Source organism: Streptomyces sp. ISL-1 (assembly GCF_018614585.1).
Classification (GTDB): Bacteria; Actinomycetota; Actinomycetes; order Streptomycetales; family Streptomycetaceae; genus Streptomyces; species Streptomyces maoxianensis.
The window spans coordinates 74,161-130,470 of sequence record NZ_JAGGOI010000019.1 but is presented as its reverse complement, the minus strand read 5'-3'; the positions used below and the strand labels follow the sequence as shown (position 1 = coordinate 130,470).

The window sequence follows — 56,310 nt, the reverse complement described above, 5'->3', positions numbered from 1 at the left end:
ACCTGCTCCAAGCCCGCATCCCCCACCCGGAATTCGCCCGGATGCGGCAGACCGCCCCGGTCTGGTGGTGCGCACAGCCCGCCGGCATCTCCGGCTTCCAGGACGAGGGCTACTGGGCCGTCACCCGGCACGCCGACGTCAAGCACGTCTCCACCCACCCCGAAGTGTTCTCCTCCAACACCAACACCGCCGTGATCCGCTTCAACGAGTCCATCAGCCGTGACCAGATCGAGGTCCAGAAGCTGATCATGCTCAACATGGACCCGCCCGAGCACACCCGCGTCCGCCAGATCGTGCAGCGCGGCTTCACTCCGCGCGCCGTCCGGTCCCTGGAGAACGCCCTCCGCTCGCGCGCCCGCAGCATCGTCGAGACCGCGCTCGCCGGCGCGAAGGACGACGGCAGCTTCGACTTCGTCACCAACATCGCCGTCGAACTCCCCCTCCAGGCCATCGCCGAACTCATCGGCGTACCGCAGGAGGACCGCGCCAAGATCTTCGACTGGTCCAACAAGATGGCGGCGTACGACGATCCCGAGTACGCGATCACCGAAGAGATCGGCGCCGAGGCGGCGATGGAGATCGTCTCGTACTCGATGAACCTGGCCGCCGCCCGCAAGGAGTGTCCGGCGAAGGACATCGTCAGCCAGTTGGTCGCTGCCGGGGACGAAGGCAACCTGTCCAACGACGAGTTCGGCTTCTTCGTGATCCTGCTCGCGGTCGCGGGCAATGAGACGACGCGTAACGCCATCAGCCACGGCATGCACGCGTTTCTCACGCACCCCGAGCAGTGGGAGCTCTACAAACGGGACCGGCCGGAGACCGCGGCGGAGGAGATCGTGCGCTGGGCGACGCCGGTCGTCTCCTTCCAGCGCACCGCGACCCAGGACGTGGAACTCGGCGGTCAGCAGATCAAGAAGGGCGACCGGGTCGGCCTCTTCTACTCATCCGCCAACAACGATCCCGAAGTCTTCGAAGCGCCCGAGCAGTTCAACATCACCCGCGACCCGAACCCCCACCTCGGCTTCGGCGGCGGAGGCCCGCACTTCTGCCTCGGCAAGTCCCTCGCGGTGATGGAGATCAACCTGATCTTCAACGCGATAGCCGACGTCCTGCCCGACCTGCGCCTCTCGGGCGACCCGCGCCGGCTGCGCTCGGCCTGGCTGAACGGCATCAAGGAACTCCAGGTCACGCACGGCTGACCTGCGATGCCGTGGGAGGCGGGGGCCAACCCACCCACGCCCGGCTCCTGCCTCCCGCCGGGACGTCGGCCAGAGGGGCTTCTACTTGGGCGCCACCCGGCAGGCGGACACCGCGGTCCCGTCGGTCACGCCGCCCGCGGTCAGGCCGGACACGCACTCGTCGTGGCCGCCGCTCAGTCCGACGTAACACGCCATCCGGACGGAGTCCGGGGCGTACCTGCTCTCCGGGATCGTCGCGCGGCCCGGGAGCCTGAGTGTTGCCGGATCCGCGTGGGAACGGCGCCGAGCGCACGCGGGCCCGCGCGCAACCACTGGCCCCGGCTCGGCTGGGTTTCCCTCCCCCCTTCGACGCTGGATCAGCCCCCGCCCCCCGCACCCGCTACGCCTTCCGCGCGGACGTCCAGCCCTGGCGGCGGAGGCTTTCGAAGCCGTCCAGGAGGAGGTCCAGGGCGAATTCGAACTCGAACTGGTCGTCGCAGCCGCCACCGACCGTGGAGCCCCCGTCGTGTGCGGCCGTCGCGGCCAGTTCCGCGATGTGCGGGTAGCGCGCCGCCAGCCCGGGGTCCGGCGGGCCGGAGGGGCCCGAGGTGTCGAACAGTTCCTGGCTGAAGCCGAGCAGGCGGCTGCCCATCGCGTGCATGACGTGGTGCGTGAGGTCGGCGGAGAGGCCGCCGTCCCGGAAGCTCCCGGCCATCGAGTCCAGGTACGCCAGCACGGCCGGGGTGGGGCCGGTCCGCGACTCGATGACCCGGGCCGCCCAGGGGTGGCGCAGCAGGACCCGCCGCGCCGAGAGGATCCGCCCGCGGACCACGCGCTGCCAGTCGGGGCCCGCGGCCGGCGGGTCGATCTCGCCGACGACGGCGTCGGCCATGCCGTCGAGCAGTTCCTCCTTGTTGGCCACGTGCTTGTAGAGGGCCATCGGTACGACGTCCAGCTCCTGCGCGAGCCTGCGCATGCTGAGCGCGTCGATGCCGGTGGCGTCGGCGAGCGCGACGGCGGCGCGCAGGACGCGGTCCCTGTTCAGGGGGATCCGTTGCGTGTGCCTGGCTTCCTGCCGGGTCATTCCGGTTCGGCCCCTTCCGCCCTCGACAGCACCCTCTCCTTGACGAGTGTACGCCGTACACCTATGGTGCTGCCAGGTGTACGGCGTACACCACCACCGAGCGAGGGGTACGAGAAGATGAGTCCGGACCGGAGAACCGCGGTGGCCGCCGGGTCGCTGTTCCTGCTGACCGAGGCCGCCGCGATAGCCGGGGCGGTTCTGTACCACCCCCTGCTGAGCGCGGCGGACGGCCGGCTCGCGCAGGGCGCCGACACGCGGGCGCTGCTCGGGGTGCTCTGCGAGGTGGTGCTGGTGGTGGCGGTGGCCGGTAGCGGGGCGGCGCTGTTCCCCGTCCTGCGGCGCCACGGCGAGGGGCTCGCGCTCGGGTACGCCTTCGGGCGGCTGCTGGAGGCGGCCGTCATCGCCCTCGGGATCGTCGCCGTCCTGGCGCTCGTCACCCTGCGGCGGGACGCGGGGGCGGCGGCCGGCGCCGACGTCGCGCTGGCGGCCGTGCACGACTGGACGTTCCTGCTCGGGCCCAACATCGCCCTCGGCCTGAACACCGTCCTGCTTGCGTACCTGGCGTACCGCGCCCGGCTCGTGCCGCGCTTCATCGCCGTGCTCGGGCTGGTCGGCGGGCCGCTGATCTGCGCCTCGGCCGTCGCCGTGATGTTCGGGGCCTACGCGCAGCTCTCCGTGGCGGGGTCGGCCGCCGCGCTCCCGGTGTTCGCCTGGGAGCTGGGGCTGGCAGGGTGGCTGATCGTCAGGGGGTTCGGGCCCGGCTCAGGCGCCGCGTCCCGGGCAGACGGAGAAGTGGCTGATCCGGCAGGTGTCCGTCCGTGAGGCCGACCCGAGCTTGATGGCGGTGCCGTCCGGGGCGACGCGCCGGCGCTGCCCGGCCGGGACCGTGTGGGTGGGGTGTGGCGGCGACGGCGTTGCGGAGCTTCATGCGGGGATGAACTCGCCCTGGGCGGCGGCGGACACGAAGGCCGCGAAGGATGCGGGGGCGAGGGTGAGGGCGGGGCCGGAAGGATTCTTCGAGTCGCGTACGGCGACGGTGTGGGGGGTCTCGGCGATCTCGACGCATTCGCCGCCGGTGCTGCCGCTGTAGCTGGACTTACGCCAGGCGGCGCCGTTGAGGGGGGCGCACTCCACGCAGGAGCCTCCCTGGTCACCGCTGTAGCTCGACTTACGCCATTGTGTGCTGCTCCCCATAGCGTTCCTCCATGACATCCCGGATCAGCTCCGCCGAGTCCTTGATGGACATGGCTGCGGCTTGGAGGTGATCGTAACGGAGCGAACAGTCCCTGACTGTCTCAGGGTTGGCGGTCGGGTGCCCCATTCCATAGCCCTCTGTGTAGACGATGGCCGGGTCGCCCGGGAAGTGGAAGAGGTCGAACGAACCCTGTAGCCCAGCGTGGGCTCCGGCCCGGTACGGGAGCACCTGGATGTTGACCCTCGGATCCTTCTCCGAGGTCAACAGATGGACCAGTTGGCCTCGCATGGTCTCCCGGCCGCCGATCTCCTGGTGTAGCACCGCCTCGCCGAGAATCGCCCACAGCACCGGTGGCTCGTCCTTTCCCAGGATGCGCTGCCGCGCCAACCTGACAGCTGTTCGATCCTCCAGGTTGCTCCGGTCCATGGAGCCGAGTACCGCCCTCGCGTACGCCTCCGTCTGCAGCAGCCCGTGCACCAAGTGCGTATGGAACGTGCAGATCTCCGTGGCCCGTGCCTCCAGCTCAGCGATCTGCTGAAACCACGCGGGGAGTTGACTGCGCAGCACCAGGCCCAGTAGCCGCGAGAGCATCCCGTCGGTCTCCAGCGCAACATCCACCCGCTCGCTGAACTCCACCGTCGGCAGCTTCCGCGCCGTCTCGATCTGGCCGACCAGCGACCCCGTGTAGTTGATGATCCCGCCGAGCTGCTTCTGCGTAAGCCCCGCCGCCTCGCGGTACCGCCGCAGCTCGTACCCGTAGTAGTCCAGCGGCGACGCGCTCGGGTCGAGGACGTTGATGTGGGTCACGGCGGGCATCCCCTCGTTCAACTCCGCCAACGGCAGGGCACGTTGTATCCGGCCCGTAGCCGAGAGTAGTCAACGCACTCCACGCTCGTACCGTGAACGAAGAACTTTCCCAGTACGGCATGCGCTTCACCGTCGGCGAGCACTCCGCGCGGCACGTCCGGCGGATCGTCCGCAGCTACCTCGGGGTGTGGGGCATGCCAGAACTCAGCGACGCCGCCGAGCTGGCCGTGACCGAGTTGCTCGCCAATGTCGTACGCCATGTGCCCGGCCGGCACTGCGGGTTGCTGATCCTGCGGTATCCGGGAGGCCTGCGGGTCGAGGTCTCCGACCGCGCGCCCGGGCTGCCACTGGCCCGCGACGCGGGCGGGGACGAGGAGTCGGGCAGAGGGCTTGCTCTGCTGGATGCCGTGGTGGACAAGTGGGGCGTGGAGACAAGACCCGGGCCGGGCAAAACGGTGTGGTTCGAGCTGGCCCGGTAGTTGATCGTCCGCGCAGAGGGTGATTGCAGCCGAGTCGTAATGAGGTGGCGGTCGTCGGCGACCTGGTGTTTGGATGCCCGCGTGACTTCTGTGGATCTTGATCGCCCTGACCGGGTACTTCTGGACCGACTTGAGAGGTACTACGACGCGGTGCCACGCCATGGTGCCCGTGTCGAGGACTTCGGGCCGCTGACTCTGTTCGTGCGGGAAGGTCAGGGGTGGCCGTTCTACGCACGTCCGGCTCGGGGATGGTCCGGTGCGGTGACTGCCGCCGATGTGGCCCGAGTTCGCGCCCGGCAGCGTGAACTCGGGATTCCGGAGAGTTTCGAGTGGGTCGCCGAGACCACGACTGCGCTCCGGGCCGCGATCGAGGGCTCGGGGCTTGTGGTTCACGAGCACCCCTTGATGGTGCTTGACCCGGGCGCGCCGGTGCCCGCTGCGGACGAGTTGTCCGGCGGCTCGTCGGTGCGGACCATAGGTCCGGACGATCCGGCGCTGGCGAGCGCACTGGCCGTGCCGCATCTTGCCTTCGCGGAGCCCGGAACCGGTGTCGGCCTGGCGGGAGTCACCGAACTGGCGGAAGCCGTACGTGCCCGAGCAGGCGACGGGTCGGTGGGCCGCACGGTGGCGCGGATCGGGGCGGGTCTGACTTCGGTTGCAGCAGCGGTGGAAGGCGGGGCGGCGTTGTGCGCGGGCCAGCATCAGCCGGTCGGAGCGGTCAGCGAGATCGTCGGTGTCGGGACACTGCCCAGCGCACGCCGTCGTGGTCTTGGGCTCGCGGTCACCGCGGCGCTGGTGGCCGACGCCCGATCGCGAGGCGTGGAGACCGTCTTCTTGTCGGCAGGCGACGATGACGTCGCCCGGATCTATGCCCGCGTCGGCTTCCGACGCGTCGCCACCGCGCTGATCGCCGAGCCAGCCGAGTAGACGAATCGGCCCTCCAGAGACTCGGCCCGTGGCAACGGCAGCAATGTGGTGGTCGGGGCCTCGTTGACTGTCAGGGTCCGGACGCGGCCGTTCCATGGTCCGGCGGCCGGACCTCTGCACGCCCGGAGGTGACCGCCACCAACTGCCGCGCGGGGCGGGCCGGGCCCGAGTGGCGGAACCGGCGGTCCGGGCGGATGCTGGCTTGAACGCGGCGATCCAACCCAGGGGGTGCGGGCACAACCCGTACCCCCTGGGGCGCGCGTTCCTACTTGGGCACGGCCGGGACCGGGACTGCGGACTCCGTCCGCGCGGGCGGGATCGCGCCCTTGGGTACCAGCAGATCGCGCCGGCCGGCCAGTACGTACGTGAGGCCGAAGCCCGCGCCCACCACGGCCGCGCCGCCCGCCGCGTCGAGTACCCAGTGGTTCGCCGTGGCAACGATCGCGCAGACGGTGAAGAGCGGGTGGAGCAGGCCGAGGAGCTTCATCCACAGCTTGGGCGCGATGACGAGGACGACCAGACCGCACCAGAGGGACCAGCCGAAGTGCAGCGAGGGCATGGCCGCGTACTGGTTGGTGACGGCGGTCATCGCGCCGTAGTCGGGGTTGGCGAGATCCTGCGGGCCGTGGACCGTGTCGATGAAGTCCATGCCGGGCATCAGGCGCGGCGGGGCCAGCGGGTAGAGCCAGAAGCCGAGGAGCGCGAGGACCGTGGCGAAGGCGAGCGAGGAGCGCGCCCAGCGGTAGTCGGCGGGGCGGCGGACGTAGAGGACGCCGAGGATGGCCAGCGGGACCACGAAGTGGAAGGACGTGTAGTAGAAGTTGAAGAAGGCCTCGGCCCACTTCGCGTTCACCACCGCGTGGTTGACCCAGTGCTCGATGTCGAGGCCGAGGGCCTGCTCCATGGAGATGATCTGGCGGCCGTGTTCCTCGGCCGCTGTGACGCCGCCGGTCGCGGCGGCGCGTATGTGCGAGTAGACGGAGTAGCCGACCCGGATCACGAGGAGTTCGAGGAGCAGGTTGGGTCGGCTGAGGACGCGCCGCCAGAAGGGCAGCAGCGGAACCAGGGCCCAGCGGGCCGGGGCGGGCGTCGCGTAATCGGTGGGGACCGGCCGGCGGAAGTACGGCGAGGTGCGCGGCAGGAAGGGCACCGCGCAGGCCGCGGCGAGGGCGGCGATGAGCAGGACATTGTCGCGTACGGGGTGGAGCACCGCCATGTTGGGCAGCAGCATCCTCCCGGGCAGGGTCATCGCCAGGATGATCAGGACCGGCCAGAGCATGCGGTCGGAGGCGCGCTTTCCGACGCGGCCGGCGACGGCGAGGAGCACCCACAGGAGCTGGTGCTGCCAGGCGGTGGGCGAGACCGCGACGGCGACGCAACCGGTGAGGGCGACGGCGAGGAGGAGCTGGCCGTCCTCGGCGTACCGGACGGCGCGGCGCAGGCCGAACCAGCAGACGACCGCGGCGAGGGCGACGTACAGGGCTATCTCGAGCGGGCCCTGGAGGCCGAAGCGGAGCAACGCTCCGTGCAGGGACTGGTTGGCGAGGCTGTCCGGGCGGGCGCCGAGGCCCGCGCCCGCGGCATGGTGCACCCAGTAGGCCCACGAGTCGCCGGGCATCGCGGCCCAGGCGAGCGCCGAGAGGGCGGCGAAGGTGCCGGCCGAGGTGACGGCGGCGTTTTTGCGGCCGGTGAACCAGAGCAGCGGCGCGAAGAGGAGGACGGTGGGCTGAAGGGCCGCGCCGAGGCCTATCAGTACGCCCGAGGATCTCTCCCCGCGCACGGCGAAGCAGCCGAGAAGGACGAGCAGGACCGGGATGATGCTGGTCTGGCCGAGATAGAAGCTGTTGCGTACGGGCAGCGACAGCATCAGCAGGCTGATGGCGATGGGAGCGGCGAGCAGGCCGCTGCGGCGCGAGACCGGGCCGGGCAGGGCTCGGGCGACGACCAGGCCGATGCCGACGACGAGCAGGAGCGTGCCGAAGGTCCAGGCGACGCCGAGGCTTTGCTCCGCGGAGCGGGCCAGTGGTTTGAGCACGAGTCCGGCGAAGGGCGTACCGGTGAACTTGTCGGTGTCGTACAGCGAGCCCTTCACATGCAGGACGCCGTTCTCGCCGATCCAGGTCTCCAGGTCGGTCAGCCGCTCCCCGGGCGGCTGCCGGAGCACCGCCGCCGTCTGTCGTATCGCGAGTACGGCGGCCACAAGCCACAGGGCGGCCCTGGCCGCGCCCATCCTGGTGTCCGTCGTCGCGCTCCCCCGCACGCTGTGCTCCGCGTTCGCCACGTCGCGCCGCGCCTCCCCTACGTTCCGCGTTCCTGGTTCATAGAGCCTCGCATTGCTCCATGAAGGAGACTCAGGCAACCCCCTCTTAGCCTGACTGTCACCCCGTTTTGGCTGAATATCTTTCGGGAGTGCGCCGGAACTGCGAGATCCGGCGCGTACGGGCACGGCAGCGCGGGCCGGTTCAGCCGCCGCCGATTCACCTGCCGCCGCCCCGTCGGCTCAAATAGGTTGGGGCGTATGACCCAGGAACAGTTCCAGGACCGGTGGACCGCCGTCGACAGCTATCTCACCGACCACCTCGCGCCCGCCGACGAAGCTCTGAACGCAGCCCTCGCGGCGAGCGACGCAGCCGGCCTCCCGCCCATCCAGGTCACGCCGAACCAGGGCAAACTGCTGTCTCTGCTGGCACAGATGCAGGGCGCGCGCACGATCCTCGAAATCGGGACGCTGGGCGGCTACAGCACGATCTGGCTGGCCAGGGCGCTGCCCGAGAACGGCCGGCTGATCTCCCTCGAATACAACCCGGTCCACGCGGAGGTGGCCCGCGCGAACCTCGCCCGTGCCGGCCTCGACAAGATCGCCGAGGTCAGGACGGGGGCGGCGCTTCAGACGCTGCCGGAGCTGGCGACGGAGCCGGGCGCGGGCACGTTCGACCTGGTCTTCATCGACGCGGACAAGCAGAACAACCCGAGTTACGTGGAGTGGGCGCTGAAGCTCAGCCGGCCCGGCAGCGTGATCATCGTCGACAACGCGATCCGGGGCGGCACGGTGCTGGACGCCGACAGCACGGACCCGGCGATCGTCGGCACCCGGCAGATGTACGAACTGCTTGCGCGGGAGCCACGGCTGGACGCGACGGCGGTCCAGACGGTGGGCGCGAAGGGGTACGACGGGTTCCTGCTGGCGCGCGTGGTGGCCTGAGAGCGCGTCGTGGCCCGAGAGCGCGTCATAGCCCGAGGGGCCGCGGGCGGACGTACGCGGTACGGCAGGATGGGACGCATGAGCATCGTGAAGATCAACGTCCTGACCGTTCCCGAGGAGCAGCGCGAGGTGCTGGAGAAGCGCTTCGCGGCCCGCGCGGGCTCGGTGGAGAACTCCGACGGCTTCGAGTGGTTCGAGCTGCTGCGCCCGCTCGAAGGCACCGACCAGTACCTCGTCTACACGCGCTGGGCCGACGAGGCGTCGTTCCAGGCCTGGATGGAGGGCTCGATGCGGGCCTCGCACGGGGGCGGAGGCGGCGAGGCCGGCGAGCGTCCCAAGCCCGCCGCCACCGGGTCGACGCTGTGGTCCTTCGAGGTCGTCCAGCAGGCCGCCCCGAAGGCGTAAGTGCGCACTGAGCGCGGGAAAATCGCTGGCCGCCGGGGCTGGCCGTCCGGTACAGAGACCGGCATGACGACCTGGACCCTGGCCCCCGAAGCCTTCGACTCCCCCGACGCGAACGCCCTGCGCCGTGAGTACTACGACGAGGTCGCGAGCCGCTACTGGAAGCGGCCCGCGACCCCCCAGGAGATCGACGAGGGGCTCGCCGGGGACGGTGTCGAGCAACTCACGCCGCCCACCGGTCAGTTCGTCGTCGGTCGGTACGGGGGCAAGGCCGCGGCCTGCGGCGGCATCCTGATGCTGGACGCCGAGCGCGCCGAACTCACGCGGGTGTATCTGCGGCCGGCCCTGCGCGGCAGGAAGGGCGCCGGGCTGCTGCTGCGGACCCTTCAGGAGGAGGCCCGCGGGCTCGGCGCGCGGCGGATGGTCCTCAATACGCGGCTCGATCTGATCGAGGCACGCACGCTGTACGTCCGGCACGGCTACGCCGAGATCCCGGCGTACTGCTCGGGTCCGTACATGGACATCTGGTACGGCAAGGAGCTGTGAGGCGCAGCGGCGTTCAGGCCGCGTGGTCGCGCTTGGGCTGCGGGCCCTGCGGCCGCTCCTGGTCCGAGCCACACAGCTCCGCGGTCAACTCCTCGACCAGTTTCACCAGATCGGTGGGCCGCTCCGGGGCCCACCAGTCGCCGAGCAGCTCCGCCAGCGAGTCCTCCCGGGCCTTTGCCAGCCGTACAGCCGCCTGCAGGCCCGGGTCGGTGAGCATCAGATCCAGGCCTTCGCGGCGGGCGAGGCCGCGTTCCTCCAGCTGGCGGGCGGCCTCGGTGATGACGCGCAGGGGCACGATCGTGTTGTCGGCGAGCAGTGCGGGCTCGACGATGCCGTGGCGGCGGATGCGCAGCAGCAGCCAACTGGACGCGGGCAGCAGGTCGTACCCCGCCCGCTCGGTGATCTTCTCGTAGATCTTGCGTTGTCCCTCGCGCGAGCCGAGCACCGACAGGGCCCGCGCCACCTCCTCGTGGGAGGAGCGCAGAACCGGGTTGGTCGCCAGGGTCTCGCTGGAATCGGGCGCCGTGACCGAGCCGCGCAGCCTGTCCTCCTTGAGGAACCAGGCGACGACGAAGGCGAGGAGGACCACGGGCACGGCGTACAGGAAGACGTCGGTGATGGCCAAGGAGTAGGCGTGGAGCACCGACGGGCGCAGCGCGGGCGGCAGTTCGGCGATCGAGCGCGGGTCTGCGGCCAGCTGCCCGGCGCCGACGCCGGAGGGCACGGACCGTCCCGCCAGCGCCTCGGTCAGCTTGTCCTCCAGCCGGTTGGTGAAGATCGTGCCGAAGATGGCGACGCCGAACGCGGCTCCGATGGAGCGGAAGAACGTCGCCCCCGAGGTGGCGACGCCCAGGTCCTCGTAGCTGACGGCGTTCTGGACGACGATTACGAGCACCTGCATGACCAGGCCGAGACCGGCGCCGAAGACGAACAAGTACGCGCTCATCTCCCAGGTGGAGCTGGACTCGTCGAGCCGGTGGAGCAGCACCAGGCCCACGGCCGTGATGCCGGTGCCCGCGATGGGGAAGACCTTCCAGCGTCCGGTGCGGCTGACGAGCTGGCCGGACAGGGTGGAGGTGAGCAGCATGCCGAGCACCATCGGCAGCAGGTGCACACCGGACAAGGTCGGTGAGATGCCGTGCACGACCTGCAGGAACGTCGGCAGATAGGTGATCGCCCCGAACATCGCGAACCCGACGACGAAGCTGATGACGGCGACGAGGGTGAAGGTGCGGATCCGGAACAGCTTGAGCGGCAGCACCGGTTCGACGGCGCGCCGCTCGACGTACACGAAAACGACGAGGAGTACGGCGCCCAGTACGGCAAGGCCGATGATCTGCGGCGAGCCCCAGGCCCAGGTGGTGCCGCCGAGGGAGGCGACAAGGACCAGGCAGGTGGCGACGGAGGCGATGAGGAAGGTGCCGAGGTAGTCGATGGTGTGCGGGGTCCGGCGGGCCGGGATGCGCAGTACGGCGGCGATGACCAGCAGCGCGACGACGCCTATGGGGAGGTTTATGTAGAACACCCAGCGCCAGGTGAGGTGTTCGGTGAAGAAGCCGCCGAGCAGCGGGCCGAGGACGCTGCTCGCGCCGAAGACCGCGCCGAACAGGCCCTGGTACTTTCCGCGTTCGCGCGGCGAGACGATGTCTCCGACGATCGCCATGGACAGCACCAAGAGGCCGCCGCCGCCCAGGCCCTGGAGCGCGCGAAAGCCGATGAGCTGCGGCATGTTCTGGGCGACGCCGCACAGCGCGGAGCCGATCAGGAAGATGACGATGGCGGTCTGGAAGAGCTTTTTGCGGCCGTACTGGTCGCCGAGCTTGCCCCACAGAGGGGTGGCCGCGGTCGAGGCGAGCAAGTACGCGGTGACGACCCAGGACAGATGGTTCAGGCCGCCGAGTTCGCTGACGATGGTCGGCAGGGCGGTTGACACGATGGTCTGGTCGAGGGAGGCGAGCAGCAGGCCGAGCAGAAGTGCGCCGATGGCGGCCAGGACGGCCCGGCGGCTCTGGCCCTCGCCCGGGGCCGGATACACGGCGGGAGTGCTCACTTCCTGAGCCATACGGTTCTCCTCGGTTCCGCGGCCCTTCATCACTCTCCTCCCCATCCTGGGCGGTGTGACCGGGTACGGCCTGCCGAACGGGCGGTGCGGAGGTCCGGGCGGCGTTGGGCGCCGTGACGGGCCGCTGCATAATCGCTCGCAGCACAAGGGGAGGGAATCAGCAATGACCGGACACCTGTGTCCTGAATGCGGTACGCCGCGAGATACCGAGGGCAGAGCCGGGCCCGGCTGCGTCTGCGCGGAGCGGGCCGAGGGCGCGGCACGGGCGGAACGGGGGGCGGAGACCGCGGCGACCGGGGTTTTCGACCCGCTGCGAGTGCGGCCGTATGTGACGCTGCGGAACCAGGCCGCGGGCGTTGCCGCGCCGGGCGGGGGGACGGTGCTGGGCGCGGGGCCGGTGCCCGGCGGGGAAATGATGCCCGGCGGGGGAACGGTTCCGGGCGGGGAAACGATGCCGCTGCCGCGACTGGACGCGGTGGACCCGCCTGGCCGCCCGGCGCCGTATGACGAGCCGACGACTCTCGGCCCCGTGGACCTCACGCCGGTGCGGCACCGGGGGCGCCCGCGCCCGCGGTCGCACAAGGGGCTGATGGTGGTCGCGGCGGCGGTGACGGTGGCCGGGACCGCGGCGTTCGCCTCAGGGCTCTTCTCCGGGGACGACGAGCGCGAAAAGGCCCTGCCGGACAGGGGCACGAGCGCGCCGACCGTGAGCGCACTGCCGGACATACCCACATCGTCGCCGACCCTGTCCGCGTCGGCCGACGCCTCGGCCTCGCCGTCCGGTACGGCGTCGGCGGGGTCCTCGGCGCTCAGGTCCGGCGACTCGTCCGCACCTGCCGGCGCGTCGACCCAACCGCCCTCAACGGGGCGGGCAACGGGTTCGGTGTCCGAGGCGCCACAGGCGCCGGGGTCGGGCACGCTGCGAAGCGGGGACAGCGGACCGGGGGTCGTGGATCTCCAGCAGCGGCTGGCCGAGTTGTCGCTGTACGCGGGCCCGGCGGACGGACAGTACGGACAGTCCGTCGAGAACGCTGTGCGGACCTTCCAGGACTCCTGGAACGTCAAGGGTGATCCCAAGGGGGTCTACGGCCCGAAGACGCGCCGGGCACTGGAGGCGCAGACGGGCCAGGCGTGAGTCCCGGCTCACGCCGGGCGGGGGTGGCGTCGACCGCCATGTTTTTGTATCGTGATTGAACAAAGTGGCTCCGCCCGTACTCCCTGACCGGCGGGCGGAGCCGCCTTGCTTCTTTTTCTCCCCCGCGCTTCTCTTTCTCCCCCGCCCTGGAGTACGCCGATGCCGGCAACCGTCCCGCCGCCCGTCCTGACCACCCGTGCCCTCCTGCTCGACATGGACGGCACCATCGTCAACTCGGACGCGGTGGTGGAGCGCTGCTGGCGCGCCTGGGCGACCGAGCACGGCCTGGACCCGGACGAGGCGCTGAAGGTCGTCCACGGCCGGCAGGGGTACGCCACCATGGCGGCGCTTCTCCCGGACCGGCCGATGGAGCAGAACTACGCCGACAACCGCGTGATGCTCGCCGAGGAGACCGCGGACACCGAGGGCGTCGTCCCGGTCGCGGGCGCCCCGGCGTTCATGGCGGCGATCGCCGGGCTTCCGCACGCCCTGGTGACCTCGGCGGACGAGGTGCTGGCCCAGGCCCGGATGACCGCGGCCGGACTGCCGATGCCGCAGACCCGGGTCACCGCGGAACGCGTCGGCGCGAGCAAGCCGGACCCTGAGGGCTTCCTCAAGGGCGCGGCGGAGCTGGGCTTCGCCCCGGCGGACTGCGTGGCCTTCGAGGACTCCGAGGCGGGCATCGCGGCGGCGAGGTCGGCGGGGATGCGGGTGGTGGGCGTGGGCCCGCGCGCGTCGGCGCTCGCCCCGGACGTTCACATCCAGGATCTGACGCGCCTGAAGGTGACGCAGAACCCGGACGGCACGATCCACCTCCACGTCCTGGCGTAACCGGGGCGCGAGCCCCGGACCCCGGACGCCCTTCGGGCGTGCCTTCGATCGCCGGACGGACTGAATTTCCCCGTCCCGCCGCCCTACCCCGCCAGCGCCTCGAAAAGGCTGAACCCCGCCAGCGCCAGCATCACCATCGCCGCCACCCTCGTGATCAACCGCAGCGGCACGTACTTCATCAGCGTCCGCCCGCCCAGGATCCCGATGGCCGCCACCGCCCACAGCGCCAGCACCGCGCCGATCCCCACCGAGAGCGGATCGTCGTAGCGCGCCGCGAGGTTCGCCGTCATGATCTGGGTCAGATCGCCGAACTCCGCGACCAGGATCAGCGTGAAGCCCGCCCCGGAGACCTTCCAGAACGACTGGTCGGCCGGTTCCTTGACCTTCTCCTCGTCTCCGTCGCTCTTCTTCATCAGCAGCATCAGCGCGCCCGCGAGGAAGAGCAGGCCGACCACAGCCTGCACCAGCCGGTGCGGCAGCAGGGTCAGCACGCTGCCCGCCGCGACGGCGAGCGTGACATGGACGACGAAGGCGGCGGCGACGCCCGCGAAGACGTACGAGGCGCGGTAGCGGGTGCCGAGCATCAGGCCGGCGAGGGCGGTCTTGTCCGGGAGTTCGGCGAGGAAGACGACGCCGAAGGTGACCGCCATGACGGTGAAGCTGATCACGGTTGGGATTCCTCAATCGGTCGGGCGCGGCCCTGCCGAGAGTCCTGAGCGTGTCAGGGGTCGCTTCGGCACGGCAGCACCATGAATGCGTACATGGACACTGCGGCCGAAGGTCTCGCTGGCAGGCCTCACCGAGTTCTCGAAAAAGGTCCGCCTCCGGGCGCCGGCCGGGCGCGAGGCCCAGCAGTATGTCGACGTTCCGGCGAAGAGCTACTCCCCTTCTGCTCCGTTCAGGGTACGTCACGCGAACGGTCAGACCGGGTCGCGGTAGAGCCGCCCCCGCGCCACCAGCTCCAGTACCAGCGACACCGCCACCACCTGCACCGCCATCAACGCGATCAGCACAAACAGCTGCACCGCGCCCGCCAGCAGCGGTGACGCCCCGCCGAGCAGCATGCCGACGAACGCGCCCGGCAGCGTGACCAGACCCACGGTCCTGGTCTGATCGAGCCCCGGCAGCAGCGCGTCGGATGCGGCCTCGCGCGCCACCTCCATGCGGGCGTCCCGGTCGAGCAGCCCGAGCGCCATCCCCGCCTCCACCTCTCCGTGCCGCAGCCTCAGCTCGTCCAGGGCCCGCCGCCCGCCGAGCACGGTCGCGGTGAGCGCGCCCCCGATGAGGATGCCGGTGACCGGGATCAGCGCGATGCCCTTCAGCGGGACCATGCCCGTGAGCAGCAGGGCCAGGACGACGGGCGCGACGCCCGCGGCGATCGGCAGCCAGGCCCACAGCCAGGTCTTGTTCGCGGTCAAGCGCCGACCGGCCGTGCGCACCGCGACCGCGTACATGAGCAGCAAAAACGCCAGCAGCAGCGGTACGGAGCGGATCACCCAGCCGATCACCAGGGAGACGGCCCCGAGTTGGACCGCGGCCCGCACCCCGGCGACGACGATCTCGCGCGCCCGTCCCAGCTGAGCGACGGCCGCCACCGTCGCCGCGACGGCCAGCAGCACGGCCAGCACGACTCCGAACGTGACATTGACCTGCAGCAGCACCCGGCAACCCTACGCCGCGGCCCGCCATGTGGCGGGGCGTCAAAACCCTTGTGTCCAGGGATTTCCGGGGATGTCCAGGGCCGTCGGGGAGATCCGGACGCCTGCCCTTGATGTGACGTGCCCATGTCGCCACCCTGTTACCTGGTGCCCACTTCCAGGAAACCTGGTGCCGTCACCATTGCCACGCTCGCACGGCCAAGTACCCCCCACATCAAAGGAGTTCGCATGTCTGGTGTCTACGCGCGTCGCTTCCGCCGTATAGCCGTACTCGCCGCAACCTCCGCCCTCGCCGCCACCGGTCTGCTCGCCACCGCCCCCGCCGCCCAGGCCGCCCCGCCCACCCCGATCAGCGCCGCGACCGCCCGCACCTACCTCGGCCAGCTGACGGTGAAGGCGGAAGGTTCCTCCACCGGCTACAGCCGCGACCTGTTCCCCCACTGGAGCACCCAGTCGGGCACGTGCAACACCCGTGAGGTCGTCCTCAAGCGCGACGGCCAGAACGTCCAGCAGGACTCCAGCTGTGCTGCGGTCAGCGGCACTTGGTACTCCGAGTACGACGGCGCCACCTGGACCGTCGCCAGCGACCTGGACATCGACCACGTCGTGGCGCTCGCCGAGGCCTGGCGCTCCGGCGCGAACAGCTGGACCACGAGCCAGCGGCAGGCATTCGCCAACGACCTCACCCGCCCGCAGCTGATCGCCGTCACCGACAACGTCAACCAGGCCAAGAGCGACCTCGACCCGGCGGAGTGGATGCCGCCGCGGACCGCCTACCGCTGCACGTACGCCCGGATGTGGGTGCACGTGAAGCACCACTGGAACCTGTCCGTGGACTCGGCCGAGAAGAGCACGCTGCAGTCGGTGCTGAACGGCTGCTGACCAGCCGCTTACACTCCGGCCACGATCCGGCCGGAACCTGTTCGCCGTCCTCTGTCGTTCCGTACCGTACGGTGCGACAGAGGAGGGCAATCATGACCGGGCTGCGCCTGGGACCACTACTGCGGTATGTCGACTGGGAATCCGGCGGGAGCGCGACCGTCTGGGTCGAGGCCGACCGGCCTTGCACGGCCGAGGTCCGGTGCACGGACGGAGCAACGGGAACTTCGCGCACATTCCAGATCGAGGGCCACCACTACGCGCTGGTCCCCGTCACCGGTCTGACACCCGGCACGTCGACGGAGTACGAGGTGCTGCTCGACGGCGTCCGGGTCTGGCCGCTCGAGGACTCCCCGTTCCCGGCGAGCACGATCCGCACGCCCGACGTCCCGTCCTCCGGCGTCACCGTGTCCTTCGGCTCGTGCCGCTGGTCGTCGGCGCCCGCCGACGAGCACGACCCGATCGGCCCCGACGCGCTCGACACCCTCGCCACAAAGCTCGCCGCCGAGCCCGACGCCGCACGGCCCGATGTGCTGCTCCTGCTGGGCGACCAGGTGTACGCGGACGCGACGTCCGAGGCGACGCAACAGTGGCTCGCCAGCCGCCGGGACCTGAACGAGCCTCCCGGCACACAGGTCGCGGACTACGAGGAGTACACCCGTCTCTACGACGAGTCCTGGCTGGACCCCGAGGTGCGCTGGCTGCTCTCCACCGTCCCCAGCTGCATGATCTTCGACGACCACGATGTGATCGACGACTGGAACACCAGCGCGTCCTGGCTGGCGGAGATGCGGGCGACACCGTGGTGGCAGGAGCGGCTGCTCAGCGCTCTGATGTCGTACTGGGTCTACCAGCACCTGGGCAATCTCTCCCCGGCGGAGCTGGAGTCGGACGAGCTGTACGCGGCGGTACGGGAGTCGCCCGACGGGACCGACCGGCTCAGGCGCTTCGCAGCGGATGCCGACGCCGACCCGGCCTCCGTGCGCTGGAGTTACCGCCGCGACTTCGGCCGGACCCGGCTGCTGATGGTGGACACACGCGCGGGCCGGGTCCTGGACGAGCAGCGGCGGGCGATGCTGGACCCGGACGAGACCCACTGGCTGCGCGACCAGGCGCTGGCCGGGCGTGGGTCCTACGATCACCTGCTCATCGGCACCTCGCTGCCGTGGCTGCTGCCGCCACTGATCCACGACGCGGAGAGCTGGAACGCCGCGCTGAGCCGCGGCGAGCGGGGCGCGAGATGGGCGCGCTTCGGCGAGAACGTGCGCAGACGGGCCGACTTGGAGCACTGGGCTGCCTTCCCCGACTCCTTCGAGATGCTGACGGCACTGACCGCTGAGGTCGGCAGCGGCAAGGACGCGCCGGCGACGGTATGTGTGCTGTCGGGCGATGTGCACCATGCGTACGTCGCCGAGCCCGAGTGGCCGGGCCGCGCGCAGCCCGACTCCCGGGTGCTGCAGCTGACCTGCTCGCCCGTGCACAACTCGATCCCGCGCTCGATACAGCTCGGCTTCACCTTCGGCTGGAGCCGGCTCGGCCGGCGGCTCGGCCACGCGCTGGCCCGCCACGGCCGCGTGCGCAGACCGGCGGTGAACTGGGGACGGACGGGCGGTCCGTGGTTCGGCAATCAGCTGATGACGCTGATGCTGCGGGACCGTTCGGCGACCCTGCGGCTGGAGCAGGCGCGCGTGGAGGGAGCCGGCTCCGACGCTCGCGCGCTGCTGGTGACGGCGGACGAGCGGGAGCTGACTGCGGGCCGTGATCCTTCCCACAGCGGAGGGTGATCCTCGCCCCCAGGGGTTCGACTCCCGGCGCACCCCCGGCATGATGGCCGGACGCTCAGCTTCCATGCAGCCCCACATGCCCCGGGAGTCACCGTTTTGTCCGACGTACGACGCGACGCATGGTCCGCAGTTCCGCACACCGGTGCCCCCGTCCGCGCCATCGCGGTCGTCGGCGCGGGCCCGCGCGGGACGTCCGTGCTCGAACGACTCTGCGCGTCGGCCCCCGAACTGACCCCGGACACGCCGCTGACGATTCACCTCGTCGACCCGGCGCCCCCGGGACCGGGCCGCGTGTGGCGCACGGACCAGTCCGCGGAACTGCTGATGAACACAGTGGCCTCACAGGTCACGTTGTTCACGGACGACAGCGTTGCCTGCGAGGGCCCGATCCGATCGGGCCCGAGCCTTTACGAGTGGGCGACGGGGATCGCGGGGGAGACGGTCGGCCCGGACGACTACCCGACGCGGGCTTGCTACGGGCGCTACCTGGAATGGGCGTTCAGCAGGGCGGTGGCGTCGGCCCCGAAGTCGGTGACGGTGGAGGTACACAGGGCACGGGCGGTACGGCTCGAGGACGACCGGGAGAGGCCTGCGGGGAACGGGGCGCGGGTGGCAGCCGCGTCCGCGTGGGCCCGGCCGGAGGCGTGGGCGACGGGATCTGAGGCGGAGACACGCACCGCGCAGGCTTTCCCGGGGCCCCGGCCGCACGCGCAGGTCACGGCCTCTGGGGCGCAGTCGGGCGCACGCGTGCCCCGACCCCGCGCCGCCGGCGACGCCGCCGCCGCACCCGAGGCCTCCCCGCTCGATGCGGTCGGCGGGCTCAAAGCCGCCGCACCCGGTGCGCCCGGACTCGACGCGTCCGCACCCGGCGGGCCCGGACCCGAAGTCGCCGCACCCGGCGGGCCCGCACCCGCCGCCACCGGACCGGGCGCGGCCACCGCGCCGCTCCAGACCCTCACCCTCGATGACGGCACCACCATCACCGGGCTCTCCGCCGTGATCCTCGCGCAGGGGCATCTGCCCGTCGTCTCCCGGCAGACCCAGGCGCACCTCGCCGAGTACGCCGCCCGCCACCCCCGCCTGCGCTACTTCCGGCCCGCCAACCCCGCGGACCTAGACCTCTCCCCCATCGCCCCCGGAGAATCGGTCCTGCTGCGCGGCCTCGGCCTCAACTTCTTCGACCACATGGCACTGTTGACGACCGGCCGCGGCGGCGCGTACGTACGCGGTGACGACGGCGCGCTCACCTACCTCCCCTCCGGCCGCGAACCGCGGCTCTACGCGGGATCGCGGCGCGGCGTCCCGTACCAGGCGCGCGGCGACAACGCGAAGGGCGCGTGCGGGCGGCACGAGCCGCTGATGCTCACGCCCGACGTGATCGCCGTCTTCCGCAAGCGCGCGGACGAGGGCGACCCGCCCGACTTCCTCACCGAGATATGGCCGCTCGTGGCCAAGGAAGTGGAGACGGTCCACTACGAGGCGCTTCTCGCGGCACGCGAACCCGGCCCGGACGGCCCCGTCCCGCGAGGCTTCCGGACCCGCTACCTCGACTCCCCCCACGGCAGTCCCCAAGAGACCGCCGTACTCGACGAGTTCGGCATCGCGCACTCGGACCGCTGGTCCTGGGACCGGATTTCGCGTCCGTACGCCGACGAGCGCTTCGCCTCCCCCGCCGAGCACCGCGACTGGCTCCTCGCCCATCTGCGCCAGGACGCCGCCGCGGCCGCGCTCGGCAATGTCGCGGGCCCGCTGAAGGCCGCCCTGGACGTACTGCGCGATCTCCGCAACGAGTTGCGCCTGATCGTGGACCACTCCGGCCTCTCCGGCACCTCGCGCCGCGACCACCTGGACCGCTGGTACACCCCGCTGAACGCATTCCTCTCCATCGGCCCGCCGCGCCGTCGCATCGAGGAGATGACGGCCCTCATCGAGGCGGGCGTACTGGACGTGATCGGCCCGCGCACCACCATCGGGATGTCTCGCGAGATCCTGGAGGGAGCCTTCACCGCGGAGTCGCCGGACGTTCCCGGATCCTTCGTCACGGCGACGACGCTGATCGAGGCGCGGCTGCCGGATCCGGACCTGAGGCGGACCCGCGACGAGTTGCTGGGGCGGCTGTTGAAGGCGGGCCAGTGCCGGCCGCACACGATCGACGGTTACGAGACCGGGGGGCTGGACGTAACACAGCGCCCGTACCGCCTGATCAACCGTCAGGGCCGCCCGAACTTCCGGCGCTTCGCCATCGGGGTGCCCACCGAGGGCGTGCACTGGGTGACCGCGGCCGGGGCAAGGCCGGGCGTCGACTCGGTGGCGCTCTCGGACGCGGACGCCGTGGCGCGCGCCGCCCTGCGCATGCTGGGAACGTCGCACAGGAACACAGAGGCGGAACCAGTGGCAGAAATCGACCGGCAACCAACTGTTGAACTTGCAAGTATTGATTAGGACTGCCTAACCTAGGGCCTCCCTCGTCGGTTCACGTCCCCAGACCGAAGGAGTTCCCCATGCCCGCCCCCTCCTCCACGCCCTCGCTGTCCGGCCGCCTGAACAAGGCCCAGCCGTACGCCCTCAGCCTGTTCCGCATCGTCGTCGGCCTGCTCTTCGCCTGCCACGGCGCCGCCTCGCTGTTCGGTGTACTCGGCGGCACAGGGGGCGGCGGCACCATCCCGGCCGGCACCTGGCCCGGCTGGTACGCCGCGGTGATCGAGCTGGTCGGCGGCACCCTGGTGTTCCTGGGCCTGGGCACCCGTACCGCCGCGTTCATCGCGTCGGGCTCGATGGCGTACGCCTACTTCACGGTCCACCAGCCCGAGGCGCTCTTCCCGCTGCAGAACGACGGCGAGGGGTCCGCGCTCTACTGCTGGGCCTTCCTGCTGCTGGTCTTCACCGGACCGGGCGCGCTCGCTTTGGACCGGGTGTTCGCTCCGCGCGGCGAGAGCAGGCCGGCGGACGAGGAGCGCGAGGAGCAGGCCACGACCGTCGGTGCCTGACGGCCCCTCAGCATGGAGAGCGCCCGGCCCCGTACGACCAGGGACCGGGCGCTTCGCGCACCCCGTGTCCCAACTCCGCCGGGCGGAAGTGAGGCGTACAACATCTGCCACCCCCGGCGATCTCGAGGTGTACTCCAGGCGTACGCTGTACAGCTGTACTGCCGCCCCTGCCGCTCCCCTGCGACGTCGCGGCGTATTTAACGAAATCGGGGAGTTTCGGGTGCTCGAGAGTGTGGGGTCGCTGACCGGCAGCCCATGGATCTACGCGGTGGTGGCCCTTTCCGTACTTCTCGACGTCTTCCTGCCGGTGCTGCCCAGCGGTGTCCTGGTGATCACGGCGGCGACAGCGGCCGCAGCGGGCTCGACCACCGCCACGGCCACCGCGTCCGTCGAAGCCGCGGCCGGCCGGGTCCCGCACGAAGTGCCCTCGCTCCTCGTCCTGGTCCTTTGCGCGGCAACCGCGTCCGTGCTCGGCGACCTCGTCGCGTACCGCCTGGCCTGGCGCGGCGGTGACCGCCTGGACCGGGCGATTGCCCGCTCGCGCAAGCTGACCAAGGCGCAGGAACGTCTCGGCACGGCACTCAGCCGCGGCGGCGGCGCGCTCGTCGTCATCGCACGCTTCGCCCCGGCCGGCCGCTCGGTCGTCTCCCTGGGCGCGGGCGCGGCACACCGCAAGGTGATGGAGTTCCTGCCCTGGTCGGCCCTGGCGGGCGTGGCCTGGGCGGGCTACAGCGTGGGCCTCGGCTACTTCGGCGGCGCATGGCTGGGCGCGAGCTGGATCGGCGCGGCCATCTCGGTCCTCGCGCTGTTCGCCGCGGGCGCGCTGGCGGCCTACGTCATGCGGCGCCCGAGACAGACGCCGGCTCCCGAACCGGCCTCTTAGCGGCCCCGCCGGACCCACCGGCACCACCGGACCCGCGCACTTCGAGCCCGTCGAGCAGCTTGCGGGTCGCCTCGGCTATCTCGTCGACGGCCTGTTCGAAGACCTCGCGATTGTGCGCGGCGGGGGCGCGGAAGCCGGACACCTTGCGTACGTACTGCAGGGCGGCGGCATGAATGTCGTCCTCGGTGGCCTCTTCGGGGAGGACGGGCGGGCGGAGAGTCTTGATGCTGCGGCACATGTATTCAGTGTGCCTCGCGGGTCTGACATCGCGCCCGGAAAAGGGCGGGACCACGCCCTGACCTGCGGAAGCGGGCGGGACGGCACTCTGCACGCGCGGCGGGGGGCGGGACCGCACTCGGTCCGCGGCGCAGGGGCGAGATCCCACTCTGTCCGCGACGGCGGGAGGCACCCTGCCCGCCGCAGGCCGGACCCCAATCCGCCTGCGGCAGCAGGCACGACCGCACCCCCGACCCCCGGAAGCAGGCGGGGCCGCACTCCGACCCGCGCGTACGGCCCCGAACGACACCTACCGGGCTTCCGGTTGCCGCCTCCCCGTTACACCTCCACCGCAGCCCGCACCACCGCCGCCGCCAGCCGCTCGTTCTCCGGCGCCGCGCCGCCCGGGAAGGCGAACCGGCGGCGGACGTAGCCGTACGCGACCCCACTGCGCGGATCGGCGAACGCCTGCGCCCCCGCCGCGCCGCTGTGGCCGAATGCGTCCGCGCCGACAAACGGGTACTGCACCCCCATCGCCTGGAAGCCGAGGCCGAATTGGTCCACGTCCCAGGTGACCACGTCAGTGCCCACCGCGTGCAGCCGACCGAACTCCGCGATCGTCCCCCGCAACCCGCCCGGAGCCCGCAGAAATTCCCCCACATTCCCCTCCCAGCGGCCGGAGTCCGTCAACGAAGAGGGCATGCCGACCCGTTGGGCCACCAATACCGCCCATGGCGTCTTCTAGACATTTGAGGAGGAAGCGGTAGCCGGACCCTCCCGTCGACCTGAAAACTCGTAGGTATGCCCGCCGCAAGAGCGCGGGCATAGCTCGAGAATCCGCTGGGGGAAAGTCGCATGGCATTACGCAAGCTGACCGCTTCGGTGTTCGCGGTCCTGGCGCTCATCGCAGCAACGGCGATCGTCCTCACCGGCCCGGCCACCGCCGCAACCTCCGCCGCCGGGGGCGGCCAGGGGCGATTCGCCGCCCAGGCGAAGCAAGCGGGACTGACCGGTGCCGAGGCGAAGCAACTGCAGACATCAGTCGACGGCTACCTCGCCACGCAGGGCGGGACGCAGGTCGCCGCGAACAAGATCGTGCTGCCGGGCAAGGGTGAAATCGTGGTCGCCCTGCCCGGAGAACGCCAGGCGCGCGACCTGACCGGCGCGAAGACCGCCAGAGCGTGCCCGTACGAGAACTTCTGCATGTACACCGGCACCAACTACACCGGTACGCAGTTCAACCTGTGGCGGTGCCAGACGTACGACCTGTCGAACTGGAACTACCCCGGCTCCTGGATCAACAACCAGACCCCGGGCACCAGGGCCAGGTTCCTGGACCGCAACTACAACACCATCTACACGACCCCCGGCGCCTACTCCTACAGCAGCTACTACAACTGGGCTCCGGTCTGGCACGTCATCCCGTGCTAGGTGAGGCTCGCTGAGTTCTGCGATGAGCCCGGCCCGGTCCCGGCGTGCGGACGCCGCCCAGGACCGGGCCCCCGCACCCGACTGCTGCCGGAGCGGCGGTCATCCGGTCGGGGTCTGGCCGGGCCCTCCGCCGCCACCTCCCTCCCCACCGGCCGGGCCCGACTCACCGGCCTGGCCTGCGGCGCTCTGGCTGACGACGGGCAGCGCCCGCACCAGGTCGGGGGGAAGGGCGAGGCCCTCGTCCGTCGACGGGTCGACCGCCAGCCACAGGTCGTCCGCCGGCCAATTCGCGGCCAGCTCGACGACGGGGATGCTCAGCGCGGTTTCGGGGTCTCCCCCGGCCGCCAGCAGCGCCTCCTCGGTCGTGAAGACGGGGATGTATCGATTGCCGTCCTGTTCGATCACCGGCAGGGCGATGGCGCCCTCGGGGTGCTCCTCCTCACCCTCGATCGGCGGTGCCTGCGGCAACAGGGCCACGCTGTTCGCGAGATCGATCAGGGCGGCCTGGGTCTGCGCCGCGTCCGCTGCGGACTTGGTTCCGTTGAGGGAAGGCGCCTCGGTCGGGGGCCCGTGTTCGTCGGGAGTCGAGGTACTCATGGCTTGTCCTCTCGTCGGCGTTGCTCACCGGCCACCCGCTCGACACGGGTAGGCACTGGTTGCCGCAGTCGCCGCCGGATGCCGCCCAGCGGCACGGGGCCGGGGCAAGCGAGGCAATACCACCAAGGCTATGCCGCCCGACGTGGTGTCCGCCTTCTGTGTCACGTTTTCGATCAGCGGAATCGGTGATCGCGACCGATCCTCTGTCCCGGGACCACGGCTGTATCCGCTCACCCCTACCGGCAGCGCCACCCGGACGGCAGCCCTGTCGGCCGGTTGCCGGATTCGATCGCGGGTCCGGGCCCCCGGGCTCGTCCCCCGGCGCAGCTGTCAGGCCCGCGGCAGGGTGTGCTGGCCCCACGATCGCGAATGGATCGACCCGGTCCGGCGACGACGCCCCTCGCGGACAGACGGACCGGCGAGTCGTGCGGTACGGCGCGTCGCAATCCCGGTCCGGCCGTCGTGGGGCGGACGATCGGGGAGATGTCATCCGCACACAGGAGGGATTCATCGTGGCCACCACGCGCAACGCTCACACCGAGTGGGAAGGCGAACTGATCAAGGGCTTCGGGGAGGTCACGCTCGACTCCTCGGGAGTCGGCCACTTCCCCGTGACCTGGGCTTCTCGCGCGGAGGAGCCTCGCGGGAAGACCAGCCCCGAGGAGCTGATCGCCGCCGCCCACTCCAGCTGCTTCTCGATGGCTCTGGCGAACATTCTCACCAAGGCCGGAAACCCACCGACGCTGCTCACGACGACGGCCGCGGTCACCTTCCAGCCGGGCACCGGCATCACCGGCATTCACCTCACGGTGCAGGGCCAGGTGCCAGGTGTCGACGAGGCCGGCTTCAAGGCGGCGGCCGAGGACGCCAAGGTCAACTGCCCGGTGAGCCAGGCCCTCACGGGCACGACGATCACGCTCACCTCCGCCCTGTCCTGACCACAGGCCCGGCCACGGCTCCTTCCGCACCATCCAGCCGCCGTTCCGGCGGGGGCGGGAGACACCGGCTGCGGCACCCGTACGCCGAAGCCGTGACCTGATGATCTACGCCTGCTGCGCGAGATGATCTAGGCCTGCTGCGCGAGGCGGATCCGGGGTCGTGGATGTCGGATGCGAACGGCAATGACCCCCAGCCTGCTCGGCTGGGGGTCTTCTCGCGAGTGGCACCCCCGCGCGGCTGCGGCAGGAGGGCCGGGAGTGTGGTTCCGGTGAGTCTGAAGGCCATCGACCCACTTCCACAGTCCGACGCACAAGCCCTCGGCACATCCCTGACAACCCTGATGTTCCTGCGCCGGCAGGCGAGGTCGGAGCGAGCGGTTCAGAACCGCCGGCCCGCTTGTCCCCCAGGCCACCGGCCCAACGCGAGGCCGTAGGATCCGCCGCGATATATGATCATTCAATACCGCTGGGGGATCAGGCATGTCTCACCACCGTCTCAGCCGCCGAGGGCTCCTTGCCGGTACGGCCGGAGCAGCGCTCATCACCGCCACGGCCGCCACGAGCCGGGCCGCAGCGGCAGAGGTTCCGCCGCCGGACCCGCAATGGGCCAGGCCGCCGCACCAGGTTGAGGCAGAAATGCTGGTGGATTACCTGCGGACGCTCCCGTGGAGCGAGCAGGCGCAGGTGAACCGCTACAAGACGGCAGGTGAGTTCCCGGACGAGAGCTCGTCGGCCAAGTGGGGCGCGGCCGGACACCCCGAGCAGTTCTCCGTACTCGCACAGTGCTCGTCGTTCCTGACGATGGTCCTCGAGCGCACGTACGGCGCGAACTCGGCGTACGGATGGGCGACGAAGGAGTACTTCAGCCAGTACTTCCACACCGAGGACGGCAAGCTCTTCCCCACCGCGGAGAAGTTCCGTACGGGCTTCGCCGACGCGGCGGAGATCCCGCACTTCACCGGCGTCACCAAGCCGGTCAACCTGCGCCCGGGCGATCTTGTGGCCTTCGACTACGACTCCGAGAACACCACGGAGCCGTACACCGGTCACATCGTGATGGTGAAGGAGCGCAAGGGAACCTGGGCGTCCTCCGTGGACAGCCAGGTGGGCAGCAATGTCGTCCCGTACGTCTTCGAGATCGTCGACTGCACCAGCAATCCGCACGGCAATCCGGCCGCCTCCGATTCCGCCGAGGCGATCTACCGCGCCTTCCCGGACACCCGTATCGAAGAGCACGTGGGCGCGACCCCGGAGTGGACCGAGCACAACGGTGCCGGCTACGGCCACATCGTGTTCTACGCGGACGCGACCACCAAGCTCTTCGCCGGCTACCGATGGGACGTCAACTCATCCACGGCCCACACCGCGGCCGAACGCCCCATTGCCGCCGCACGCGTCTACCCCCGCTGACCAACTGACGGGCCCCACTGCCGCCCGGACGGCCATCCGGCATCGGCCGGCGTCGGCGCGCACGGGTTGAAAGCATCGGCGAACTCATGTGCCCCTCGGTCTTGGTCGACGCGGAACCCGAATCGGCGAGTGTGGGTAAGGCCGTGGAGCCGTCCGTCCCCACCCCCGGCCTGGTTCTTTCGCCCCCTTGTGGCCGCGGACGGGCGACGACGTGCGCTCCCCGTGGCGTAGGCGTTGATGTCAGCGAGAACCACGGCGCCTGCCGCCCCTTCGGTCACCGCTCGCTCACAACATGGCCGCTTCTCACCAAAGCGATCCAAGATGGCCGCTGCGGCCGCACATCCACTTCCCGTCAGCGCCGCTGCGGGATCCGCGGAGGGTGCACAGTAGGAGGTATGGGCCTCCGGCGGCGCCTTGCGGATCTGTGGCAGCCATGGCAACCGAGCCACGCACTGTTGGTGATTCCCCTCGCGTTCATCGTCGCGATCACGCTCGTGGACGTCCTGGCCCCGCCGTACATTCACCTCGGGCCTTTGCTGGTCGCAGCCCCCGCGATCACCGCTTCGTTCGCCGGCCCGTGGCTGACCGGACTGGTCGGCGCCCTGGCCGTGGCGGCCCAGGCGATCATCGCGACTCTGCGTGACCGCGACGAGCTGTTCTCGGCGAACCACCAGGTGCAGATCGCTGCCCTGGCGGTGATCTCGGTTCTCCTCGTGTACTTCTGCCGCACGCGCGAGCGCCGGGTCCGCGAGCTGGACCAGGTGCGGTCGGTGTCCGAAGCCACACAACGGGTGGTGCTGCGGCCGCTGCCCCACCGGATGGGCCCCTTGCGGATCGCCTCCTTGTACCTGGCCGCCGAGGACGAGGCGCAGATCGGCGGAGACCTGTACGCGGCGACGCGCACCACGAACGGCGCCCGTCTGATCATCGGTGACGTCCGGGGCAAAGGCCTGAGCTCCATCAGTGACGCCTCTGTACTGATGGGCGCCTTCCGGGAAGCCGCATACCGGTGCGCCACCCTTCTCGAACTCGCCGCCACCCTGGAAGACAGCATCTGCAGGCACCTGGCCGAGCATGTCGAGCACCCCCCTCGCTCCGAGGCAGATGAGGTTCACGAGCACTTCATCACCGCCGTGATGCTCGACATCCCCGACGAGGACCCCCTGACGGAGATGACGATTTGCGGACACCCCCCGCCCCTGCTGCTGCACAAGGACAGCGTGAGCGTCCTGCACTCCCATCCCCAACCTCCGCTGGGCATCTGCGATCTGCCCAGGGCCGGCTTCACTCTCGACGCGTTCACCTTCGAGGACGACGACACGCTCCTGCTCTACACCGACGGCGTGATCGAAGCCCGAGCTCCCGACGGGTCCTTCTATCCGCTCGTGGAACGCGTCGCTCAATGGACCGGCAGTGGTCCCGAAGCGCTGCTGCACCACATCCGTGACGACCTCATCGCCCACGTCGGCGGGCGCCTGGGCGACGACGCAGCCATGGTGGTGATCCAGCGCTCGCCCAAACTCAAGCCGGCCCACCAGCTCAAGAAGATCATCCATATGGACGCCTTCCCCCACGACACCGACACCGACGCCGACGGCGCACCGACGCCGGAGCTACGGCCGGGGAGTCGGACGGCATAGCGGTACGCCGCTGCCGTACAGCGGGATCCTCGGCGGGCGGCTGTGGAACGGGATCTGCCGGCGCGGCTGCTTGCCGGTGACGACGAGGCGTCCGTCGCCGCCCCAACTGCCCTGTGCAGCGGCGCTTCCTACGTCGTCTGGAACGGAACTGCTTCTGCCCAGTCGCTCACCCGGTTCAAGGAGTTCGATCGGGGGTGCCTGACAGAGCACTTGACCGGGCAGGCCCTGGCCGTCCTCGACGTGCTGCTGACGCGCTGCTCCGCTGCGCCGGAAGCGCGCGGGATCCCATCGCATCTTCCGCTGGTCCGCACGATGATCCGAACGATGATCCGAACGAAACGGCCTTGACGCACCCGTTCTCACCCGTCGAGTGCCGCCGCCATGCGGTCGAGGTCGGCGAGGAGCTCGGCGAGACGTCGCTCCGGGACTGCGTCGGTCATGCGCTGGTCGATGGCGTAGACGGCGGAGCGTGCCGCCGCGAGGCGACGGTGGCCCTCCTCGGTGAGGTGGGCGGGCAGAGCGCGACCGCGGTCGGTGGTGGCCGGCCGGGTGATGAGGCCGGCGTCCTGCAGTCCGCGCAGGACGACGTTCATGGACTGCCGCGTGACGAAGGTGCCGCGGGCCAGCTCGGCGTTGGACAGACCGGGGCGCTGGTCGAGGAGTTCGAGGCAGGCGTACTGCGGCACCGTCAGGCCGTACTCACGCAGTGCTCTGTCCATCGCGCCGCGCAGGGCCGCGGCGGTGCGCTTGAGGCGGTATCCCAGGCGCTCGGTCACGTCGGCGGCCGGGGCCTGGCTGGAGGGAGTCCCATCACGCATGTCAGGAGTTTGACATGTAAGCGCGGCCCCGTCTAACTTCCGCTTATGTCAAAGTCCTGACATGGAGCCTGATCGAGGAGTACTCATGACTGTCACCGTCAGCGGGCCGGACTTCATCGCTCTGCAGGTGCGCGACGTCGAAGCGGCTGCCACCTTCTACGAGGCGTATCTCGGGCTGCGCCGGGCGCCTGCCTCGCCGCCCGGCGCCGTGGTGTTCGCCACCGGTCCAGTTCCCTTCGCTGTCCGCGAGCCGCTGCCGGGAGTGGATCTCGACGCCGTCGAGCGCCCCGGCCTCGGGGTCGCCCTGTGGTTCCGGACCACTGACGCGCAGGCTCTGCACGACAGGCTCCACGCCGCCGGGATCCCCATCGTCAAGGCACCCGAGGATGGTCCGTTCGGCAGGATGTTCACGTTCGTCGGCCCTGAGGGCTACGCCATCACTACGCACGACAACTGACCATGACCGCCATCGACATCACCCCGCGCGATGTCACTTGCGAAGAGCATGCGGCTCCTGGAGGGCTTTACACCCGCCGGGTACCGCGACGCCTCAGACGGCAGGCTGCTGCGCCTGGCCCTTCCCGCCGACGACGGCCACTCGACGGTGAGCGCGGAGGTAGAGCAGGCGCAGGGCCCGGAGGGCGCGTACAGGCGAATGTCACCGTGCACACCGGGATTCCAGGCAAGAACGGAGCGGACTGGGCATCTGCGGAAACGGACGGTACGAGCGCGGTGCGGGCGCAACTGGCCCGCATTCTCTCGCTCGACGTCGACGGCAGCTCGAGTCACGGTTCCCGTTTCTTCATAGATGACGTGTCTTCGCCGCTGTGTCCCAGAGATCCCGCCTCCCAAGCGCGCGCATCGCGGCGGGCATCTCGCACATCCCGCCACATGGCTGTTCCGCCGCGAATGCGACTCCTGCGCCGTCGTGCTCTCCAGTCGATCCACGAGGCGAGCGCGAGTACCGATATGAGAGGCACCAGGAAGAACCACATAACCCTGATCGTGCCGTGGCGCAGCATCGTTTGCACGCTGATCGGCTATTCGCAGACCTGCCAAATGAGATGGCCTCGAAGACCGGGGCGCGTCAGCGCCGTCTGACGAGCGTGGGTCGTTGACGGGATTGGTGAGGGCGAGCTGTATAGGGTCTTGGCAGCCGTCCTGCTCGGCGAGGCCGGCCCGCCCCGGATCAGACGGATTTTCCCGGCAGGCCGTAAGCGCAGACTTGACCGATCATCAGGAGTGCTGCCGTGGGACCCATAGAGACTTCATCTGGGCCCGGCAGCCTCGGTTGGAACCGTGAGACGGCGACGCTGGCGCTCCTGTCCTTCGCCATGCTGATCGTTTCGCTCGACCAGTACATCGTGGTCGTGGCACTTCCCGACATCGCACACGACCTTGGCTATTCCGCGCAGACGCTCCAGTCGGTCATCAGCGCCTATGCAGTAGCCTCGGCCGGCTTCCTGCTGTTCGGCGGGCGTGCCGCCGACCTGCTCGGACGACGCCGCATCCTGGTCACCGGCCTCGCACTCTATGCCGGGTCAGCACTCGCGGGCGGACTCGCGACCAGCCCCGGAATGCTCCTCGTCGCCCGCGCGGTCCAAGGTCTCGGCGGAGCACTCGTCTTCCCCACCACCCTGGCGCTCATCAACACCACCTTCGCCGAAGGCCGCGCCCGCAACCGCGCATTGGGAATCTGGGGAGGGTCAGGCGCGGCAGGACTCGTCATCGGTGTGCTGCTCGGCGGGCTTCTGACGCAGGCGTTCGGCTGGCAAGCGGTCTTCCTCGTCAACGTCGCCCTGGCCGGCCCTGCGCTGCTGCTTGCCTTCGTATTGATCCCCCGGGACGGGGAACGCGAAAAGGGCCGCACGTTCGACCTCCCCGGTGCGCTCAGCGTCACTCTCGGCGTCACACTCGTCGTCTTCGCCCTCGTGCAAGGCCCCGGACTGGGCTGGCTTTCGCCGGGCATCCTGGTCAGCGGCGTGGCGGGCCTGCTGCTGATCGGGGCTTTCTTCATCATCGAGCGGCGCAGCGACGACCCGCTCATGCCGCCCCAACTGCTCTCCAACCCCAACCTGATCACCGGCACCGTCATCGCGTTCATGTTCATGGCGACCTTCGGCTCCGTGCTCTACTTCCTGTCCCTTTACTTCCAGGAGATCCTGGGCTACGACGCTTTGCAGACCGGCGCCGGCTTCCTCATCCCCACGGCAGTGGTGGTGGCCGGTTCGACAACCGCAGGCCAGCTCGTGACGCGGTTCGGTCTCAGGCGCACGTTGGCCGCGGCCCTCGCCATCGGTGCGCTCGGTGCAGTCGGACTCGGCCTCGCGATCTCACCGAACGGCACATACATCGAACTCATCCCCGGCCTCGTGGCGCTCAGCATCGGCGACGGGGTGGTCTTCACCACCATGTTCATCGCCGCCGCCACCGGAATCTCCGACCGACAACAAGGCATCGCCTCCGGCATTGCCTCCACCGGATCGGGCGCGGGCGCAGCTGTCGGCCTCGCCATCCTCGTCCTGGTAGCGACTGCCGGCCTAGATGGCCTCTCCGGTGAACAGCTTCGAATCGCCACCGCCGACGGGATCAGCACCGCGCTCTTCGTCGTGGCAGGCGGAATCGTGCTGACCTTCCTCGTCGCCTTGAGCCGGTGCCCGACACCGCCCGAACCGGTACCCGCACCCGTGCCGTACCAGACCCGTCGCTGCTGACAGCGTCCAAGACCTGCCTGAACGAGGAAAGCGGCTCGCAGCGACTCCGACAGCCCGGTCGCCGCGAACAACTGGGTGTCACGGCGGCGACTCGGCCCACACCTGCGGGCCACCGCCCCGCCACTCGATCAGCTCCGACCGCGCCACGTCATCGGCGTCCATGCCCTCCATCCCGGCCCGGCGCAGGAGCTCGGCCACATCCGCGAGGCTGTACGCCAAGCCGACGATCTCTCCATCCACGCGCACCCGTCGGCCACCCGTCGGCGACGTCGGGTACACGACCACAGGCAGCACCGGCATACCCCCAGCGTCCCGCCGACCCGACCCGGCCGCATCCGCACACGCACGCCAGGGCACGGCACGGCACGGCACGGCGAAACCCCGGTCCTCACACACCGGGGACTCCAGGAGGCAGCTGGAACATAAGTGGCACGACGCCACTCCCCCGCCGGAATCACGGAGCGCACGGGCCCGCTGCGCACCTACGGAGAGCTGCTGCGGCTACTGCGGCGCGGCCACCGCGGACGCGGCCTGTTTGATGAGGTCGGCCACTGCGGCCGGCTGTGACACGTAGATGGAATGGCTCCCCGCCGCCTCAAGGGTGGTCGAGCCGGCTCGCCCGGACATGGTGCGCTGGGCAGGCGGGGGGATCATCTTGTCGTTGGTCGTGATCAGGTACCAGCTTGGCTTGGTCCGCCAGGCGGGCTCGGTGACCTGCCCGCCGAGGGCGTCCACGCCCCAGGGAACCTGCGATTCGGCCATGAACGCAGCCAGGTCGGCAGGCACGTCACCGGCAAACGACGCATGGAATTGTCCCGGTCGAGAGACAGGAAGCCGTCCTTGGGCGGCAGGATCGGCGGTCCGGGAACGTCGGTCGGGAAATCGGCGAGGAGCGTGTTGACCGACTCGCCCGCGTCCGGTACGAACGCCGCAATGTAGACCAGGGCCGCCACGTTCGGGTTCGGTGCCCGCTTCCGTGATGACCGCGCCGCCGTAGGAGTGACCGACCAGCACGACCGGGCCGTCCTGCGCGTCGATGATCAGCCGCGCCACGGCGGCGTCGCCCTGCAGCGACAGGGTCGGGTTCTGCACCACGGCGACGTGGTAGCCGTCGTGGGTGAGCAGGTCGTAGACCGCCCGCCAGCCGGACCCGTCAACGAAACCACCGTGTACCAAAACGATTGCGGGCTTGTCAGCCATAGGACCGGTGCCCTTTCAGTGGCCTGGGGTATCTGACTCACCCAGCAGACCTCAGCCCGGCGGCCCCGCACGCCGAGCTCACAGATCATGCCTGGAGCGGCTACTTGTGGGGTCGTTGCCAATCGGCTTCGTTCTTTGAAAGTACTGCGACCCCCGCCGCAGCGATCAACAGCAGAGCGATTGCAAGGAGCAGCGGTGCTCGCACGTCGCCAACCCGAAGGAGGAGGCCACCGCAGAAGGCGCCGGAACACCACTGTCAGTACCGAAGCCACCCCGCTGCCCACACCCCGACCCCTGCCACCAGCCAGTTTCGAGTCGGCGGCGACAGCAGTGAAGGTGAGCGTCGCCACGATCGTCCTCATGTCCTTCAAGTTGACCTGCCGGGTGAGAGCCGCTTGGAAGCCCATCCCACACGCTAGGGCGACGATCGCGGCCCAGCGACGGGCCGGCGGCACAGAATTCTCCTCCACCCCCCACAGCAGGGCGACAGCGAAAACGACCAGTACCGCCACAACCGTTGCGCTTCCGTCCGCACAACAACCGCCCTCGGTGATGCGCCAACGATTGCACGGCCCTTCCACCGGTGACACACCCCACGAGAAATGCCCCGATCGCGATAGCAGACGACGCCACCGCTGGTCCCACTGCCGACAGCCCGAAGCCGACGAAAATGAGATTACCGGCCATATTGGCAACGAAGACTTTGCCCAGCACGAAGTAGCTGACTGAATCCACTAACCCAGTCACAGTTGTCAACAACAACAAGCGGGCCGGAAGGGGGCCGTCGGAACCATGAAAGAAAACCCGCAGGGGGCCGGCCCTCTCAGGGGGGTGGTCATCGCTGTGAACCCCTGCCACGACCCGTCTCCCACCAACTGCGGTCACCTATGAATACACAGCGTACGGTCACGACCCAACGCAGCCCTGATGACACGCTATCCAGGCGGTGGCATATTTCCCTGCCTTGCTGCTCACGCAGTACGAGACATACGCAAGAAGTCGCGAAATGAAATCAGAAATCGCTCCTTTAAACCATCAGGATTGGCATCCGGCTCCACGGAGCTCTCATTCCTGCCCGACGGAAGAATCCATGATCCCCTATCGTTGAAGTCGCTTTCATTTGCCGAGCGGCACCTGAATCAGTCGACGCGCATGGCGCTGACCGTTCACGTCGTCATCGACTAGCGCCATGGCGGATAAGCCGTCGGGAATCGTCGGCTACTGAGCGTGACTCCAGTGGCTCATCAGTTGTTGCGAGGTCTCACAGTCCGCGGTGGGGTGGGCTTAGGCAAGAGACCCCAGCTTCGGGAGGCGGTGCCTCACAGCCGCCGGTCGAGCGCTCGCATTGGGTGGCCTTTGCCGGGATCCTCCTCATGCTGAGCGGCCTGTTCGACATCATCAATGGCTTCGTCGCCCTTCTGGATGACGGCTATTACTCCACGATTCCGTCGCGGTCATGCCCTCCTCGGGGAAGGTCTCCGCGGGAGCGGGCGCGGTCAGGAATCGGTTCCCAAACAGGGCTGCGACCTCGCGCTTGGTCATGCCGATGAATCAAACAGTGCCGGAGCTTGCCTCGGCGAAGGACGCGCCGAGGTCTCTGGGCCGCGGCGATTCAGCGAGTTGGCCCTGGTGGTGGCCGCCACTCCCCGTGGCTCCCCCTGCGATCTGGCGCGGTTGTGGCACGCAAAGCAGAGATAGATAGGGATCGCTCAGGACTTGCCCCGGCTCCCAGCTTCGGCCTCGGCCTCGGCCATTGTTTCGGCTTCAGTCTCGGCCACTGCGGTGGTGAAGCCGAGCGCCTTGGTTATGTGAGTTGCGGCCGACATTACGCGTGCCGTACCCACAACAGGGGCGATGGCGACGAGAACGTCTTGCTCAGAAAGGCTCAAGATTCGTGACGGTTGATGTGGCCTCGATATGGCACGCGAGTGGCACGACGCCCCTCCCTCACCGGGCAGGAGTGGAAACCTGCGACACCCGCTTTAGGGGCGGGGTGGGGCGAGTTGGGGCCTGACCTGGGGCATGTCGACTTCGACAGACACGGTCTGCACGCACTGTCGGCGACTGCTGTTCCCCGTGGCTCCCGCCTGATCTGGCGCGGCTGTGGCACGGCGAACATCTGCGTAGCTCTAGCCGGATCGTGCGCCTGCGGTCATTCCGGCCATTCGAGGTCGCTGGAGGGCGCCGTCAGCCGGTAGCGGTCGGGGTGGTTGCGGTGCTGCACTGCTGTACAGCACCAGTTTGAGGGGTGTACAACGACGCCGTGGCGACTCAACCAACACGGGCGATGTGGTGGGCCGAGATTGCGGTCTTCCTCGCCGGATCAGCAATGACCCTCACGATGATCATGTTCACAGTGTCGGTGGCTGCCAGGCAGCCTGTGGTGCTCGGGACCGGGCCCTCAGCCCTGCTGATCGCTCTGTCCATCGGTGTCGGCGTCTTCGTGAGCGGCAAGTTCAGAGCTTGGGGGTTGCGTCGACGGGATTTGGCCTGCGGCACACGATCTTGAAAACTGTCGTGGCAGCGATGTCACCGTGGGTTCAAATCCCACACCCACCGCAGATGAACGGCCCCTGACCAGGCAACTGGTCAGGGGCCGTTCTCATGTGCGCTGCCCGTCAACCACCGTGGTTCCCCGTCAGTTACCGGGCGATCGGGCACGGCAGGGGCACGGGCACCTTTGGACCCGTAGCTCTACAGAGATCGGACAACGGCGGCCATACAGGTTGCTCCATGGTCTCCCGAGAACACTGCTGGGTGGGGACGGTTGCTGTAGTTGCGGTACTCCGTTGCTGTGCTGCCGCCGTTACCAGTCGCGCCAGGTGTCGGTGATCTCAGCACGGTTGACGTCTCTTCTCGCTGCCAGAGCAGCCACGTCGATGCCGTGGTCGCTCAGGGTCTGGTCGATGTACTCGCACAGTTGCTCACGCTCCTCTGTGCAATACCCGGCACCGCCGTGCTGGTCGTCCTCGTTGATCGCGTTGAGGCGCAGGACCACTCTCTTGATGAAGTCAAAGACCTGCTCGTCAGATGGCGCTGTCAGCGCGCTTGCATCCTCCTCGAAAGTCTGGAGCGCCTGCTCTGTGGCTTGCAGCAGGGACTCGGGGTGGAGCTGCGCCGTGCCCGCACACTCCGGGTCCAACGTTCCCGCCGCAAGCGCACGCGCCTCCTCGGCTATGCCAGCACGCCAGTTCTCAGGTGGTCTGATCGCCATGCGGGGACCGTACGCTCCCACACTGGCAAGCACCCGGGGGCACGCTTTCCCACTGCGTTGGTTGGGTGTGGGTGTGTGTACGGGGGCGTTCACCTGCATTCATGGGCGGCTCACCACCGGATTGGGATCGGCTTCCGGTCTCGGCTGAACGACGGTGAACGAGGCTGAATGAGACGGAAAGTGAGACGGGCGCGGCGGTCGTTTGTCAGTACAGCCTCGTACTGGGCCGTATTCGGCTGTTTGGCCAACGAAACGAGATGCCGTGCCGGGCGTCGCGAGCGTCACAGGTCTTCGACCTGTGATCATGGAGCGTTCATTAAAAGTGATCGACGAGGAGCTCCAGGTCGCGGGGGCCGATGCGCCGCCGCCGTGTGGCGCTCGCGGTAACGCGCTGTAGGTGATGTGGTGAACTGGTTGACCTCGCTACCGGCGGTGGTGCTGGTTGTGGGCGGGCTCCTACTTGCCTTACTGGTCGCGGCCGTGGCGCGGGTCGGCGTCCGGGCGCTCGTACCGGTCGAGGAACGGGATCGGGTGCCGCAGATCGCCACGCCCCTGATGCCGACACTCGGCGCTGCCTTCGCGATCTTTGCGGCACTCACACTGGCCAGCGAGGCCGGCTACCTGCGCGAAGCCGAGGGGTTGGTGAGCGACGAGGCGGCCGCGGCCTCCCGCCTGGCATGGGCGGCGACAAGTCCGCGAGTCCAGTCGGAGCCGATCCATGCGGCACTGCTGGAATACTTGCAGACCACGCGTGCCAGGGAGTGGGAGGCTACAACAGCGGCGTCCGGTGACAACCCCGCCACCGCTCGCGCAATCGCACGGCTGGAGCGGAGTGTGCGCGCCGAGGCGGCCCGGCCCGAGGTGGGGACCCCGACAGGCACGGAGCTGGTGGCTTCCATGGACGGTGTCACCAGTAGCCGTCGCGCCCGCGTTGCGGCCGCCTCGCGCGACGTTCCCGCGCTCTACGTCGTCACGCTTGTGGTCAGCGGACTGGCCTTGATCGTGAACTCCGGCGCACTGGTCTTCCGCAGCAGCCTGCGAACGTCACTGCTGATCGTAGGTGTTGCGAGTGTGGTCGGGCTGAGCCTGGCGTTGCTCTTCGCACTCAGCGCGCCCTGGAGCGGAGCGTTCATCGTCAGTGGGCATCCACTCGACGCCACCATCGGGGACCTGAAGTCCGGCTTCTTCGACGGCGTGCCGTAGGCGGCGGGCGCGATCAATAGCCGAAGAAGTGACGCACGGGGTCTGTGACCTGCGGTTACGCAGCCCGGTGCTCACCGCTCCGCGGCAAGCCTCAGCCGCGCCCTCACGACGTCCGGCATCATCCGGCGCTCGCGCGCCACCAGCTCGCCCAGGACATGCCCCGCCGTCCTGGCTGCTCGGTCCGCATGTCATCACCGCCGAGCAATGGCGCCGCCCGCCGCCACCGACTGGACCGCCCACCTCCAGGCGCGCAGGCGATCCCCGGAGCAGACGGCCGCCACCGGCCTGCTGATCGTTGCTGCGGTGAACCCGGGCACCCGGCCGGGTGGATCCCTCCGGATCGGCCGACTACTCCTATGTACTGACAATCGGTGTGTTGTAACCGAAAGTAGCAACAGTTCGACTGTGCGCGGGGCAAGCTCCTGCTCGGGTTTCGACTTCGGAATCTCCAAACCGATGGGAAACAGGGAGCAAGTGCATGAATCCTGACAGCACGACAGGGTCCCGGCTGGGGCCCCTGCCTCGGCGGAACAGGTGGACGGTCGGCGGCGCGATCGCCTCGCTCGCGCTGGTCCTCGCGACCGGAGCCACCAGTCCTGCCGGTGCCGCGGCGCAGGCCCCAAGTGACCACGTGAGCGCGTCGGTCCACGCAGACGGCAAGGAAAAATGCAAGGACGGACCAGCCGCTCAGACTCTGGTGGTGCTCGGCGACAAGGACTGCTATCGGGGACCGACCGGTCCAACTGGTCCCACGGGACCGCAGGGTGACCCGGGCGACCCGGGCCCCACGGGCGCCACGGGCGCCACGGGCGCCACGGGCGCCACGGGACCTGGAGCCGACATCGACCTTGAACGACACGACGGACCACTCGTAACTGTGCCCGCGGGCGCAAGCGCGAGCAGTACGGCACTGTGTCCGGACGGCTACGAGGCGATCTCCTGGGGCTTCACCAGCTCCGTCGCGGTTTTCGTTACCCCGGGCGCCGCCATCAAGGCGGAAGGCCCTCCTGAGGGCTGGACCGTCTATGGCACGAACCCGAACACCGAGGCCGGCTTGATTCAGGCCTTCGTGTACTGCGACGCGCCCTGATGGCGTAGCAATATGCGGCGTGCGGGCGTGTGCCGCGAGGGGCCGACTCCGTGACCGGGGTCGGCCCCAGAGCGTGCCCGTGGTGAGCATGCTGCCAGGCGAGCCGTCGGCGTCGCGCACGAGTTCGGGCCCCGGCGGTGAGCCGGGGAGCGCGCGGCGAGCGGAGCGAGCCGCCTTGAACCCGTAGAGAAGGTCGCCGTCCTCGGCAGACCTTGCCCCTGCCCGTTCTCTGCGTCGCTCCCCTGCGGTGGCAGCGGATGCGGCAAGCAGCAATGCGCGACAAGGCCGGGGATCAATGGGTGGAGACCGGATACGTCTTCACGGCGCGCACCGGTCGGCCGATCGAGCCGCGCAAGCTGTACCGCTCGTTCACCCGCGTGGCTAAGGACGCCGACCTGAGGGTGATCCGGCTGCACGATGCCCGGCACGGCTGCGCCACCCTGCTGACCGCTGCTGGCGTCGCTCCCCGCGTCGTGATGGAGATCCTTGGCCACAGCCAGATCGCGGTGACTATGAACATCTACACGCACGTCGTGCAGGACACGCAGCGCGAAGCAGTGAGCCACCTAGACCGCATGCTCAAGCGTCGGCCGGTCGTCAATGACCGCCCCGGTTGATGTCAAAAGTAGATGTCAAAGGCCCCCAGCCAAGATCGGCTGGGGGCCTTTGCACTGGTGGGCGCGGACGGTTTCGAACCGCCGACATCTGCTTTGTAAGCCTGGCGCCGATCACAGGCCAGTCTTGGCTGGTCAATGGGCCTACAACAGCGCTGAGCCTGTCGGCGCTCGCCTGCACCGCCGCGCACCCCAATTGACCGTGACTGACTGCTCGATCTGGCACGCATCTGGCACGGCTGCGAGGAGAGGACGAGCCATGTTCCCCCTCGCTGCACTCGCAGGAGCGGAGAAGCAGCCAGGATTGGGCTCCTACACGAAGAAGACCCGGACCACGGTGGCGATCCCAGCAGCAACGGCCACGGCGCCTGCGATGAAAGCAGCCACCTTGTTCTTGGCCCAGAAGGATGCCTGATCACCGTCGTCCGGAGATGCGTCCGCATTCTTGATCGTACTGGCGCCCTGCGACTGCGACGTCGTCAGCGTGACGCGTGCCTTCGGCGACCCATGGAGTGCGACCGTAAGGGCGTTGCCCAGTGTCTCCTTTGACGGGTCCGTGTGCTCGTCGGGGACCGTGGCCCTGATCTCCGCCACAAGCTCAGTCAGGGTGGTGCGCACCTGGTCCAGGACACCTGCGATGGACGCCTTGGAGACGGACCAGTAGACGGCGGTGATCTTCTGGAACGGCTGGTTGGCCACGTGATCCATCATGCGCGCGATGTCCGCTCCGCCCGGGAGCGAGATGTGCAGATGTCCCTGCTCGTCACCGTCGAGAGACGCCTCCAGTTCGCCCACTCCCATCCGGAGCGGCAACTCTTCGCTGATGCCCTTCTCCCGCACCACCTCCGGAAGTTGGAGAGGGCTGATGCGTTGGCCCTTGATGGTGCTAGGACCCGCTACCGCGTCCAAGTGGATGCCGGCGGCCACGATGCGGTAGTCCGGTGTCTCGATGTCCCCTTGGTAGCCGCGGAGCTCGCGCCCAGCCCACTCCCGCAGCTGGTCCGAGTCGACAGCGCCACCGAGGGCTATGCACCTGCGGAGTACCGAGGCAAGGGGAACGCTCTCGTCGAGCGCGTCCCGCTCGATCTCGGCAACCAGGGTGTGTGCTCGCTTGGTCATCGTTCCTTCTTAGGGGACGGGAACGCTCTTTGCTGCATGTGTACACGCGCGGGGTATCGGTTTCGTTCCCTGACGCTGACGAGTTGTCGGATCGAGTCGTGAAAACCGTCGTGGCAGCGATGTCACCGTGGGTTCAAATCCCACACCCACCGCAGGTGAACGGCTCCTGACCAGGTGAATCGATCGGGGTCCGTTCTCTTGTGCGTTGCCCGTCGGTCACCGTGGTTCCCCGCTAGTTCCCGGGTCGATCGGGCATGGCAGGGGCACGGGCACCTTCTGATCCGTAGCTCTATCCGGATCGGTCAGCAGCGACTCGACCGGTCATCGTCTGGCTTTCTTCGGGCGCTTAGAGGCTGGAGCAGTCGCTGTGGTTGCGGTACTTCGCTGCTGTACGTCACGGCCGTGTCGGGCTCTTGGTCCTCTACATCCAGGGGGCGGGCTCCCATCCACCGCCGCAGGAACGCGATCCCAGGCGGGGTGAATCTGAAGAGCTGGTGCGTGGACGTGGACACGTCGAGCTCATCTGGATAGCGAGATTCGAGGTACCCATCCTGGATCAGGTACCAAAGCAGTAGATCCGACCCAACACCAAGTCGAATAATCCGATCCTCTGCTATTTTGCCCTTTACTAGTAGGTTTGCGAATACTTCGATCAGGCGCCGTTCCGTGTCGCCGTATCGGTGGTTCAAGATCCCCAAGTTGGTCTTGTACTGCCTCAGCGACTTCCTGTCGATCTGATCCGGCCCGCTGCCCTTCCGTCTATGACACGTCGGACACAGGGCAATCAGGTTCTCGAACCGGTGCTCACGGACTGTTGCCCAGTCGTCGATGTGCTCGATGTCCACTGGGTGCCGACGGCAGGTCGGGATCGCGCAGCGGTGCCCAGCCTCGACCAGGACACGCCGCCGCAGTTCGGCGGGAATTGCGGGACGGCCTTCAGACATGAGGAGAAGCGTAGAGGCCCCCGCTGACAGGAGACGGAGTGAAGATGGATCTCGTCGAGGCGCGGGCCAGTTGAGCTCACGAACAATCTTGAAAACCGTCGTGGCAGCGATGTCACCGTGGGTTCAAATCCCACACCCACCGCAGGTGAACGGCCCCTGACCAGGTAACTCGGTCAGGGGCCGTTCACGTGAGCGTTGTCCGCCAGCGACCGCTGTTCCCCGCTGTTTCCCGACCGAACGGGCACGGGAGGGGCACGCCGACTGGCCATCTCTAGACGGAGAGCAGCCCGGCGAGCATCAAAGCCGCCACCGCAGAGAAGACCCGCAGCTTCCTCCAGCCCGGTCCCGAAGCCTGGCGTGTCAGCTCCCAGCTGCCCACCAGACCGCCACCTAGACCCAGCGCATCCCGCAGCAGGAAGACGGCGGTGTGCACAGAGAGCCTCCAGTAGCCTTCGAACGGACTGGAAGGCTATCCCTGGTGGCTGCATCTCCGGAAGAAGTCCATGGTCCGGCTTACGCACGCCCCGGCTGGTGGGGCTAACAGGCTTTGAACCTGCGGCCTCATCCTTATCAGGTCGATCACGGGGCGTCGGAGACGTCGATCAACTCGCGCTGGGCCTCGGCTGATCGTCCGCTCGGGTTCGGCGCCGACCGCTGATGTACGCGCCTGTTGGTGTCAGCCGCTGATGTCAGCCACCGCACGTGGTCTTGACAGATGCGCCACATCTTGCCCGACGGCTACCCCTGGGAGGAAACCCGTATGGTCGGGGGCCGCTGACCTTGGGTTTCACTGTTGGAGGCTGTAGCTCGACTGTCACTGGCGGTCGTCGTTGGTCGACCTTGTGGGGCCTCGGACGGCCCAGAGACGGCCCGGCCGTGAAGCTCACAGCCGACGTCAAACAGCGGAGGCAGCCCGCCACTGCGGGCCTGATGCGTGCCAGCCCGTGCGGTCGCCGCCACGGTCGTACGGGCACAGGATGGAGATGATGGCTGGCAAGCGGGTTGGCCATTCGCAACGCCGGGACGCAGAAGTCGGAAGGAGGTGCGACGCCATGCGCCAGTTCATGGACGTCCACCACGGGATGAAGGACATCACGGCCGACCAACTGAGGGAGGCCATCCAGGATAACCGCGCCATCGAAGGGGAAGAAGGCGTCCACTTCGAGAGGGCCTGGGCGGACCCGGAGGCCGGCACGGTCTACTGCCTCTCCGAGGCTCCCTCGGCCGAAGCGGTCAAACGCATTCACGAACGCACAGGTCACCTGACCGACGAGGTCCACCCTCTCCCCCTCACCGTGTGAACAAAGCCCCCACCCGCGGAGAACCGCAGTCGGGAACGTACTTCCCTCACCCACCGCTCAGCCCAGCTCCCATCCCGTCTGCCGTCGACCCACACACCGTGGAGCGGGCGTGGTTCCTGGCGTCCAGGTGGAGCGCGCAACTGTACGAACGACCTGGACGCCAGGGGCCGCGCCTGCTCGGCTCTGCCTGGGTCGATGGCAGACGGGATGGGAGCTCCCCGCACACGCCACCAACGGGCCAGGCACTCGCGAACGGCGCCCCCGCCATCCCGGAGCCTGAGCGCCCCCGCCGGAGGCATGTCTTGGCCGCGGGTGACGTCCTCGCTTCTGCCCGCTGCACGTAGCGCGCCGCCTGGCGCGGCCAGCCGGGGCGTAGACAGGAGGCAGGCCGCGCCGCTGAGGCGGCGCGCGCCCGCGCCGTGCGCGGGCCTTGAACCCGTAGAGAAGGTTTCTACTCACCGCGTCGGCGGTAGCTGTGCAACTTCGTTTGGTGCTTGGCGCGTTGACGGCATTTGATGCTTGACACTCACTTACCGCTCTCCGGTCTGGCTGAGTGCAGGGTCGGCGGCGTCAGGGGATCCTCAGGCTTGCTCGGCCCACTCCCGCATGCTGATCGCCCGCTCCATGAGGTTGGCGATGTCCGTCTTCACCGATGGGTCGAGCGTCTCGGGCAGTCGTTGAAACGTGGCTGGCAGAACGTCGAGCAGACTCAGGACCTGCTCGCCAGTACGAAGGTCGCCGTCCTCGGCAGACCTTGCCCCTGCCCGTTCTCTGCGTCGCTCCCCTGCGGTGGCAGCGGATGCGGCAAGCAGCAATGCGCGACAAGGCCGGGGATCAATGGGACGTCTTCACGGCGCGCACCGGTCGGCCGATCGAGCCGCGCAAGCTGTACCGCTCGTTCACCCGCGTGGCTAAGGACGCCGACCTGAGGGTGATCCGGCTGCACGATGCCCGGCACGGCTGCGCGACTCTGCTGACCGCCGCCGGCGTCGCTCCTCGTGTCGTGATGGAGATCCTCGGGCACAGCCAGATCGCCGTGACGATGAACATCTACACACACGTCGTGCAGGACACGCAGCGCGAGGCAGTGAGCCACCTGGACCGGATGCTCAAGCGGCGCCGGTCGTGAATGACCGCCCCGGTTGATGTCAAAACTGGATGTCAAAGGCCCCCAGCCATGATCGGCTGGGGGCCTTTGCGCTGGTGGGCGCGGACGGTTTCGAACCGCCGACATCTGCTTTGTAAGAGGTCCAAGAACCTAGATCATCGTTACCGATCTTGCTTCGACAGCCCCATTTTCGCAGGTCATAGGCAGGGTGGGCGACCCAGGCTGCGCGATCCTTACCGGTCTTTCTTGGTCCTTGCGTTCCCATGATGTTCCCAGCGGACGGCATGGAGACCCGCGTGCAACTCCGAGGTGATGTCCGCCCCTGGCTGCGGCAGTACTGATCGCTTGACCACTGCAGTGCATTTGAGGCGCGGGGGTAGAATCCGAACTTTTGCCCGGGGGCGAGCCGATGACCGTTTTCGCAGGTCAGCCGCCTATGCCCAGACTCTACCCCCGCCACGTCTCCGTTCGGCAGTGCCGTCGGGACGGCAGAGGATACAGTCCGGTAGCGGCGCATCGGGTGTCCAGTTCCGATCAATGAGCGGGGCGATGGCAGGGACGAGACGCGGTCCCCTTGCGCGCTGCGGCGGGAGTCGCCGCCGGGGGCCGCAACCCTGACAGGGTGACCGCAACAAGCCTGCGGACGGCGGCCTTGGACGGCAGTCCGGCGGCGGCGCTGAGGGCGTGGAGGCAGAAGCCAGCAAGTTCGTCGGGGGCGACGTCAGCCCGGAGATCGCCGCTCGCGGTGCCTTCGGCCAGCAGGTCCCGGATTAGGTCTTTCAGTTGCTGGTGGGCTCGGGCGACGTGCTCGCCCTGGTGCAGCAGTCCTGCGAGCTCGGTGCCGTGGTGCTCGCCCCGCTGCTGGGACATGAGCGCATACGCCTCGAGCACCGCTTCCAGCCGCTCGCCGGGACTGCCCGCGTGGTCCCGCACCGCGGTGAGGTGTTCAAGATGGCCGGCGATCTGGCGCTCGTGCCACGCGGCGAGGATCGATTCGACGTCTGGGAAGTACTTGTACAGCGTCGCCCGCCCGATGCCGGTCGTCTCAGCGATGCGCGACATCGTCACCGAGAGCAGCCCGTGCTCGGCCACCAGCGCAGCAGTGGCATCCAGAACCGCGTCACGCACCGCATGGCGGTGCGCCTCGATCGTCTCGTTCCACAGCTTCGGCACCCCCCGAATATACGTGACGCCGCTTCCGTGACACCCTGAGTACTAGATGGACACTCTGTCTTACAAAAGGGCGTAGGTGCGCACCTGCGGCGGATCATCGGAGGACGCTATGACCGACATGCCCCGACACAGTCATGCCGCTGGAGGTGCGGATTCCGGGCAGCAGGTACCTGCAGAGGTCCACACGAGACCACTATGGGTGACCGTTTCCGTGGTTATAGCCGTCGCCCTGGTGCTGGCCTTCGTGGTGCTGCACCTTGCCGGTGGCGGTATGGGGAGCCACGGGTGAGGGTCATGTCGCCGCGCTGGCGCAAGCTCGCCCTCACCGCGCATGTCACCGCCTCGGTGGGCTGGCTCGGTGCGGTCGCCGTCTTCCTGGCTCTGACTCTCGTCGGCCTCATGAGCACGGACGGTCAGGCGGTGCGGTCGGTCTACGTCGCGCTGGAGCTGGTCGGCTGGTACGTCATCGTGCCGCTGTGTTTCGCCTCGCTGTTGACGGGGGTGGTATCCGCTCTGGGAACAACGTGGGGCCTGGCCCGCTATTACTGGGTCGTGGTGAAGCTCGCGATCACCGTTCTGGCGACCATTGCCCTGTTGGTGCACATGCGGCCGGTCGGCTCTCTTGCCGACGCTGCGGCGTCAGCAGTCTGGTCCAGCGGCGACCTTCGCGGGCTACGGATTCAGCTGGTGGTGCAGTCCGCTGCCGCGCTGGCCGCGCTTCTTGTGGCAACAGGGTTGTCGGTGTTCAAGCCGCAGGGCCGCACCCGCTACGGGCAGCGCAAAGCTTTCGAGCAGCGCGCCCGGTCCGGCGCCGCTACTGCTGGGCCCGCGGCAGTCGCGTGACGGCTGTCGGCAGTGGGTGAGCCGGGGGTGGTCAACCGAGGGAGGTGAGCAGGTCGTTGCAGGCTTGCTCGCAGCGCCGGCAGGCTTCGGCGCAGATGCGGCAATGCTCCATGTCGGTGTGGCTGTCGCATTCGTCGGCGCACGCCTTACAGGCGGTGGCGCATGCCTGGAGGATGGCGCGGGTGATGTTGGCGTCGTAGCCGGTGTGGCGGGAGAGGACCGACGCGGCGGCGGTGCAGATGTCGGCGCAGTCCATGTCGGTGCGGATGCACTTGGTCAGATCGCCGACCATGCCCTCGGACAGGCAGGCGTCCGCGCACGCGGTACACGCCTGCGCGCAGGCAATGCATTCCTCGATGCAGCGCGTGAGCTTCTCGCGGTCGACGTCGCCGAGATCGGCCGGGTAGGTGGCGAGCATCTCCTTCACCGAAGTGGTCATCGTGTGGCCTTCCTTTCGCTCCGTTGAGACTGGCGCCCCGCAGCGGGTGCCCTGGGTACACATACAGCTAACGCCTCGCCGTGTCCGAACGCGCGCCCGGGCGGCACCGTGGAAGGTGCCGCCCGGGCGCGCGTTCGCCGTCGGGGGCGTCAGTGGTAGGCGTGGACGACGGCGTGGCCCTTGCCGCGGCCGATCATCCACTTGTTCACCGGGGTGGTGATCAGGAAGGCGACGGCGAAGCCACCGAGCAACGCGGACCAGAACAGCCCGTCGGACAGGTGGGCGTCCATCGCACCCGGGGTCATAGCGATGATGCCGTTGTCCACTGCTTCCATTACGGCGATGGAGACCGTGTCGGCGGCCAGCGCCACCTTGATCGCGGCCTTGAGGCTCAGGCCCGCCCGCAGTACCGCGAACAGGGTGAAGGAGTAGCCGAAGATGAACGCCAGGAAGATCGCCAGCGCCATGGTCGGCACGTTGCCCCACAGCAGGGCGGTGCCGATGACCATGCCCAGGATCTCGCCGATCGCACAGCCGGTCAGGCAGTGCAGCGTCGCTTTCGCGGCGGTGCTCCACGAAGCGCCGCCGGGCATGGGCCCGCCGTGATCGCCATGGCCGTGGTGCCCGGCGTGGTCGTGGGCGGGTGCGCCGGTGTGAGCGGTGTGGTCCATGACGCCTCTCCCTCCGGGGTTCCAGTGTGGGCCTGGTCGAATGACCCGGCACCCACACCCAACTCTATACCCCCAAGGGGTATTCCTGGGTGGTTCTGCTCCGCGGACGGTCGGCGAGGGCGTCCCTGCTCGCCCACGTCCACCCTCGTCGCGGCTGGTTAGCACGCGTCCGCCGGGACCGAATCCGATCAGCAGGCCGGCCTCAATGGTCGTGGCCGTCTTCGTGCCCGGGCTCCTTGCTGGGCTCGGTGTCCTTGGTGGGCGTCGTCGGCGCGGTGGGTGAATCGGCGGTGCCGCCGCTGTTGCCGCCGTTCTTTTCTTCGTCGCTCCCCTTGTCGGTGACGGCGTCACCGTGGCTGTGTCCGCCTCCGTTCTGCTCCATGGTGGGGGCGATGTGGCGCAGGCCCGCGAAGGTGAGGGCCGCGACCACGAGGACGGCCAGGCCCATGAGGCCGAAGATGCGCCGCCAGGGTGCCTTGTCTTCCTTGAGGAAGTAGGCGACGAAGGACAGGACGATGCCCAGGGGGATCAGGACAGCGCATCGGTCGGGGAGGTCGGCGAAGTGCTGCATGCCGCCGCTGAGCATGCCGAGGCCGAACGACAGCATCGTCGAGGTGCCCAGGACGCGCAGGGTGCGCGACAGGACGGGCTTCTCGGTGGCGAGAATGATGTCGTTGAGGACGGTGGCGACCAGGAAGACCAGCACGCCGGCCCCGGCGATCATCGAGTAGCGGGTCGGGTCCATGGGGTGGTGGACGACCGCACCGCTGATGAGCCCGGCTCCGACGTAATAGCCGACGTAGCCGAGGTAGCGCCACGGCAGGGAGCCGCCTTGCCGCCCTCTGGTGGAACGGCGGTGGCCGGTGGGCTGCGACGGGATCGGGGCCGCGGTGGTGGCGAGACTCGGCGAGGAGGACAAAAGCTGGCCTTTCATAGGCAAGGGGGCATGCTTGGTCGGGCTAGGAGGCCTGTCAATCAGGCACGAGAGATGACTACGGCGCAGCTCGGCCGGGGCCGATTCCGGGAACTGCGGAGCCCAGGCCGGCGTCAGTGCGAGGCGGGGCCAGACCGCAGAGAACACGCAGCCAGAGAGGCCAGTGCGGTGTTGCCCAGCGAGCCGTCGACGGGTTCGAGAGTGAAGGCCTAGATCCGCAGGACCGCTGAATCCGGCAACGGCGGAGACGACCAGTCGACAGCGGGGGGTGGAGCGTTAGTCCTTACATGCCGGTCCGGAGGCCGAACCGCCTCCAGCGGGGATTCGCACGGGCCGGACAGCTCAGGGCCCTGCTCCGGATGGCCGGAGACACACTGGTGAGCCGCGTGATCGGGCACCGGGGCCTCGTGACCGTCGGCGTGCCGCTCGCCGGAGTGCGAGCCGAGGCCGTCGTGGCCATGCTCGGCTGCAGCGCCGTCCTGAGCAACCGGGGTCACCGTGGACGCCGCAGGGTGCGCATGGCCTGCGGCGCTCTCCCCGCTGACACCGTGTGTGTACATCAGTGCGAGGAGTAGCGTGGCCAGCACCGACATCCACAACGGACCCGCTGCACGAGAGCGGGACCGCAGCACGCTGAGGACCGGCCAGGCCGCAACCATGCCGGGGAGCTTATCGGTATTTCAGCGGTGGCCCCCACGCACCCCTGTGGTCGCCCCTTTCAGGGTCCAGGCCCAGGCCGTGCAGATGTCCGGTCCCCGGATCTCCGCCGACCGCTCCTGGTCGATACCGGGGGTGGAGCAGGCCGTCAGCCGACAACCCTCATCAGGTGGTGTCCAGACTGGTTAAAGGGAAGCAGTGAACAGTGCTCCGGCACCACCGGAGGGGGGCGGGCGCGTTCGGCGCCCACCCCCGGTTTCCCGGTGCCCGGGTCAGTTCTTGCCGAGCAGCTTGTTCATCTGGGTGATCTCGGCGGTCTGGGAAGTGACGATGGCGCCTGCCATGTCCTTGGCGGGCTGGTAGGCGCCGTCCTTCTGCTCCGTCTTGGCCATGGCAACCGCGCCTTCGTGGTGCTTGACCATCATCGTCAGGAACGCTGTGTCGAACGCCTTGCCGGAGGCGTTCTCGAAGTCCTTCATCTCCTCGCCGGTCATCATCCCTTCCATGCCGGGCATGGAGTGGCCGGTGTGCTCGGAGGAATCACCGGCAGCCGGGACCTTCTCGCCCCAGGAGGTCAGCCAGGAGGACATCGTCTTGATCTCCGGGTCCTTCTTGATCCCTTCGGCGAGCTTCTTCACCTCCGCAGACTCGGCCCGGGTCGTAGCGAGGTCGGCCATCTCCACGGCCTGCCGATGGTGGGGGATCACCCCTGGGCGAAGGAGACGTCGAAGGCGTGCTGTCCCTGCGATGGCGAAGCGGACGCGGACGGCTGGGTGGTCTTGCTGTGGCCATCGTGGCCGGCAGAGCTGTCGTCGCCGGAGCCGCAGGCGGCCAGGACGATCGCGGCGGTACCGGCGGCCGCCACAGCGGCGGCACGGCGGATCAGGGAACGGTGTGCGGTCATGGTGGTGCAACTCCTGGAATGAATGTGCGCTTGTGAACGACGCACGAAGCGTGGACAAGAGGGGCATGCCGGAGCGCGGCACCCTGGACCGGCCGAGCCGGAAGCAAGGATGTGCCGTGCGGGCGCCTCTAGATCCGCAGGAGTTGCAACTGCGCCAGGTCCGGCGGGGCCCGCCCGCCGTCCGCCGCGGCCGCCGCCCTGCCCAGTGGCACGAGGAAACCGGCTGCGGCTGTATGGAGGGCGGGGGCCAGAGCGGGAGGCGCGTACGAGGTTGCGACGCCACTGGCAGCGCAGGTGGCATCGGCATGGTTCATGTGCCCCTCGGCGCCATCACCTCTGGCGTGGACGCAGTCCTGCCCCGTCTCATGGACGACGGCATCCTCCGTCATGACGGAGGAGTGCTGGGCCTACGAGCCGGCGTGGGCGGCAGGTCCACCGCCGGGGGCCAGCCCATGCATGGCCAGCACACCCGCCAGCACCGCAAGCACCGCAAGCACCAACAACAGCAAGCCGCGCCCGGCCGGGCGGCGGCTTGTCTGCTGCGGGGTGCTGGTCATGGCGCCCATCGTAAAGGTGCGCGCAGTCAGTGCCTGTCGCCGTCCGGGTGTCTCATCCGCCGCTGCCGTCCTGCGTCGAGGCACCGGGAGCCGGGGGCTTCACTCTGCTTTCGTCCGGTGTGCTGCGGCCGCGCCCGATGTACCGTTCGCGCGTTCGATGCTGTGTACCGCGGCGATCTCTGAGGCAAGCCTTGGCGAGTCTGCTTGAGGCGTTCGCGATGCTTCCGTGGTGCCCGCTGAGTTTCGCGAGATGGGCCCCGCCCTCTTCACTCGAGGGTGGAGCTGCGCGGCCCTCTCCACGTCGACAGCGTCCCCGCAGATTACTCCGTCATGCTTTCTCCTCCCCTGGTGCTGCGGAGTCCGCGCCTGATGCGCCTTCCGCATGTTCGAGGCAGTGGACTGCGGCGATCTCGGCGGCGAGTCCCTGCTGGGCCTGCTTGAGGCGTTCGCGATGCTCCCTCAGCTTCACCACCTTGTGGGGTGCGGCGAGCGTCGTTCGTAGGGCTCTGCTCTCGGTCAGTCCCAGGCGAGTTGGCCGGTCGGGGTCTGGGGCCGGGGTGGTGGTACGACGGGCTGACCCGCGTGCGTGATGCGGTGGGTGAGGGCGGTGTTGCGGCGCTGGGTGCGGTTGTTGGCGACGGCCCGTTCGACGGCCTCGGTCTGGCCGATAAGCATGACGCCTTTACGGGCTCGGGTGACGGCGGTGTAGAGCAGGTTTCGCTGTAGGAGCGGCATTCCGGCGGAGCTGATCAAGGGCACGATGACGTAGGGGTATTCGCTGCCCTGGGAGCGGTGGACGGTCAGTGCGTAGGCGTGGACCAGTTCGTCGAGGTCGGTGAAGGGGTAGGCGGCGACGTCGCCGTCGGAGAAGGTGACCGTGAGGTGGTGGGCTTCGAGGTCGACGGCGGTGATGGTGCCGCTGCTGCCGTTGAACACACCTGTATCGCCGCGGTGAGGGTTGTTGCGGATCTGCTGGACGCGGTCGCCGAGCCGGAAGACGGTCCCGCCGTGGTAGTGCTGGGGCTTGTCGTCGGCTTCCCGGTTGAGGCGGCCCTGGAGGCGCAGGTTGAGGTCGGTCATGCCGGAGATGTTCCTCTTGCCGGGGCACAGGACCTGAATGTCCCCATCTTTGGTCCCGAGGTGTTCCGGCATCAGGTCGCAGACCAGGTCCACCACCTTCTGCGCGATGTCCTCGGCGGCGGGAACGGGCCGGTTCCAGAACGCCTTGGGGTCGTCCTTGGGTAGCTCGCCGCGCAGGATGCGATGGGCGTTGGTGACAATCGCGGCGCTGTCGTCGTGCTGGCGGAAGACGCGCGTGAGCCGGGTTCGCGGGATGTCCTCGACGTCGAGGAGGTCGCGCAGGACCCGGCCGGGGCCGACGCTGGGCAGCTGGTCGATGTCGCCGACCAGCAGCAGGTGGCAGCCGTCGCGGACGGCTGTGGTGAGCTTGCGGGCCAGGGCGAGGTCTAGCATGGAGGCCTCGTCGACGACCACCAAGTCGGCCGTCTCCAGCACACTGGCGTGGTCGAAGAGGGAGTCACCGTCGGCTGGCCGGATGAGGCGGTGCACGGTCATCGCCGACTGGCCACAGGTCTCCTCCAGGCGTTTGGCGGCCTTCCCTGTTGGGGCGGCCAGCGCGACGAGCGCACCGGCCTCGTCGGCGACCTCGACCAGCGTGTGCAGGGTGTGGGTCTTGCCGCAGCCCGGACCGCCCGTCAGCACGGAGATGGGGCTGGTCAGGGCGGTGATGATCGCCTGATGCTGCTCGCCGGTCAGCCCGGCCGTCTCCTTCGTGGTCAGCGCGGCCAGGCGCTCTGCCCAGGGGGCCAGGTCGACCAGCGTGGACGCGGAGTCGAGCAGACGCCGTACGTGCCAGGCGAGTTGGGTCTCATCGCGGTACCAGCGCGGCAGCAGCGCGATCTCGGCATCCGCCACTGCGCCGGTGCCATCCAGCACGGGCAGCGGCAGCGTTTCGGTGATCACCTCACCCTGGCCTCGCAGCGCCTCCAGAGCGTGGCGCAGCACCGCGTCGTCGAGAATCTCCGCGGTCGCCGGGTCGTCGTCGGTCAGCAGATGGCGGGCGCGGGCGATCAGGATCCGCACCGGCAGGTGGCAGTGGCCCTGGCCGCCGGCCTGGTCCAGTTCGTACAGCAGCGCGGCCTGGAGACGCTCGTCGCTGTGCTTGGGTACGCCGACGGCGAGTGCGATCTTGTCGGCGTTGACGAAGCCGACGCCATGCACGTCCCGGCACAGCCGGTAGGGGGTATGGCGGACGATGTGCATGGGGTTGTCGTCGGTGTCGGCGTACGCGGTGTAGATCTTCACCGCGAGCGCCGGAGTGATCTCCAGCCCTTGTAGGAACACCATGATCTCGGCGATGGCCTTCTGTTCCTGCCAGGCCGCCATGATCCGCCCCAGCCGGATCGCGCCAATACCGTGGACTTCCAGCAGCCGCTGCGGTTCGGCGTCGATGACCTTCAGGGTCTGCTCGCCGAAGGTGTCCACGATCGCGGAGGCGAAGAGCGGCCCGATGCCGCGGATCAGGCCCGAGGCGAGGTAGAGGCGGATCGCCCGTTCGTCCGCGGGCATCGTGCGCTCGCAGGACTCAACCTTGAACTGCCGCCCGTGACGCGGGTGATGGGTCCACGTGCCGCGCAGCCGCAGGCTTTCCCCGGGCTGCACGCCGAAGAGCGCCTTGCCGAGCGCGGTGATGCTCTCCTCGTCGCCGGTCGTGGTGGTCAGCCGCAGCACCGTGCGCTCGTCGTAGCCGATGTGGAGGAGGTGGTCGACAACGCCCTCGATCACATCGGGGGCGTCCAGGGGCGTTTGCTGGGACACGTGCTCTATCTCCAGAGGGTACATACGGTGGCGGATCACCCGCTGTCGTCGTGGTGCAGCAAGGTCAGCATGGAGCCCAAGGGGGCGGGCTGTCGCACGGTTGAAGGATTCTTGTCACCTGAACGAGCGACGCGAGCGGCGGCGGACGACACGAAAGCCATGCACAGAGCAGCGTGCGGGGCAGAGGCACCTCTCGCCATCGGGCTCGCCGGTAGCGACGACCTGCACACCGCAGCCGAGTGGTTCACCGCGGGCATCAGCCACACCCTCGGCGCCGTGGCGGACATCGCCGCCGACACCGTCCAAACCGGCCCGCCCCGCCTCGCCCTGCTGCTCACCGGCCGCCACCGCGTCTGCCGCCGGCTCGGCAATCCCCACGACGACTACGAGACGTCGCCGACCAGGCCCACGACCGGCTCCACCCGCCTCTGCGAGCGCGTCGTAGTTCAGTCAATACGCCCTCGGGCGGCTACAGCAGACTGCGAGCGAGCGACGGCGGGGAGCGCCCATTTAGCGCGGACGGGTCAGAAGTCCAGGCCGAAGATCGTGAGCGGTCGTTTGTCCAGCGTCGCCCGCCGCACTTTTTCTCGCAGCCAATTTGCGATGTCCCGTTCCTGTTCCAGGAGGAGCAGCAACTCGTGCACCTCCCCCAGCACCATCACGCGATGTGTGAGTGAGGTCCGGCATTCGTCGATCGCTGGCTGTGTGAAGCCAGACGCAGAGATCATCAGGCCCCGCACCTCGGCGCGGTTGAAGATCCGGACGAGATGCTCAGAGACGACGGGGCGCCCTAGGGGTTCGGACCACCACTTCACTTCCACGGCGTACTGCGACCCGTCCAGTTCCACCGCGCCGTCGATCTGCTCGGCTGCCTGACCGTCCTCTCTCCGAAGGACGAACGCCTCCCGGATCGACAGTCCGTCCACCGCGAAGATCTTGTTGAGCAACGCCTCCAGAGCGATTCCACGCTGCTGCGGATTCGACATCTGGAAGAGCGCCGACAGTTCGCCTTGCAACGTCTGGTACCGGCGTCGGCGCTCCACGGCCGCAGCCTCCTTCTCCCGCTGCGCGGTCTGTCGCTTCCGCCGCTCAGCCTCCTGCTCCTGCTGGAGACGGGTGAACGAATCTTTTACATTCACCACCTTGCGGATGTCCGCGACCAGCCCTTTGGCCTTGAGCTGGTCGTCAGGCCAGCAGGTGGAGAACTCCTCGAACTCAGTCACGCGTCGGATGGTCACCCAACTCCCGGGGGCGGAATTCCGCCCGCTGCGCGGTGGAACACTGCATCGGTCTCAGCCGGCCGGTCCGGGCTGCGGTGGTACGAGGGCGGATTCCGGCCCGGGTGAGGCGCCCGCTCCCGTGACACCTGTGGGCCAGGGGGTGCACCACCGCAGTCGCCCCAGGGACCGATAGAAGCGGTCCGGCAGAAACACGGCGTCCGCGACGATCATCGCGCCGGAGAAGATCGGCAGTCCCATGACCACTGCGATATTCACGTGCATGCCCAGCAGCAGGACCAGGACGGGATATTTGAGCCTGCCGAACAGGACAAACGGAAAGGCGACCTGCACCAGCACTGTCAGATAGCCAACGACTGCAATCAGCACGTGATGGCTGTCGATCATCTGGGACAACTCAGGCCAGGGCCGGAACAGGTCGATGTTCAGGACGTAGTGGAGGGCGGTGCCATCGCCCCACTTGACGCCCTGCACCTTGTACAGGCCCGCGCATCCGTAGAGGAAACAGACCTGGGCGGCGATGACGAACATGCCGCAGTTGTGCAGCACAGTGATCAAGATGATGCGGGCGTCACCGAGCTGGTGCCGGAGACCGCCGCCGAGCCGGCCTGCCGTCTTGCCCGCCGACGCCTGGAGCCGGGTCCTTCGCGCGTCGAGGGACCAGCGCCGGCCGCACGCGGTGAAGACGAGGTAGACGGCCATGAGGACCATAAGATTGTCCCCGCCGTCCGCCATGAAGATCGCCCTAGCGTGGAACGACACCACCACGACCGCGAACAGCACGGACACCGCCCGGGTCCGCCAGCCCAACAAGAACAGCGCACACGTGACGAGAGCCACGGCGTAGCAGACCTCGAAGTACACCCGGCTGTCGGACAGGGTGAGGACGCTGACCCACCCGCTCTGGTCGAACATCTGCCTGGCCAGCGCGGGCGTCCACGGTGAACCGGGGCCCCACATCTCGTCGCGGTGTGGAAACTCGCGGAGCAGAAAAACGAGATAGAGCAGCCCGTACCCGATGCGCAGCATCGCCGCCGCGTACAAGGAGACCGGCCGCTCGGTCAGGAGGACGAGGAACGCATGGACCCGGTCGAGTACGCGCTGCGGCATTCGCACGGCCGCCGGCTCGGTGGTGCGTGGGGGCGCTGTGGGCGCTGTGGGCGCTGCGACCGGTGCCTGCTCAGTCCGTTCCATGCGAGGACACCTTCCACCAAGGCAGATACCGGGTTTCAGCACGCGCCGATGCCGCGCCGGCCGGCCGGAAACCGCCCGCTGCGCGGGGCGCGGGGATGGGCTGAGTGATGACCCGCAGTTGGATGGAGTCGAAGGTGCCGCCACGTTGGGCGGCGACACGGTCCACTGCGATGTTGCGCAGATACTTCTGGATCATCACAGCACGGTCCGAGCGGGGATGGTTGTCGCCGCCGTGCGTCTTGAGGTAGGAATTCCAAGCCTGGCGCTGCATGTTCTGTGCCGTATGGCTCGGGAAGACGTTGTGCTTGACGACGGAATTGTCCCTGGCGGTCAGATCGATCCAGTCGCTCACCCGTGTGGTGCCGTCCGGCGCTGTCCGCTTGGTCCTCGCCGAAATCTGCCGGTTGACCCACTGCGGATTCGGGGCGAAGAGCCGCCAGTTCTGCTCGAACACAGGCCGGACCCAGGCGTCGATCTGTCGGCTGTACGCCTTCGAGATGGCATTCGGAGGTGCCACGTGCAGAAACACCAGGAGCACATGGGCCAGAGCCACTGCAAGGCAGAGGGCCACCGCGGCTCCCGTTCCCGCGGTCAGCAGGCGGGGTGGCCCTGAAATGTCACGAGTCATACGCAGTCCCCCGCCACCGTCCCGTGCTGCCGGCTCAGCGTCGGTCCGCTGCGATTCCTTCACATTCGTCGACTCAACGCCGCCCAGCACGGCCCCACCCGGCCCTTCCCGACTGCTCGCACCTGCTTCTCCTGCTTCCGCGGGCGGCGCGCGACGGAATCGACGACGATCCGACGCGCGCCATCCGTTCCACTCGCGTGTGGGGTCGACTACCCGTGCGCGCATTCCGCCGAGAGGATCCACGCGCGACTCACTGGACCCGCCGATCGGCGGGGGAACAACTCGCTCAGCGTTGAACGTGCATTTGTGCACCCTGCGCTTTCCCTCGCGCTCGCCGGGATTCCCGGGATTCTCGCCGTATCGCCGTCGTCGTAACCGCCGTCGTCATGTCCGCCGTCTTCGTAACCGCCGTCTTCGTAACCGCCGTCGTCGTAACCGCCGTCGTCATGTCCGCCGTCGTCATGTCCGCCGTCGTCGTAACCGCCGTCGTCATATCCGCCGTCGTCATATCCGCCGTCGTCATATCCGCCGTCGTCGTAACCGCCGTCGTCATATCCGCCGTCGTCACCGGTTGCAGCGTCACCGGTTGCAGCGTCACCCGTCGCAGCGTCACCCGTCGCAGCGTCACCCGTCGCGGC

53 protein-coding genes and 7 pseudogenes (1 of these 60 only partly in view) are annotated in these 56,310 nt (G+C 68.8%); 29 read left to right on the top strand and 31 right to left on the bottom strand.

Going from position 1 to position 56,310, the window contains the following annotated elements; all coding sequences use genetic code 11:
• Window positions 1-1,199, top strand: the 3' portion of a protein-coding gene (locus J7E87_RS15495; RefSeq protein ID WP_285427336.1) for a cytochrome P450. The gene continues 58 nt to the left of window position 1, outside the view; the window shows 1,199 of its 1,257 coding nt (coding positions 59-1,257); its start codon lies off the left edge, out of view; its stop codon occupies window positions 1,197-1,199.
• A gap of 379 nt (window positions 1,200-1,578) precedes the next feature.
• Here the strand turns inward: J7E87_RS15495 and J7E87_RS15490 are convergent, their stop codons facing one another.
• Window positions 1,579-2,262 carry a TetR/AcrR family transcriptional regulator C-terminal domain-containing protein gene (locus J7E87_RS15490; protein ID WP_215094193.1) on the bottom strand — a complete coding sequence of 228 codons (684 nt, stop codon included), beginning with the start codon at window positions 2,260-2,262 and terminating at the stop codon, window positions 1,579-1,581.
• Between the two features lie 63 nt (window positions 2,263-2,325).
• Between J7E87_RS15490 and J7E87_RS15485 the strand changes: the two genes are divergently transcribed.
• Window positions 2,326-3,084: a DUF4386 domain-containing protein gene (locus J7E87_RS15485; RefSeq protein ID WP_251017473.1), complete on the top strand. Its 759-nt coding sequence runs from the start codon at window positions 2,326-2,328 to the stop codon at window positions 3,082-3,084.
• Window positions 3,085-3,186: 102 nt separating this feature from the next.
• Here the strand turns inward: J7E87_RS15485 and J7E87_RS15480 are convergent, their stop codons facing one another.
• Both J7E87_RS15480 and J7E87_RS15475 read right to left on the bottom strand, forming a co-directional pair.
• Window positions 3,187-3,456 (bottom strand): DUF397 domain-containing protein, encoded by a 270-nt coding sequence (locus J7E87_RS15480; protein ID WP_215094191.1) that lies wholly within the window; start codon window positions 3,454-3,456, stop codon window positions 3,187-3,189.
• Window positions 3,431-4,264: a helix-turn-helix transcriptional regulator gene (locus J7E87_RS15475; protein ID WP_215094189.1), complete on the bottom strand. Its 834-nt coding sequence runs from the start codon at window positions 4,262-4,264 to the stop codon at window positions 3,431-3,433. The genes J7E87_RS15480 and J7E87_RS15475 overlap by 26 nt, the downstream gene beginning before the upstream one ends.
• Window positions 4,265-4,383: 119 nt before the next feature.
• Between J7E87_RS15475 and J7E87_RS15470 the strand changes: the two genes are divergently transcribed.
• Window positions 4,384-4,743 carry an ATP-binding protein gene (locus tag J7E87_RS15470; RefSeq protein ID WP_215094255.1) on the top strand — a complete coding sequence of 120 codons (360 nt, stop codon included), beginning with the start codon at window positions 4,384-4,386 and terminating at the stop codon, window positions 4,741-4,743.
• A 261-nt stretch (window positions 4,744-5,004) separates the two neighbouring features.
• The gene (locus J7E87_RS15465; RefSeq protein ID WP_308312944.1) at window positions 5,005-5,670 is read left to right on the top strand and encodes a GNAT family N-acetyltransferase; all 666 of its coding nucleotides are present in this window, start codon (window positions 5,005-5,007) and stop codon (window positions 5,668-5,670) included.
• Window positions 5,671-5,935: 265 nt separating this feature from the next.
• On the opposite strand, the gene J7E87_RS15460 is transcribed toward J7E87_RS15465, so the two are convergent.
• Window positions 5,936-7,951 (bottom strand): bifunctional glycosyltransferase 87/phosphatase PAP2 family protein, encoded by a 2,016-nt coding sequence (locus J7E87_RS15460; protein WP_215094185.1) that lies wholly within the window; start codon window positions 7,949-7,951, stop codon window positions 5,936-5,938.
• 237 nt (window positions 7,952-8,188) lie between these two features.
• On the opposite strand from J7E87_RS15460, the gene J7E87_RS15455 reads away from it, so the two are divergent.
• From J7E87_RS15455 to J7E87_RS15445, 3 genes are all read left to right on the top strand, one after another.
• A complete protein-coding gene (locus J7E87_RS15455; protein WP_215094183.1) occupies window positions 8,189-8,872 on the top strand; it encodes an O-methyltransferase in 684 nt (227 codons plus the stop codon).
• A gap of 78 nt (window positions 8,873-8,950) precedes the next feature.
• The gene (locus tag J7E87_RS15450) at window positions 8,951-9,277 is read left to right on the top strand and encodes an antibiotic biosynthesis monooxygenase (RefSeq protein WP_215094181.1); all 327 of its coding nucleotides are present in this window, start codon (window positions 8,951-8,953) and stop codon (window positions 9,275-9,277) included.
• Window positions 9,278-9,340: 63 nt separating this feature from the next.
• Window positions 9,341-9,820 (top strand): GNAT family N-acetyltransferase, encoded by a 480-nt coding sequence (locus J7E87_RS15445; RefSeq protein WP_215094178.1) that lies wholly within the window; start codon window positions 9,341-9,343, stop codon window positions 9,818-9,820.
• Between the two features lie 13 nt (window positions 9,821-9,833).
• Here J7E87_RS15445 and J7E87_RS15440 read toward each other — a convergent pair whose 3' ends face one another.
• A complete protein-coding gene (locus J7E87_RS15440) occupies window positions 9,834-11,882 on the bottom strand; it encodes an MFS transporter (RefSeq protein ID WP_215094176.1) in 2,049 nt (682 codons plus the stop codon).
• A gap of 163 nt (window positions 11,883-12,045) precedes the next feature.
• On the opposite strand from J7E87_RS15440, the gene J7E87_RS15435 reads away from it, so the two are divergent.
• The gene (locus tag J7E87_RS15435; RefSeq protein WP_215094173.1) at window positions 12,046-13,017 is read left to right on the top strand and encodes a peptidoglycan-binding protein; all 972 of its coding nucleotides are present in this window, start codon (window positions 12,046-12,048) and stop codon (window positions 13,015-13,017) included.
• A 159-nt stretch (window positions 13,018-13,176) separates the two neighbouring features.
• Window positions 13,177-13,848, top strand: a complete 672-nt coding sequence (locus J7E87_RS15430; RefSeq protein ID WP_215094171.1) for an HAD-IA family hydrolase — start codon at window positions 13,177-13,179, stop codon at window positions 13,846-13,848.
• A gap of 83 nt (window positions 13,849-13,931) precedes the next feature.
• Here J7E87_RS15430 and J7E87_RS15425 read toward each other — a convergent pair whose 3' ends face one another.
• Entirely contained in the window at window positions 13,932-14,516 is a 585-nt protein-coding gene (locus J7E87_RS15425; protein ID WP_215094169.1) for a TMEM165/GDT1 family protein, read from the bottom strand.
• Between the two features lie 252 nt (window positions 14,517-14,768).
• Window positions 14,769-15,509: an ABC transporter permease gene (locus tag J7E87_RS15420; protein ID WP_215094167.1), complete on the bottom strand. Its 741-nt coding sequence runs from the start codon at window positions 15,507-15,509 to the stop codon at window positions 14,769-14,771.
• 225 nt (window positions 15,510-15,734) lie between these two features.
• Between J7E87_RS15420 and J7E87_RS15415 the strand changes: the two genes are divergently transcribed.
• From J7E87_RS15415 to J7E87_RS15390, 5 genes are all read left to right on the top strand, one after another.
• A complete protein-coding gene (locus J7E87_RS15415; RefSeq protein WP_215094165.1) occupies window positions 15,735-16,388 on the top strand; it encodes an HNH endonuclease family protein in 654 nt (217 codons plus the stop codon).
• 92 nt (window positions 16,389-16,480) lie between these two features.
• Window positions 16,481-18,169 (top strand): alkaline phosphatase D family protein, encoded by a 1,689-nt coding sequence (locus J7E87_RS15410; RefSeq protein WP_215094163.1) that lies wholly within the window; start codon window positions 16,481-16,483, stop codon window positions 18,167-18,169.
• Between the two features lie 96 nt (window positions 18,170-18,265).
• Window positions 18,266-20,611 carry an FAD/NAD(P)-binding protein gene (locus J7E87_RS35075; RefSeq protein ID WP_251017471.1) on the top strand — a complete coding sequence of 782 codons (2,346 nt, stop codon included), beginning with the start codon at window positions 18,266-18,268 and terminating at the stop codon, window positions 20,609-20,611.
• A 59-nt stretch (window positions 20,612-20,670) separates the two neighbouring features.
• Complete coding sequence (locus J7E87_RS15395) at window positions 20,671-21,156, top strand: DoxX family protein (protein ID WP_374195177.1); 486 nt, start codon at window positions 20,671-20,673, stop codon at window positions 21,154-21,156.
• A gap of 220 nt (window positions 21,157-21,376) precedes the next feature.
• Window positions 21,377-22,039, top strand: coding sequence for a DedA family protein (locus J7E87_RS15390; protein ID WP_215094161.1), 663 nt, complete (start codon window positions 21,377-21,379; stop codon window positions 22,037-22,039).
• On the opposite strand, the gene J7E87_RS15385 is transcribed toward J7E87_RS15390, so the two are convergent.
• Together J7E87_RS15385 and J7E87_RS15380 are read right to left on the bottom strand one after the other, a co-directional pair.
• Complete coding sequence (locus tag J7E87_RS15385) at window positions 21,993-22,277, bottom strand: DUF2277 domain-containing protein (protein WP_215094159.1); 285 nt, start codon at window positions 22,275-22,277, stop codon at window positions 21,993-21,995. The genes J7E87_RS15390 and J7E87_RS15385 overlap by 47 nt on opposite strands.
• Window positions 22,278-22,594: 317 nt before the next feature.
• The gene (locus tag J7E87_RS15380) at window positions 22,595-22,957 is read right to left on the bottom strand and encodes a hypothetical protein (RefSeq protein WP_215094157.1); all 363 of its coding nucleotides are present in this window, start codon (window positions 22,955-22,957) and stop codon (window positions 22,595-22,597) included.
• Between the two features lie 153 nt (window positions 22,958-23,110).
• Here J7E87_RS15380 and J7E87_RS15375 point away from each other — a divergent pair, with 153 nt between their 5' ends.
• Window positions 23,111-23,686, top strand: a complete 576-nt coding sequence (locus tag J7E87_RS15375) for a hypothetical protein (RefSeq protein WP_215094154.1) — start codon at window positions 23,111-23,113, stop codon at window positions 23,684-23,686.
• 99 nt (window positions 23,687-23,785) lie between these two features.
• On the opposite strand, the gene J7E87_RS15370 is transcribed toward J7E87_RS15375, so the two are convergent.
• Entirely contained in the window at window positions 23,786-24,283 is a 498-nt protein-coding gene (locus J7E87_RS15370) for an SseB family protein (protein ID WP_215094152.1), read from the bottom strand.
• A gap of 512 nt (window positions 24,284-24,795) precedes the next feature.
• Here J7E87_RS15370 and J7E87_RS15365 point away from each other — a divergent pair.
• The 4 genes from J7E87_RS15365 (at window position 24,796) to J7E87_RS15350 (ending at window position 28,619) form a co-directional block, all read left to right on the top strand.
• Window positions 24,796-25,221: an OsmC family peroxiredoxin gene (locus J7E87_RS15365; protein ID WP_215094150.1), complete on the top strand. Its 426-nt coding sequence runs from the start codon at window positions 24,796-24,798 to the stop codon at window positions 25,219-25,221.
• 480 nt (window positions 25,222-25,701) lie between these two features.
• Window positions 25,702-26,631 (top strand): hypothetical protein, encoded by a 930-nt coding sequence (locus tag J7E87_RS15360; protein WP_215094148.1) that lies wholly within the window; start codon window positions 25,702-25,704, stop codon window positions 26,629-26,631.
• 395 nt (window positions 26,632-27,026) lie between these two features.
• Window positions 27,027-28,271 carry a PP2C family protein-serine/threonine phosphatase gene (locus J7E87_RS15355; RefSeq protein ID WP_215094146.1) on the top strand — a complete coding sequence of 415 codons (1,245 nt, stop codon included), beginning with the start codon at window positions 27,027-27,029 and terminating at the stop codon, window positions 28,269-28,271.
• A gap of 42 nt (window positions 28,272-28,313) precedes the next feature.
• Entirely contained in the window at window positions 28,314-28,619 is a 306-nt protein-coding gene (locus J7E87_RS15350; protein ID WP_215094144.1) for a hypothetical protein, read from the top strand.
• A gap of 11 nt (window positions 28,620-28,630) precedes the next feature.
• On the opposite strand, the gene J7E87_RS15345 is transcribed toward J7E87_RS15350, so the two are convergent.
• Entirely contained in the window at window positions 28,631-29,089 is a 459-nt protein-coding gene (locus J7E87_RS15345) for a MarR family winged helix-turn-helix transcriptional regulator (RefSeq protein ID WP_215094142.1), read from the bottom strand.
• 85 nt (window positions 29,090-29,174) lie between these two features.
• Between J7E87_RS15345 and J7E87_RS15340 the strand changes: the two genes are divergently transcribed.
• The gene (locus tag J7E87_RS15340) at window positions 29,175-29,546 is read left to right on the top strand and encodes a VOC family protein (protein ID WP_215094140.1); all 372 of its coding nucleotides are present in this window, start codon (window positions 29,175-29,177) and stop codon (window positions 29,544-29,546) included.
• A gap of 793 nt (window positions 29,547-30,339) precedes the next feature.
• Window positions 30,340-31,803 (top strand): MFS transporter, encoded by a 1,464-nt coding sequence (locus J7E87_RS15335; RefSeq protein ID WP_308312943.1) that lies wholly within the window; start codon window positions 30,340-30,342, stop codon window positions 31,801-31,803.
• 78 nt (window positions 31,804-31,881) lie between these two features.
• Here the strand turns inward: J7E87_RS15335 and J7E87_RS15330 are convergent, their stop codons facing one another.
• The 6 genes and pseudogenes from J7E87_RS15330 to J7E87_RS15315 form a co-directional block, all read right to left on the bottom strand.
• Window positions 31,882-32,103, bottom strand: a complete 222-nt coding sequence (locus J7E87_RS15330) for a hypothetical protein (RefSeq protein ID WP_215094138.1) — start codon at window positions 32,101-32,103, stop codon at window positions 31,882-31,884.
• A 201-nt stretch (window positions 32,104-32,304) separates the two neighbouring features.
• Window positions 32,305-33,003 (bottom strand): alpha/beta fold hydrolase, encoded by a 699-nt coding sequence (locus tag J7E87_RS15325; protein ID WP_215094136.1) that lies wholly within the window; start codon window positions 33,001-33,003, stop codon window positions 32,305-32,307.
• Window positions 33,004-33,320: 317 nt separating this feature from the next.
• Window positions 33,321-33,515, bottom strand: a pseudogene (locus tag J7E87_RS36465) (DUF1275 family protein); the annotation flags it as partial.
• A gap of 43 nt (window positions 33,516-33,558) precedes the next feature.
• Window positions 33,559-33,861 (bottom strand): annotated as a pseudogene (locus J7E87_RS36460) (DUF1275 family protein); the annotation flags it as partial.
• Window positions 33,862-34,712: 851 nt separating this feature from the next.
• Window positions 34,713-34,877 (bottom strand): annotated as a pseudogene (locus tag J7E87_RS35070) (carboxymuconolactone decarboxylase); the annotation flags it as partial.
• Between the two features lie 932 nt (window positions 34,878-35,809).
• Entirely contained in the window at window positions 35,810-36,217 is a 408-nt protein-coding gene (locus J7E87_RS15315; protein ID WP_215094132.1) for a hypothetical protein, read from the bottom strand.
• Between the two features lie 405 nt (window positions 36,218-36,622).
• Here J7E87_RS15315 and J7E87_RS15310 point away from each other — a divergent pair, with 405 nt between their 5' ends.
• The 3 genes and pseudogenes from J7E87_RS15310 to J7E87_RS15300 form a co-directional block, all read left to right on the top strand.
• Entirely contained in the window at window positions 36,623-37,420 is a 798-nt protein-coding gene (locus J7E87_RS15310; protein WP_215094130.1) for a hypothetical protein, read from the top strand.
• Between the two features lie 478 nt (window positions 37,421-37,898).
• Entirely contained in the window at window positions 37,899-38,510 is a 612-nt protein-coding gene (locus J7E87_RS35865) for a hypothetical protein (protein ID WP_285427335.1), read from the top strand.
• 197 nt (window positions 38,511-38,707) lie between these two features.
• Window positions 38,708-39,127, top strand: a pseudogene (locus tag J7E87_RS15300) (tyrosine-type recombinase/integrase); the annotation flags it as partial.
• 309 nt (window positions 39,128-39,436) lie between these two features.
• Here J7E87_RS15300 and J7E87_RS15295 read toward each other — a convergent pair.
• The 3 genes from J7E87_RS15295 to J7E87_RS15285 all read right to left on the bottom strand — a co-directional run bounded on the left by J7E87_RS15295 (window position 39,437) and on the right by J7E87_RS15285 (window position 41,620).
• Window positions 39,437-40,243, bottom strand: coding sequence for a hypothetical protein (locus tag J7E87_RS15295; protein WP_215094128.1), 807 nt, complete (start codon window positions 40,241-40,243; stop codon window positions 39,437-39,439).
• Window positions 40,244-40,545: 302 nt separating this feature from the next.
• Window positions 40,546-41,187 carry an HNH endonuclease gene (locus J7E87_RS15290; RefSeq protein ID WP_251017470.1) on the bottom strand — a complete coding sequence of 214 codons (642 nt, stop codon included), beginning with the start codon at window positions 41,185-41,187 and terminating at the stop codon, window positions 40,546-40,548.
• Window positions 41,188-41,458: 271 nt separating this feature from the next.
• Window positions 41,459-41,620 carry a hypothetical protein gene (locus J7E87_RS15285; RefSeq protein ID WP_215094124.1) on the bottom strand — a complete coding sequence of 54 codons (162 nt, stop codon included), beginning with the start codon at window positions 41,618-41,620 and terminating at the stop codon, window positions 41,459-41,461.
• Window positions 41,621-42,239: 619 nt separating this feature from the next.
• Between J7E87_RS15285 and J7E87_RS15280 the strand changes: the two genes are divergently transcribed.
• Entirely contained in the window at window positions 42,240-42,488 is a 249-nt protein-coding gene (locus J7E87_RS15280; RefSeq protein ID WP_215094122.1) for an SCO4226 family nickel-binding protein, read from the top strand.
• Window positions 42,489-43,227: 739 nt separating this feature from the next.
• Window positions 43,228-43,617 (top strand): annotated as a pseudogene (locus J7E87_RS15275) (tyrosine-type recombinase/integrase); the annotation flags it as partial.
• Window positions 43,618-44,130: 513 nt separating this feature from the next.
• Here J7E87_RS15275 and J7E87_RS15270 read toward each other — a convergent pair.
• Entirely contained in the window at window positions 44,131-44,769 is a 639-nt protein-coding gene (locus tag J7E87_RS15270) for a TetR/AcrR family transcriptional regulator (protein WP_215094120.1), read from the bottom strand.
• A gap of 294 nt (window positions 44,770-45,063) precedes the next feature.
• Here J7E87_RS15270 and J7E87_RS15265 point away from each other — a divergent pair, with 294 nt between their 5' ends.
• Window positions 45,064-45,612, top strand: a complete 549-nt coding sequence (locus J7E87_RS15265; RefSeq protein ID WP_215094249.1) for a hypothetical protein — start codon at window positions 45,064-45,066, stop codon at window positions 45,610-45,612.
• A gap of 31 nt (window positions 45,613-45,643) precedes the next feature.
• On the opposite strand, the gene J7E87_RS15260 is transcribed toward J7E87_RS15265, so the two are convergent.
• The 3 genes from J7E87_RS15260 to J7E87_RS15250 form a co-directional block, all read right to left on the bottom strand.
• Entirely contained in the window at window positions 45,644-46,051 is a 408-nt protein-coding gene (locus tag J7E87_RS15260; protein ID WP_215094118.1) for a four-helix bundle copper-binding protein, read from the bottom strand.
• Window positions 46,052-46,200: 149 nt separating this feature from the next.
• A complete protein-coding gene (locus J7E87_RS15255; protein ID WP_215094116.1) occupies window positions 46,201-46,722 on the bottom strand; it encodes a DUF4396 domain-containing protein in 522 nt (173 codons plus the stop codon).
• Window positions 46,723-46,924: 202 nt separating this feature from the next.
• Window positions 46,925-47,656, bottom strand: a complete 732-nt coding sequence (locus J7E87_RS15250; protein WP_215094114.1) for a hypothetical protein — start codon at window positions 47,654-47,656, stop codon at window positions 46,925-46,927.
• Between the two features lie 359 nt (window positions 47,657-48,015).
• On the opposite strand from J7E87_RS15250, the gene J7E87_RS15245 reads away from it, so the two are divergent.
• On the top strand, window positions 48,016-48,231 hold the full coding sequence (locus tag J7E87_RS15245; protein ID WP_215094112.1) for a hypothetical protein: 216 nt from the start codon (window positions 48,016-48,018) through the stop codon (window positions 48,229-48,231).
• 354 nt (window positions 48,232-48,585) lie between these two features.
• Here the strand turns inward: J7E87_RS15245 and J7E87_RS15240 are convergent.
• The 7 genes and pseudogenes from J7E87_RS15240 to J7E87_RS15215 all read right to left on the bottom strand — a co-directional run bounded on the left by J7E87_RS15240 (window position 48,586) and on the right by J7E87_RS15215 (window position 55,615).
• Window positions 48,586-49,217: pseudogene (locus J7E87_RS15240) on the bottom strand (DUF305 domain-containing protein).
• A gap of 128 nt (window positions 49,218-49,345) precedes the next feature.
• A pseudogene (locus J7E87_RS36170) lies at window positions 49,346-49,609 on the bottom strand (DUF6153 family protein); the annotation flags it as partial.
• 15 nt (window positions 49,610-49,624) lie between these two features.
• Window positions 49,625-49,774 carry a hypothetical protein gene (locus J7E87_RS36165; protein WP_308312942.1) on the bottom strand — a complete coding sequence of 50 codons (150 nt, stop codon included), beginning with the start codon at window positions 49,772-49,774 and terminating at the stop codon, window positions 49,625-49,627.
• Between the two features lie 516 nt (window positions 49,775-50,290).
• A complete protein-coding gene (locus J7E87_RS15230) occupies window positions 50,291-52,612 on the bottom strand; it encodes an ATP-dependent RecD-like DNA helicase (protein ID WP_215094111.1) in 2,322 nt (773 codons plus the stop codon).
• Between the two features lie 524 nt (window positions 52,613-53,136).
• Window positions 53,137-53,835, bottom strand: a complete 699-nt coding sequence (locus J7E87_RS15225) for a restriction endonuclease (protein ID WP_215094109.1) — start codon at window positions 53,833-53,835, stop codon at window positions 53,137-53,139.
• A gap of 69 nt (window positions 53,836-53,904) precedes the next feature.
• Window positions 53,905-54,960, bottom strand: coding sequence for an HTTM domain-containing protein (locus J7E87_RS15220; RefSeq protein WP_215094247.1), 1,056 nt, complete (start codon window positions 54,958-54,960; stop codon window positions 53,905-53,907).
• 70 nt (window positions 54,961-55,030) lie between these two features.
• The gene (locus J7E87_RS15215) at window positions 55,031-55,615 is read right to left on the bottom strand and encodes a DUF5819 family protein (RefSeq protein ID WP_215094107.1); all 585 of its coding nucleotides are present in this window, start codon (window positions 55,613-55,615) and stop codon (window positions 55,031-55,033) included.
• Window positions 55,616-56,058: 443 nt separating this feature from the next.
• On the opposite strand from J7E87_RS15215, the gene J7E87_RS15210 reads away from it, so the two are divergent.
• A partial coding sequence (locus J7E87_RS15210) for a hypothetical protein (protein WP_215094105.1) occupies window positions 56,059-56,310 on the top strand: 252 nt, incomplete at its 3' end.

Coding starts and splice junctions, on each gene's coding strand:
- J7E87_RS15490 (WP_215094193.1), bottom strand. CDS start 2,262: ATGACCCGGCAGGAAGCCAGGCACACGCAACGGATCCCCCTGAACAGG.
- J7E87_RS15485 (WP_251017473.1), top strand. CDS start 2,326: ATGGTGCTGCCAGGTGTACGGCGTACACCACCACCGAGCGAGGGGTAC.
- J7E87_RS15480 (WP_215094191.1), bottom strand. CDS start 3,456: ATGGGGAGCAGCACACAATGGCGTAAGTCGAGCTACAGCGGTGACCAG.
- J7E87_RS15470 (WP_215094255.1), top strand. CDS start 4,384: ATGCGCTTCACCGTCGGCGAGCACTCCGCGCGGCACGTCCGGCGGATC.
- J7E87_RS15455 (WP_215094183.1), top strand. CDS start 8,189: ATGACCCAGGAACAGTTCCAGGACCGGTGGACCGCCGTCGACAGCTAT.
- J7E87_RS15450 (WP_215094181.1), top strand. CDS start 8,951: ATGAGCATCGTGAAGATCAACGTCCTGACCGTTCCCGAGGAGCAGCGC.
- J7E87_RS15445 (WP_215094178.1), top strand. CDS start 9,341: ATGACGACCTGGACCCTGGCCCCCGAAGCCTTCGACTCCCCCGACGCG.
- J7E87_RS15440 (WP_215094176.1), bottom strand. CDS start 11,882: ATGGCTCAGGAAGTGAGCACTCCCGCCGTGTATCCGGCCCCGGGCGAG.
- J7E87_RS15435 (WP_215094173.1), top strand. CDS start 12,046: ATGACCGGACACCTGTGTCCTGAATGCGGTACGCCGCGAGATACCGAG.
- J7E87_RS15430 (WP_215094171.1), top strand. CDS start 13,177: ATGCCGGCAACCGTCCCGCCGCCCGTCCTGACCACCCGTGCCCTCCTG.
- J7E87_RS15415 (WP_215094165.1), top strand. CDS start 15,735: ATGTCTGGTGTCTACGCGCGTCGCTTCCGCCGTATAGCCGTACTCGCC.
- J7E87_RS15410 (WP_215094163.1), top strand. CDS start 16,481: ATGACCGGGCTGCGCCTGGGACCACTACTGCGGTATGTCGACTGGGAA.
- J7E87_RS15395 (WP_374195177.1), top strand. CDS start 20,671: ATGCCCGCCCCCTCCTCCACGCCCTCGCTGTCCGGCCGCCTGAACAAG.
- J7E87_RS15385 (WP_215094159.1), bottom strand. CDS start 22,277: ATGTGCCGCAGCATCAAGACTCTCCGCCCGCCCGTCCTCCCCGAAGAG.
- J7E87_RS15380 (WP_215094157.1), bottom strand. CDS start 22,957: ATGCCCTCTTCGTTGACGGACTCCGGCCGCTGGGAGGGGAATGTGGGG.
- J7E87_RS15375 (WP_215094154.1), top strand. CDS start 23,111: ATGGCATTACGCAAGCTGACCGCTTCGGTGTTCGCGGTCCTGGCGCTC.
- J7E87_RS15370 (WP_215094152.1), bottom strand. CDS start 24,283: ATGAGTACCTCGACTCCCGACGAACACGGGCCCCCGACCGAGGCGCCT.
- J7E87_RS15360 (WP_215094148.1), top strand. CDS start 25,702: ATGTCTCACCACCGTCTCAGCCGCCGAGGGCTCCTTGCCGGTACGGCC.
- J7E87_RS15355 (WP_215094146.1), top strand. CDS start 27,027: ATGGGCCTCCGGCGGCGCCTTGCGGATCTGTGGCAGCCATGGCAACCG.
- J7E87_RS15345 (WP_215094142.1), bottom strand. CDS start 29,089: ATGCGTGATGGGACTCCCTCCAGCCAGGCCCCGGCCGCCGACGTGACC.
- J7E87_RS15340 (WP_215094140.1), top strand. CDS start 29,175: ATGACTGTCACCGTCAGCGGGCCGGACTTCATCGCTCTGCAGGTGCGC.
- J7E87_RS15330 (WP_215094138.1), bottom strand. CDS start 32,103: ATGCCGGTGCTGCCTGTGGTCGTGTACCCGACGTCGCCGACGGGTGGC.
- J7E87_RS15325 (WP_215094136.1), bottom strand. CDS start 33,003: ATGGCTGACAAGCCCGCAATCGTTTTGGTACACGGTGGTTTCGTTGAC.
- J7E87_RS15315 (WP_215094132.1), bottom strand. CDS start 36,217: ATGGCGATCAGACCACCTGAGAACTGGCGTGCTGGCATAGCCGAGGAG.
- J7E87_RS35865 (WP_285427335.1), top strand. CDS start 37,899: ATGAATCCTGACAGCACGACAGGGTCCCGGCTGGGGCCCCTGCCTCGG.
- J7E87_RS15295 (WP_215094128.1), bottom strand. CDS start 40,243: ATGACCAAGCGAGCACACACCCTGGTTGCCGAGATCGAGCGGGACGCG.
- J7E87_RS15290 (WP_251017470.1), bottom strand. CDS start 41,187: ATGTCTGAAGGCCGTCCCGCAATTCCCGCCGAACTGCGGCGGCGTGTC.
- J7E87_RS15280 (WP_215094122.1), top strand. CDS start 42,240: ATGCGCCAGTTCATGGACGTCCACCACGGGATGAAGGACATCACGGCC.
- J7E87_RS15265 (WP_215094249.1), top strand. CDS start 45,064: ATGTCGCCGCGCTGGCGCAAGCTCGCCCTCACCGCGCATGTCACCGCC.
- J7E87_RS15260 (WP_215094118.1), bottom strand. CDS start 46,051: ATGACCACTTCGGTGAAGGAGATGCTCGCCACCTACCCGGCCGATCTC.
- J7E87_RS15255 (WP_215094116.1), bottom strand. CDS start 46,722: ATGGACCACACCGCTCACACCGGCGCACCCGCCCACGACCACGCCGGG.
- J7E87_RS15250 (WP_215094114.1), bottom strand. CDS start 47,656: ATGAAAGGCCAGCTTTTGTCCTCCTCGCCGAGTCTCGCCACCACCGCG.
- J7E87_RS15245 (WP_215094112.1), top strand. CDS start 48,016: ATGGCCGGAGACACACTGGTGAGCCGCGTGATCGGGCACCGGGGCCTC.
- J7E87_RS36165 (WP_308312942.1), bottom strand. CDS start 49,774: ATGACCAGCACCCCGCAGCAGACAAGCCGCCGCCCGGCCGGGCGCGGC.
- J7E87_RS15220 (WP_215094247.1), bottom strand. CDS start 54,960: ATGCCGCAGCGCGTACTCGACCGGGTCCATGCGTTCCTCGTCCTCCTG.